Below are 57,671 nucleotides of genomic sequence, written 5' to 3'. Positions count from 1 at the left end.
CCCAAGCTCAAAGCGGCTGTTAAGGTCCCGCAGATCATCACCGTCCAGTCGGATCCGAAGACCCCGGTCCTGCAGATAGAGGAACGATTCATTCAGAAGCTCAAAAATCGTCTTTCCCTGTTTATCGGCATATTCCAGCATCCTGGTAAGAATTTCAAGATCAAGCGGACGCAGAACGCCTGATTCGCCGCTGATATTCGAAAGAATGAGATCAAGCTGATCGTCCTCCGCGGAGGCAGTAAACACCAGACATGAGAAGAGAAGAAAAATTCCGATAAATCGCATGCTTATTCTAACGGCTGCCGTAATTCTTTGCTATCCAGTCCTGGTACTCGCCGCTTCGTATGGATTCGGTCCATTCCGGATTGTTCAAATACCAGTCGACAGTACGGGACAATCCCTCTTCAAAGCTGACCGACTGTTTCCAGCCCAGGTCCCGCTTGATTTTTTCGCAATCAATGGCGTAGCGGCGGTCGTGGCCGGGCCGGTCTTTTACATAGGTAATGGTCTGCCGGATTCTTTCCGGGTCTTTTCCGCTTTTTGCCGCCACTATTTCTATCAGGCGATTAAGAAGGGTAATGTTTTCCCACTCGTTCTCGCCCCCCACGTTGTAGCTCTCTCCCGCAGGGGCATCCCGGATGACCTGCCAGACAGCCGAGGCATGGTCTTCCACATAGAGCCAGTCCCGGATGTTTTTTCCGTCCCCGTACACCGGCAGGGCTTTTCCTTCCAGCATGTTCATGATCATCAGGGGAATCAGTTTCTCCGGAAACTGGTAGGGTCCGTAATTATTGGAACAGTTTGACAGGGTTACCGGCAGTCCGTAGGTATGATGATAGGCCTGCACGAGATGATCGCTCCCCGCCTTGCTCGCCGAATAGGGACTCCGGGGGTCGTAGGGGGTAGTCTCGGTAAAGTAGCCTTCCTCTCCCAGAGAGCCGTAGACCTCATCGGTGCTGACGTGATGGAACAGCACCTCATGGCTGCCGTTCCAGGAGTTCCGGGCAGCCTCCAGCAGGGTAAAGGTACCCATAACGTTAGTGCTTATGAAGGCCTCAGGACCCAGGATCGAGCGGTCCACGTGGCTTTCGGCGGCAAAGTGGACCACCGTATCAATTGCATGCTCGGTAAAAATCCGCTCCACCGTCTTTCGATCCCGGATGTCGCCCCGGACAAAAATGTAGCGTTCAGGATACTTCTCTTCGAAATCCGCAAGACTCGCAGGGTTTCCCGCGTAGGTCAGCATGTCAAGATTAACGAGTCTGCCGGTAAAACCAGCCTTCTCAAAGAGATAGCGGATAAAATTGACCCCGATAAAACCCGCCCCGCCGGTAACCAGTACACTTTTCAATGATCTCATACTATTTTTACTCCCCATATGGAATCTTCGATTGTATCCATCCTTAGATCTCTGCTTTTCATACCGCATTCAGCGGAATATCCGCAGAGGAAAAGAACTCGGCCAATGAGTCTTTCCAGTCCGGTATCTCAAGGCCAAATTCTCGCTTGACTTTCTCCTTGCAAAGCAGGGAATAGCGGGGCCGTCTGGCGGGAGTGGGAAACTCCGAAGACGGGCAGGGGTTTATTTCGCATTCCGAGGTAAGTACACCTTTTTCCCTGCCCAGGCGGTAAATCTCCCGGGCAAAGCCGTACCAGCTGCACTCTCCCTCGCCGGAAAAGTGGTAGGTGCCATATGCTGTACTTCCTGAGCCGATAATTACAGAGATAAGCAGGGCGAGTTCCCGCGCCCAGGTGGGAGAGCCTTTCTGATCATTCACCACCTTGATGCTGTCCCGACTCTCCATCAGTTTCAGCATGGTGTAGACAAAGTTACTGCCGAATTCCCCGTAGAGCCAGGCGGTGCGGATAATAAAGTGCCGTTCCGTTATCTTCCGGACCGCCTCTTCTCCCGCCAGCTTGCTTCTTCCGTAGACGCTCTGCGGACCTGTGGCAGCGTCTTCAGCCAGGGGTTCGGCAGAGCTGCCGTCAAAAACGTAGTCTGTGGATATGTGGATAAGCGGGATGTTATGATCTGCGGCAGCTTCGGCAATATATGCAGGGCCGTCCCGGTTCAGCGCGAAGGCTGAAGACTCTTCCTCCTCCGCCTTGTCCACCGCGGTATAGGCCGAGCAGTTGACGATCCAGTCAGGTCTATGCTTCTTCGTAAAGTTCCGCAGGGCTGATGGTTCGAGAATGCTGACCTCCCGGTCACTCCCGACGTGTGGAAGGCCGGCTTCATCAAAATAGCGGGAGAGCTCCTTTCCCAGCATACCCTGGTTGCCGATTATCCAGATCACGCAAGGTCCTTCAGATACGGCAGGCTCATGTCCTTTTCAGACACGATTACGTCGGTAAAGGGCCAGTCTATCGCGATATCCGGATCGTCCCAGCGGACGCCGGCATCGGCGTCGCCCTTGTATTCGGCGGTGCATTTGTACTGAAGCTCGGTATCGTCCTCCAGGGCAAGAAAACCGTGGGCGAAACCGGGGGGAATATAGACCATGCGCTGATTATCTTCCGAGAGCTCCAGGGCAGTCCACTTTCCATACGCAGGGGAGCTATTTCGCAAATCCACCGCAACATCCCAGGCCACGCCGCGGCTTACCCGCACAAGTTTCCCCTGGGCGTGGGGTTCTTTCTGAAAATGAAGACCCCTCAGGACACCGCGGGATGAGCGGGAGTGGTTGTCCTGAACAAAGGGGCCGGAAATCCCTGCCGGGGTAAAATCAGACTCCTTGAAGGTTTCCAGAAAAAAGCCCCGGTCATCCGGGAAAACCCGGGGTTCTATTATTATAAGTCCGGGAAGCTCTCCGGAAAAAAAACTGAAGGGCATACAGTGTCACTCCCGGACAAGGGAACGCAGATATCCGGCATAGTCGGTTTTGCCCAGGGCTTCAGCCTGTTTGAGGAGGCCTTCTTTATCTATCCAGCCGTTGTTAAAGGCGATCTCCTCGATGCAGGCAACGTACATACCCTGCCGGGTCTGCACGGTCTCGATAAAGTTGGCCGCGTTCAGAAGGTCCGCGGGGTTCCCGGTATCGAGCCAGGCAAAACCGCGTCCGAAAAGTTCCACCTTCAGTTTTCCCCGCCGCAGGTATTCGTTATTCACGCTGGTGATCTCGATCTCCCCCCGGGCGGAGGGTTGCGTTTTCTTCGCGATTTCCACCACGTCATTGTCGTAAAAATAGAGGCCCGGAACGGCATAGCGGGATTTCGGCTGCTCTGGTTTCTCCTCAATGGAGAGCACATTGCCCTCTGTGTCGAACTCCACCACGCCGTAGGCCCGGGGGTCCTTTACCGGGTAGCCGAAGATCGTGGCCCCCTCCTCGCGCTCTGCGGCTTTTTTAAGCATGGCGCTGAATCCCTGACCGTAGAACATGTTGTCTCCAAGGATCATGGCGACCCGGTCGCCGCCGATAAAATCCTGACCCACGATAAATGCGTCCGCCAGCCCCCGGGGTTTCTCCTGCACCGCGTAGGAGAAGGACATCCCCAGGGCTTTCCCGTCTCCCAGCAGCTCTTCAAAGGGGCCAATGTCCCGGGGAGTGGAGATGATCAGTACCTCCCGGATACCTGCCAGCATCAGCGTCGACAGGGGGTAATAGATCATGGGTTTGTCGTAGACCGGCAGAATCTGCTTGGAGATTGCTAGGGTCGACGGAAACAGCCGGGTTGCCGTCCCGCCGGAGAGTATAATCGCTTTCATGCTTGCCACCTTTTTTACTATAGGGCATCTCTAAAAACGTGGTATTTTTACCATAGTCAAGGAGGAAAGATTTTGTAGCGCCCGCAGACTCTTGTGGTAACAAGAGTTGAGGACCGCGGGAGATCTTGACGACACAGGATATGGGGAAAAGAGTAGTTTTTAGAGGTACCCATAATTATTTACCTGTAATCAATTTTGCACAAGATCCCTCATCCATGCAAGAAGGGGATCCCGCATATCCTCCCGCTTGAGGGCATAGAGAATGCTGGTCTTGAGAAACTCCAGCTTGTCCCCCAGATCATGACGCCGGCCCTTGAAGCGATAGCCGTACATGGCCCGGTCGGCGAGCAGAATACGCATGGCGTCGGTCAGCTGGATCTCGCCGCCCTTTCCGGGTTTCGTATTCTCAAGGGCCCGGAAAATTTCCGGCGGCAGTATATAGCGGCTGGCTATCACCAGATTTGACGGAGTTTCGGCGGGAGAGGGTTTTTCCACCATGTCTTCCACCAGATAGACTCCTGAGCCGATCTCCTTTCCGTCGATTACGCCGTACCTGCTGACCCGCTCCCTCGGAACCTCCTCCAGGGCGACGACAAGTTCCTCATAGCGATTGTAGACATCCATCAGCTGCCGGGTTACCGGGCGCTCCTCGCTGCTCTCGAGGACAGTATCCCCCAGCAGTACCGCAAAGGGCTCGTTTCCCACGTGGTCCCGGGCATAGCGTATGGCGTCTCCCAGTCCGTTCTGTTCATGCTGCCAGACAAAATGGATGTTCACGTCCCCGGGTACAGCCTGGATCAGCCTGAGTTCCTCTTCCTTACCCTTGGCCTTCAGAAGCTCTTCGAGCTCATAGTTCCGGGCAAAATGCTCCTCGATGGCCCGTTTTCCCCGGCCGATTATCAGGAGGATATCCTTGATTCCCGATTCCACCGCTTCGTTGACCACATACTGGATGGTGGGGGTATCGACAACCGGGAGCATCTCCTTGGGCTGCGATTTTGTCGCCGGCAAAAAGCGGGTTCCGTAGCCCGCCGCGGGAATAACTGCTTTTCTGACCATGGCCGTCCAACTCCTGCTTAGCGGATTTCCGGTTTTATGGCGATTGCCCCGATTGCGCGCATGGCCTCTTTTACCGCCGTATACTGGGCCTCATCGGCATAGGTTCCGATAATCGCTCCTCCGGAGCCGGTAAACTTTGCCGAGGCACCGGTGCTTCTGGCGGCCTCCACCATGGCCTCGTTCTCCCTGCTTATGGCGCAGATACTGCGGCGCAGATCGAAGTTGGCGTTCATGATCCTGCCGAGATCGGAATAATCTCCGCTGATGAACATCTCCCGTACCTGCCGGGCGTATTCGCCGAACTGTACCATGGCCTTCAGGACCTTTTCCTCTCCGTTGTCGAAGCGGTAGCGCAGATCATTGTGGACCACTTCGCTTCCTTCGCTGAGTTCAGGCTTGTAGGCGATAAAAAGCCTGGGCATTTTTCCCGGTTCCAGGCGTTCATAGCCTCCGTAGCCCCTGCTCTCCATCAGCCCCCGGTCAAAATCCATGTAGACAATTCCCTGATAGGCCTGGGCAACCCGGTCCTGCAGCCCGCCGCCTATGCCCAGTTCCTGCCGTTCCACCGACAGGACAAGATTCGGAAGGGTATGATCGGGAATGGAAACGGAATAATAGTTCATCAGGGCCCGCATGCAGGCGGTGATTATCGCAGAGGAACCCGCAAGTCCAAGATGAAGGGGAATGGAAGAGTGATAGCGAATGGTAAAATTCCGCTCATCAAGATCGATCCCCTGTTCGGTGCAGTAGTCGTAAAAGCGTTTTATGGTCGCTTTGAGGAGGCGTACTCCGCCGTAGTATCCGTAATGGGCCACATCCTCCGCCAGATCCTTCAGGCCGGCAAACTTGGTGGTGTCCCTCCGGCCGGGAAGGATCTCCAGTTCCGGACTCTGGTAGAGGGTGATGTCTGCCTGGAAGTCGGCAAAGGTAAAGGCAATGGTTTTGCCGTAGTATCCGTCGGAAGGATTCCCTATAAGCGCAGCCCGGGGGTAGGAGACCGTCTTTATAATCATCCCCGGCCGACTCCCTGGTAGAGGAAGCCCGCCTCCTTGACCCGTTCTGCATCCAGTACATTGCGGGTATCCAGGATTATGCGTCCCCTCATCAGCTTCCTGAGCCGGTCGGTATCGATGTTGCGGTAGATGTTCCACTCCGTCATTATGACAAGGGCGTCCGCCCCTTTGGCGGCATCGAACTCGGAAGCGCAGTAGAGAACCTCGTCGAACTCCCGGGAGAAATTATCCATCGCCTTGGGATCGTGGGCCTGTACCCTGGTTCCTTTTTCAAGGAGTCTTCCCACCATGTTCAGGGCCGGGGTTTCACGAATATCGTCGGTCTCAGCCTTGAAGGCCAGCCCCAGCACCGCAACGGTCTTGTCCGCAAGGCCCGGGGTGCCGGCCGTTTCGAACATGGCCTCCAGCTTCGCGACCATCCGCTCCTTCTGGGCATCGTTGGCCTCCACCGCGGACTTGATCAGGCTCATATCCACACCGTGCTGCTCTCCGGTGGAAACAATGGCCCTGGTGTCCTTGGGAAAGCAGCTTCCGCCGTAACCGGGTCCGGGATGCAGGAATTTCGGACTTATGCGTCCGTCCATGCCCATGGCCTTGGCAATCTGGTGGATGTCTCCATTCACCGCTTCGGCCAGGTTGGCCATCTGGTTGATAAAGGTGATCTTAACCGCCAGGAAGGCGTTGGCAGCGTATTTTATAAGCTCCGCGGTCTCCAGGGAACACCAGACGAAGGGGGTCTGGATCAGGTAGAGGGCCCGGTAGAGCTCCTCCATGACCTCCCGGGCTTTCGGAGACCCGGTACCGATGACGATCCTGTCGGGATGGAAGAAGTCCTGTACCGCTTTGCCTTCCCGCAGGAACTCCGGATTGGAGACCACATCGTAATTTTCCCCCTCCTTCGCTTTGGGGTTGAAGGCCTTGATGCGTTCTGCAACCCAGCGGTTGGTCCCTACCGGTACGGTAGACTTGGTCACGACCACGGTGTAGCCGTCCAGGTTCTCCGCCACCGAGCGGGCGACCATCTCGACGTATTGCAGATCCGCGCTGCCGTCCTCCTTCGGAGGGGTTCCCACGGCGATGAAGACAACATCGGCCCGCGCTATGGAGGCGCCGATATCGGTGGAAAACTGCAGACGTCCGGATTCCAGATTCCGGCGCAGGTACTCCTCACAGCCCGGTTCGTAGATGGTGGGAATACCCTTGTTCAGGGACTCGATCTTTTTGGCGTCCACATCGACGCCCACAACGCTGTTGCCGAAATCGGCGAGACCCAGGGCCGCGATTAATCCTACGTACCCGGTTCCCACAACACAGACATTTACCGCCATAGACTATATTCCTTATTTGCGTTTGCTTTCTGCTTTTACAGCTGCCGTGAATCTTCGATTCCCAGGGCACGATAGATATCAAGGACCGCCCGGGACTGGTTCAGGGTGTAGAGGTGAATTCCAGCAACATCCGCAGCCAGAAGCTCCATGACCTGCTGGGTGGCCCAGTGTATGCCCACCCGTTCCACCTGTTCGTCGCTGCGGGTCCTGGCAATGCTCTTTAAAAGGCCTGCGGGAAAGCGGGTGCCCGGGGAGAGTTCCGCCATTCGCTGCAGGTTTGCCCGGCTTACCACAGGCATGATTCCCGCGATAACCGGCACATTGATGCCCGCAATGCGGCAGCGTTCGGTAAAATCGAAAAAATCCCGGTTATCAAAGAAGAGCTGGGTACAGATATAATCCGCTCCGGCATCGACCTTGGCTTTCAGGTGATCCATTTCCACAAGGCGATTGGGTGTAGCCGGATGACCTTCGGGGAATCCCGCCACCCCGATGTTCATTCCGGGCCAGCCCTTCTTTACGAAGGCCACCAGTTCCGCGGCCCAGGCAAAGTCCCCGGTCTTTTCATCGCTTCCCTTTGGTGGATCCCCCCGCAGGGCCAGGATATTGCTGATACCCGCCTCCTGGTACTCATCCAGAACCTGGGCGATATCGTTCCGAGAGGACCCCACGCAGGTAAGGTGGGATACCACCGGGAGCCGGGTTTCTGTGTTAATTGCAAGGGTTGTCTCCCGGGTAAGCTCCCGGGTGGAGCCGCCGGCCCCGTAGGTAATGGAAACGTAGGAGGGCTTCAAGGGAACAAAATCATCGACGATGCGCCTTTTTAAGGCAGCGAAACCCTTCTCCGTCTTTGGGGGGAAAAACTCGAAGCTGATGCTCGGATGATTAACACGCTGATTACCTGGAAGCGACACGGGAACTCCTTGAAATCGAGAAATATTGAAACAAAGATGGGGAGGATAACAAGATAAAATCCTTTATTCTCTCGAAGAAATCTTGTTAAACAGACGTTTAATTTCAACCCTTGGATTTCCAAAATTAATCAGCAATCCTGTTTCAAAATCAGACGCCCGCAGGTAGTTGATAAGCTGTGCAGAGTGAACTGCATCAAGCTTGTTAACAGCCTTTAACTCAACAATAACAGAGTTTTCAACCACAAGATCGGCAAGATATGTACCAACTCTATTATTCTTGTACCAGACACAGATTTCTTTCTGCTGTTCAGCGAAAATACTGTGTTCTTTTAATTCAGCCAGCAGCGCATTTTCATATACTTTCTCAAGAAAACCGGCGCCAAGCTCGTTCATTACCTCAAAGGATGCACCAATAATTAGTTCTGTAATCTGATCTGTTTCCATAGACTTTTTCACGAGTGTTTTTCTTCATATCCTTCTTATCCTGTACATCCTTGTTCCAAAACCCTAGGGTGTTACAAACAGCTCCTGCAGGAAGGAGGCTCCCTGTTCCCGGGTTTCGGAGTCCGGGATGTAGCTTTCTGCGTAGATGGTGAAGAGTCTGCCGACGTAGCTGTCAGGGTCCCGCACGTAGTCGAGACCGTTGGAGATACAGCTGTGCTCGACAATGAAGTCCAGATCACTCCTGCCTTTGAGGAAGATGCCGTCGTAACCGCTCTCTTTCCCTTCCTGTACAAGCCGTTCGATGGACTCCTTGTAAAAGACCACGTTTTTTATGGTCCGCTTGAAGTAGCGATAGCTTTTGCGGGTAATGGCCTCCACACCGGCGGGGGAAACAGCATAGCGGATATTCCTGTTATTGACCTTTCTGACCGTCAGCAGGCCTTTCTTGACAAGCCGCTTGAGAATCGCGTTGGTCATGCCCAGGGAGAGCCCGACAATCTCCGCCAGGTCCCGCTGGCGTACGGATGAGGAGGAGTGATAGATGTTTTCCAGGATTTCCAGTTCTTTGTCTTCGTGGTTCACTGTTATTTTCAAACTTGCCGCACCGGGCACACAGTTCACCTGATGGCACCGGACGAAAAATGTCGTGCCCCCATGTAAACCGAGTAGCTGCGCCCCGCCGATACCGTCGACGCCGCCGAAACAGACTGCCGATATAATTCGGTGAGTATATTGTTGGCAAACAATTCAGGGATTGTTCAAACTACGAACAATAATATCACACTGGCCTGATTATTCAAGATCTATGCTGATCAATCACCCGGAATCCTCCGATTATTTTCAGCCGCTTCCACAGGATTATTAATGGGCTATGAGGAGATATCAGACCTCTTTGGCTTCTCAGAAATCCCGGGAATCCGTATACTGTGAATCAGTCTGAATAATATTCAATGGAGCAGCCGGATGGTATACGGAATTGGCAATCCCCTGATAGACATTCTGATCCAGGTCAGCGAAGAAGACATCAGTGCCCTGGGGCTTTCCAAGGGGACCATGCACCTTGTGGACAGCAGCGAACGGTCACGGATCCTCACTCACTGCGCAGGACTACCGGTGGAATACCGCTGCGGCGGTTCCTGCCCCAACACCATAATAGCCCTGGCATCCCTGGGGATCGACGCTGTCCTCGGCGGAAAGGTGGGCCCCGACAAGGAAGGGGATGAATATATCCGGCAGCTTGCCAGTTTCTCTTCCGCTTCCACCCTGGCCCGGGGTCAGGAGGCCACCGGTTCCAGTATAATCCTGATAACCCCGGATACGGAACGTACCATGAACACCTTTCTGGGAGCGAACCGGGAGTTCAGTCTGGACGATCTTGACCTGGACCTGGTTCGAAACGCCGACTACTTCTACTTTACCGGCTACATGTGGGATACGGACGCCCAGAAAGCGGCCATCCTGGCGGCCCTGGGGGCCTGTCGTAACGCAGGCACAAAAATCGTCTTTGACGCGGCGGACCCCTTTGCGGTAAACCGCAACAGGCTCGAGTTTCTGCAGCTCCTGGACTCCCATGTGGATATCCTTTTCGCAAACCGCGAGGAGGCGGGAATCCTTTTCGGATCCGACTCCATGGAGGGCTGCCTGGCGGCGCTGAAAAAACGCTGCGATACCGGGGTTATTAAAAACGGACGCCACGGCTCCGTTGTGTATTCAAACGGCGCTGAATACAGTATTCCCATTTTTCCCGCCACCGCGCTCGACTCCACCGGCGCCGGGGATATGTATGCCGCGGGATTTCTCTACGGTCTTATTCAGGGACTGGGGCCGAGGGAAGCAGGTCTCTGCGCTTCATGGCTCGCCGGAAAAATCGTCCAGATAAAAGGAGCCCAGTTCAGTCCCCGGGAGTTTGAAGCCGTCAGGCAGGGGCTCGAGGCCGGGGAGTGGAAAGTCTCCGGCTGAATAAAAAAACCCCGCCCATTCCCGGACGGGGTCGAATTTATTACTGAGTAACTGATCTAAACGCCGCAGGCTGTTTTCAGGTCATCCACCCTGTCGGTCTTTTCCCAGGAAAAGCTGTCCCGGCCGAAGTGGCCGTAGGCTGCGGTCTCCTGGTAAATGGGCCGCATCAGGTCCAGGGTCCGGATAATCCCCGAGGGACTGAAATCGAACACCTCCCGTGCCGCCTTCTCTATCCTTTCGATGGCCACATTCTCAGTACCGAAAGCCTCCACCATTATGCTCACCGGCTCGGGCACCCCGATGGCGTAGGAGAGCTGCAGTTCGCAGCGCTCGCAGAGCCCGGCGGCGACAATGTTCTTGGCCGCGTAGCGGGCCATATAAGCTGCCGAGCGGTCCACCTTGCTCGGATCCTTGCCCGAGAAGGCACCGCCACCGTGACGACCCATGCCGCCGTAGGTGTCGACGATTATCTTGCGTCCGGTGAGCCCAGAATCCCCGTGAGGTCCGCCGATAACAAAGCGGCCGGTGGGATTGATAAAATAGCGGGTATTTTCCGCAAGGAGTCCCGTGGGCTCAAGCACCGGTTTGATGATCTTGGCGATAATCTCGGCCTTCAGCTCCTCGTAACCGATGCCTTCGTCATGCTGATGACTCACAACGACGGTGTCGATCCGTTTGGGGGTATGTCCTTCGTATTCCACGGTAACCTGGCTCTTGGAGTCCGGCCGCAGCCAGGTGATTTTGCCGGTTTTCCGCACTTTGGCCGCATGCATCAGCAGCTTGTGGGCCAGGGTAATGGGAGCGGGCATGAGTTCGTCGTTCTCCCTGCAGGCAAAACCGAACATCATGCCCTGGTCGCCGGCGCCCTGCTTGCCTTCATACTCCTTGAGGCCGTGCCCGGATACTCCCTGGCTTATATCGGGACTCTGGCTGTGAATGGTGCTCATAACCGCCATGGACTCGAAATCAAGGCCGTACTCCGGCTTGTCATAGCCGATGGATTTGGCGACCCCCCGGGCGATCTCCTGGATATCCACGTAAGTGTTGGTTGTGATCTCCCCGCCGACGAGTACCATACCGGTGGTGGTAAAGGTTTCGCAGGCCACCCGGGATTCCGGGTCTCCCGCCAGACAGGCGTCGAGGACAGCATCGGAGACCTGGTCAGCCAGCTTGTCCGGGTGACCTTCCGATACGCTTTCAGAGGTGAACAGATAGTTTCGTTGCTTCATAGAAACTCCTTAGATTTTTTAAGCAGGCAATACGCCCCTTCCGGAGAAATCAAGCAAGCAAAGGAAACTCCGGTAAGGGGGCAGCGAACTTACAATATCAGCAACCGCCGTACATACTAATAGCGGTAGTGCTCCGGTTTAAAGGGCCCTTCCGGTTTTACCCCGATATACTCAGCCTGTTCCGGGCTCATCTTCGTGAGCTTTACGCCGATTTTATCAAGATGAAGCCGGGCGACCTCCTCGTCCAGGCGCTTGGGCAGCCGGTACACATCCTTGTCATACTCGTTCCGATGCTCCCAGAGGTCCAGCTGTGCCAGGGTCTGATTGGAGAAGGAGTTGGACATGACGAAACTCGGATGTCCGGTGGCACAGCCCAGGTTCACCAGGCGTCCTTCGGCGAGCAGAAAGATGGCGTGCCCGTCGGGGTACAGGTACTTGTCTACCTGGGGTTTGATGGTAATCTTCTCGACCCCCGGCAGGCTGTTCAGCTTGTCCACCTGGATCTCGTTGTCAAAGTGGCCGATGTTGCAGATAATCGCCTGGTCCTTCATACGAGCCATGTGCTCGGTGGTAATGATGTCCCGGTTCCCCGTGGCGGTAACGTAGATGTCCGCCTCGCCGAGGGTCTCCTCCACGGTAGTTACCTGAAATCCCTCCATGGCAGCCTGCAGGGCGCAGATGGGATCAACCTCGGTGACGATGACCCGGGCGCCGAAGCCCCGCATGGACTGGGCGCAGCCCTTGCCGACATCGCCGTATCCGCAGACAACCACAACCTTGCCCGCCACCATAACATCGGTGGCCCGCTTGATGCCGTCCGCCAGGGACTCCCGGCAGCCATAGAGGTTGTCGAACTTGCTCTTGGTAACCGAATCGTTGACATTGATGGCCGGGAAAAGCAGGGTACCTTCCTCTTTTCGCTGATAGAGCCGATGAACCCCGGTGGTGGTCTCTTCAGACACTCCCTTCAACTCCGGCACGACGGTCTTCCACCATCCCGGCCGTTCGGCCTCGATTCGCTTCAGGAGCTTCTTTACAACCCCCTCTTCGCGGCTTGCCGCAGGTTCCTCTGTCCAGGAGCTGCTTTCTTCCAGTTCAAATCCCTTATGGACCAGCAGGGTCGCATCCCCGCCGTCATCTACAATAAGATTGGGACCCGAACCGTCCCCGAAACTCAAGGCCCTGTAGGTGCAGTCCCAGTACTCCTCCAGGGTTTCCCCCTTCCAGGCGAAAACCGGAACTCCCGCCGGTTTTTTAGCGCTTCCACCGGCCTCGGGGCGCCCGACAACCACCGCTGCTGCGGCATGGTCCTGGGTGGAAAAGATATTGCAGCTTGCCCAGCGGACCCGGGCCCCCAGGCTGACCAGGGTCTCGATCAGCACCGCGGTCTGGACGGTCATGTGCAGCGACCCGGTAATCTTTACCCCTTTCAGGGGCTTTGACGATGAATATTTCTGACGTATGGCCATCAGGCCGGGCATCTCTTTTTCTGCTATCTCGATCTCTTTTCGGCCCCATTCAGCAAGGCCTATATCCTTGATCATGTATTCCATGTTTCCTCCAATGTACCCAGGGGCACACGTTATTGACTACTCTTTTTTCGGTTTTTGCTAACACCTTATCCACAGGAAGTTAAAAACGAAAGCAGAAGGTGCTTCTATTATTTACTATAAATCCGGTAAGAAAAAAAGCGGATTTCCGGAGTTTTTTCCGGTAATCCGCTTTCTGCTATGACTTTATTCCGGTATCCAATTCTCGGAAAAAAATTTATCCACAACTTGTTAACAGTTTTCCATTATCCACGGTAGATAATACGCACCTGCTTGAAGAGCCCCTCTCCCTCGCTTTTTGTTTCGATATCCTCCAGACCATTCAGCGTGGTATGGATAATCCTCCGTTCAAAGGGATTCATGGGTTCCAGCAGGCGGCTGTCCCTGCTGCGCCGGACCTGATCAGCGGTTTTTCTGGCCATACGCACCAGGTTCTCCTCCCTGCGGCTGCGGTAGTTTTCGGTATCCACCACAACCCGGTTGGGAAACCCCAGCTTCCCGGCAAAAACATTCACCAGGACCTGCAGTGCATCAAGATTTTTTCCCTTACGTCCTATAAGGATTCCCGAATGATCGGAATCTATGCGGACAATTGTTTTTCGGGCTTCCCGTCCGGCAACCGTAACGGTCCCGGGAAAACCCATCTTTGACATCAGGGTTTCCAGAAACGAGATCAGTTCTTCTTCCTGTCCCTCCGCGGGCAGCTGGACAGTTTCGTCGTCCTCTTCATCTTCTTCGGTAATATGGACCCGGATTTTTACCGGACCTTTTCGGAACAGGCTCCGTCGGGAGGACTCGACGATTTCCACATCGAACTCCTCCCGGTCGAGGTTCAGATCGGCGATGGCTTTATCTATCGCCTCCTGCTCACTTTTTCCCTCGAATTCTTTTATCATATCAATCTCCTGCTGGCCCCTTTTCAGGCCCCTTTCGGATGTGTTTTCTGGTGTCGCGTAATAAACAACTGCTGTACCGTGGTCAGGAGGTTGGTGACCGTCCAGTAAAGCAGCAGTCCCGACGGCATATCGTACAGGATAAAGAAGAACATGATGGGCATAAGATAGGTCATCATCTTCATCTGGTTGTTCGACGCCATGCTTCCTGCGCTCATCTGCTTCGAAGACCAGAGCTGGGTCCCGACAAAGAGGAACGGCAGAAGGTGGATCTCGCTCCAGCCCAGAATCGGGATGGTAAAAGGCAGGGTAAAGATCGTCTCCGGACTGGACAGGTCGGTAATCCAGCCTTCAATAAAGACCGCCCCCCGAAGATCGAAGTGCTTGTTCAGAAGACCGTACAGGGCAATGAAGATGGGCATCTGGAACAGGATGGGCAGACAGCCTCCCATGGGATTGATACCTTCCCGTTTGTACATGGCGGCCATTTCGGCGTTCATCTTGTTGGGATTGTCCTTGTACTTTTCCCTGAGCTCGTTGATCTTGGGCCCTATGGACTGCATCTTGCTGGTAGACTCGTAGCTCTTGTGAGTAAAGGGAAAGAGTACGATCTTGATGAAAATCGTCAGCAGGATGATGGCCACACCGTAGTTGGGAATAACCTTGTAGAAGGTAAGCAGGATAAACTTGAGAATGTTCTCCAGCCAGCCGAGGATCCGGCCCTGATCAATGACCTCGTCCAGATCGAGGTCCTGCATGTTGAAACCGTTCTTTTCGGCTTCGTTATATTTTTCCAGGATCCTGGCGGTTTTGGGCCCGAAGTAGAAGCGGAAGGTATCGGTATTTCTGGAACTCTTGATAACGGGGCGGGAAAAATGGATTTTCGCCGTATCCTCGAGTCCCGGAATCGGTCTGGACGAATAGGTAGTGGAGTAGGAAGCAGCCCCGGGAACAGCGATTACCGTAAAATACTTACCCGCTATCGCCGCCCAGACGTAGCGTTCATTGGTGGTGGAGTATTGGGTATCCTTGTCTATCTTGACGGTATGGCGTTTGCTGCCGTCATACTGATAAAACCTGCGGTACTCCTGCCGGCCTCCCAGGGAACTGAATTCCGGACCGATCTGGGGTCCGTAACTCAGGGTATAGGCGAATCCATCGTTCTCCAGCCTGGGTATATCATTGATACTGTTGATAATGCTTATATCCAGCTCAAAGAGGTAGTCGTCAGGTTTGAAGGTGTAGGTTTTCTGCAGAGTAAAGGGTACGTTGTTTCCATTGTCGTCCCGGTAGGTAAAATCCCCTTCGAAGCGGACGGAGGATCCGTCCAGACGCACTACACGGAAAAGATCATTCACCGCTTCCCGGTCCGGTCCGCCGAAGTGAAGGTTGAAAGCCGTTTCGTTGCTCTCTCCGGTGTAGATCATCTCCAGTGGCTTACCGTTGTCTTCATGCTCCTTCAGCTTCAGGGATGTGAGAACGCCTCCACGGTTCGAGAAGGTCGCCTGAAAGATGTTGGTTTCAATAAGTACAGTTTCTTCTTTGACTGTTGCCGAATCAACCCGTTTTATATTGGCAACCTGCCTGACCCCGGTTACCGCAGTTTCCGGTGCGGTCTCCTCGTCAGCGCTTTCCGCGGGTACAACGGCGGTCTGATCCTGCTGAGGCCGGGGCGGCTCAGGAGGAAAAAAGGTTGACTGTACGGAAAATCCAATGGTAATCACGATTACCGAAAGGACCACCGCCAGCAGGGTATTTTTGTCCATCATTACTCCTTAGGGAACAGGATCGTGTCCGCCGGGATTAAAGGGGTGACACCGCAGAATACGGCGTACCGACAACCCGAGACCCTTGACGGGGCCGTGTTTTTGCAGTGCCTCAAGGGTGTAGGCGGAGCAGGTTGGATAAAAGCGACACGATGGAGGTAAGAGGGGAGATATAGCAAAACGGTACAGCCTGACCAGGAGGATAAGGGGAAAACTGAAAATATCCCTAATTTTCATATAGTCCTGCCCGTTTAAGCAAACTCAGCATAGCTTCCGCTGTTTCGGTATAACTCATGCTCTTTTGATACACTACAAAACCGATGTCGTAGCCGGATCGAATATTGCTTTTCTGAATCCGGTACGCCTCTTTAACCAGGCGCCGCGCTCTGTTCCGTTCTACTGCTGTTCCGAATTTTCTACGCAGGGTTACAAGCAGACGGCTGGTATCTGAACCATTGGAACGGTATACCAACCGTAATGCTCCTCCGGAAACGGATTTTCCGGCGGCGAAAAGGGATGTGATATCCCCCCGTCGCCGAAGGCGTTCGTCTCTGGATAAACTAGTAGGGCTTTTTCTCATCGGCGACGGAGAGTTTTTTCCGTCCCTTTCGCCGGCGCCGGGCAAGGACGAGTCTGCCGCCGACAGTCTTCATGCGGGCACGGAAACCGAATTTTCTGTTCCGCTTAACCTTGCTCGGCTGGTACGTTCTCTTCATCAGGAATCTCCTTCTATCTTCTCGCGCATTTCAAGCGCATTATGATGACATGATAATTCAGGTGCCGTAGTATACGAATTCATCCTGTCTCCGTCAATGGAGTGCTCAGCCTTCAAAGTCGCTGATCAGAGAAAACAACTAAAGACCGCTTCACTCAGGAGAACGTTTCGCGGTCTTTGCCGTTTTCTCTGATCAGAATCTATCCGCCGTTTAGCTCCCCTGCTTTCATAGGTGATCTTCTGACGGAACCACGGCACCTTTTTAGCATTTTTTTAGGGGTATGCTGCATAAAACATCCACCAGCAACGAAGTGCGGAACGGGCGAAGCCGCTGAAACGTTATCCCGAGTGCAGGCGGTTTCGTCCGTTCCGCATGCTTCATTCGCGCCCCCCTATTTCCACTTCTTTTCGATGGATTTACCCAGTTTCTCAAGCTTTTTTTTGAAGTCTTCCGGCGGTTTCGCTTCCTGAGCTCCTTCGCTACTGTCCGTTTCCTGTTGTGCGGCTTCAGTTTTTTCCGGCTGCACAGCACCGAAACGTTTCTGAAGCTCCTCTTCGGGTACTCCGTCGATCAGAAGAAAACGCAGATCCCGGATCTCCAGGGAAGGATACTGCTTTTTTATGCCCGACAGGATACGTGCCTTGCGCATGCTGATCATCTGCATCCAGCCCGGGTGATCGACCCCGACAAAGACGATACCCCGGTCGATTTCGAGGATTCTTGAATGGGCCGCAAGATCGGTTCCCGCAAGGTCTGTCCAGGATGAGAAGATTCGTCCGTAGATCTTCAGATCCTCATGATTTATGTTCTGGAAAAGCTGTTCTACAAGTTCCCGGGCCCGTTTCATACGGGCGTCAGTATACCAGATTTTACCTGTAAAATCAGGGTCCCGGGTTTGCGGTATTCCCGGTAGGGTTCATCCGGAAGGAAGGTAAAAAAAGCCTGTTCATACGCGGGCAGGGAGGCAAGAAAGCGTTTTCGCCGTTCAAGATCCAGCTCAAGGAGTACATCGTCCAGAAGAAGAACCGGCTTTTTGCGGGTTTTTTCGGAAAAAAAGATGCTCTGAGCAACCCGGAGTACAAGAGAAATCAGCCTCAGCTGCCCGGTGGAGGCGGTCTGAACGTAGTCGTTGCCCTGGTGGACAAAGCGAATTCGGTCACGGTGGGGGCCGCTGGTGCACATGCCCTGGTCAAGGTCGCGACCCCGCTGAGATGCGAGGAGACGTACAACATGCTCCTCATCCTCTGCTGCCTTCCAGGACGGACGATATTCAATCGTCAGTTCTCCGGAAAATCTTGAAATTTCCCCGAAGAGACGACTGAAGGTACGATTAAAATCCTGAATGGTCTCCCGGCGTCGGCGCTGAATCTCGAGGCCCGCCCGGGCTATCTGCAGATCATAGCTGTCCAGCAGTGATGCCGGTCCCTCCTTGAGAACCTGATTCTTCTGTTTTATCAGACGGTTATAACTGCGCAAAAGATCGATGAAGAGGGGATTGAAAAGACTCATGATCTGATTGATAAACCAGCGCCGCCGCTCCGGACGGCCGGCGACAAAATCGATATCCCCGTGGGTAAATACAATACAGGGTACGTTGGATACCAGTTCCTTCCGGTCCCTGATCTGTTTACCGTCCAGGCGGATCTCTTTTTTTCTGCCCTGATATTTTAGGGCGATATCGATCTCCCGTTCACTGTCCTGGAAGATTCCCCGGACGGAAAATTCCTTTCCATCATCCCGGGGAACCAGGAAATCCGCCGCTGAACGGAAGGAACTTCCAAAGGAGAGAAAATAAACGGCCTCGAGAAAGTTTGTCTTTCCCTGGCCGTTTTCCCCGACAAGAAAAATTTCCTCCGCCCCGGTGTCAACAGCCGCATCCTGAAGATTACGATATCCGTAGACGGCGACGCGACGGAAACCCATCAGTCAAGCTGCATGGGCATTACAATATGGAAGTAGTCCCCCGCAGGAATCGACATAATGGATATGGCCTTGTTTGCTTCGGTATACTCAATGGCAATTTCTTCGTTGTCGATCACCTTGAGGGGATCCGTAAGATACAGGTAGTTCAGAGCAATAGTAGCCTCCGGACCTGAATATTCACAGGTGATCTCTTCCCTGGCAACACCGATTTCGCTCTCTTCGGAGTTCAGCACCAGGCTGTTCTCATTCAGGGTCAGGTAGACCCGTCGTGATTTCTGTTCCACCAGCAGCGATACGCGCCGGAGGGCGTCCATCAGCTCATTCCGGTTGATTACGATGCGATACTCCTGAGAATCGGGAATAACCCGCCTGTAATTGGGAAACTGCCCTTCGATAAGGTTGGACGAAACCTTCTGGTTGTCAAACTGCATAAAGATATTCTTGTCCGTAACGGCGATGCTGATGCTTCCCTGGCCGGAAGCCAGTTTCCGTACCAGGTTGAGGATCTTCGGCGGAATAATCACGCCGTTGAAATCAGGGATACTGCCGTCGACCTCTTTCATGATGTAGGACAGCCTCCTTCCGTCGGTGGCGACCATTACAAGGGAGGAATCGCTCTTTTCGAAATAGACCCCGTTCATGAAGAAACGGGTCTCGTCGTCGGAGATGGCAAAGATGGTCTGATTGATCATCTCGATCAGGTCGTTCTGAGGGACCTGAAAATAGGCGTCCTGAGAGACATCCTGAATCTCCGGATATTTGTCCGAGGTGATGCTCTTGAGCTGAAAATCAATCTTTTTAAAGAGAGGCCGGATAATAAGCCGATTATCCTGCTGTTCGAACTCAATCTCACCGTCGGGCAGACTGCGGAGAATTCCAAGGAATTTGTCACAGTAGATCGTGGTACTGCCGGGGACCGCGACCTCTACAGGAACCTGCGTCTCAAAGCCGACCTTCAGATCCGTAGCTTTCAGGGTTAGGGTGTTATCCGCGACTTCGATCAGGACGTTGGATAGTATGGAGAGGGCGTTTCGAGATGAGATGATCTCCTGGGCAACGGAAACTTCCCGAAGAATACTCGCTTTATCGCAGGTAAATTTCATATTTTCATGTCTCCTTGTATTATCTTATTTTTTAATAAATATAGCAGTAATAGTAGTAGGGCCTGTGAGTTTGTGGAAAAGCCGTATAAATCCTGTTTTGACAAGCCTTTGGTATCTGAATAAACAGGCATCCTGATTCCACAATTCATACACAGTATCCCCGGAAACTTTGGCTTTCTGATGTTATCCCCATAGTATTACCATGTTTCTAAGAGTTTGTTCCATACTCTTTTATTGACCTGATCAGCTGCTGAATTGTCGGTTCCAGAGCAGAATCGGTCTTCATGCGACTCTCCACCCGCTGGCAGGCGTGCATGACCGTAGTATGGTCTCGTCCTCCGAAGGCGAGTCCTACCTCGGTGGTGGAGTATTCGGTAATCTCCCTGACGATGTACATGGCAATCTGCCGGGGGAAGGCGATGGCTTTGGTACGCTTTTTTCCCCGCATGTCGTTATGAGAAAGACTGTAGTGATCCGCCACGACCTTCTGTATTACATCGATGGAGATATTTCCCGTTCGGGTGTTGTTAAAAACATCCTTCAACTGCTGTTCGGCAATCTCCAGGGTAACCCGCTTATTCAGGAGATCCGCATAGGCGATCAGTTTGGTGAGGGCCGCCTCGAGATCACGGACATTCGTGGTAATCCGATTGCAGATGAGGGTAATTACCTCGTCGGATATATCCACCCCTTTTTCTTCTATCTTTCGCTTCAGAATGGCGTAGCGTGTTTCGAAGTTGGGAGGCTGAAGGTCTACATTCAGACCCCGCTCGAACCTGCTCTGCAAACGGGCGGTAAGGTTTTTCAGTTCCGATACCGGACGATCGCAGGTAAAGACCATCTGCTTGTTGGCGTCGTAGAGGGCGTTAAAGGTGTGGAAGAGCTCCTCCTGGGTCTGGTCCTTTCCCTGGAGAAACTGGATGTCGTCGATCAGCAGCAGGTCAACGTTTCGATAGCGGCTTTTGAACTGGGCGTTCTTACCATCCTTGATGGCCTGGATGAACTCGTTGGTAAAGGTTTCGGAGGTGACATAGACCACCTTGAAGGCGTCAAAGTTCATATGAGCAGCATTTCCAATGGACTGGACAAGATGCGTCTTGCCAAGACCGACTCCGCCGTAGATCAGACAGGGGTTGTAGGAGGTACCGGGATTCTTGGCAATTGCAATGGCCGCATTGGCGGCAAAGGAGTTGTTCTCTCCAATGACGAAGTTTTCGAAAGTGTAATCTCCCCGCAGATGGGGGTGCTTCTGCCGGGGCAGGGTTCTTTCTGCAGCCACGGAGGCTCTGGTCTGGATTGGCGGGGCAGCGTTGGGCTGAACCGCTCTGGAGACTTCTTCTGTTCTTATTTCTTTTATGTTGCCGTTGTTCCCGTTGTTGTCGGTGGGAACAGCACTTTCCATAGCCTGTATTACATAATCAATACCGATGGGACTTCCGCTCAGTTCCTGCAATTTTGATTCGATTATACGCTGGTAGCGCTGTTTTACCTGATCCCGGTAAAAGACAGAAGGAACGGCGAGTATGATTGAATCCTGTCTGGAGGACTCGTATCGTAAATTCTTGAACCACATCATGAACTCCTGTTCAGAGAGATCATGACGTAGCTGCTGCAAAGCCTCTTTCCAGAACAGACTATAGTCCCAGTCGACGCTGTTCATATCTTTATCTCCGTATATTCCCAATATATTAACAACATATCCACATATTACGCATGAAATATTTTTACCATATAAAAGTTCATAAATATAGACAGGAAGAACCGGAAAAAAGGATGAATTCATAATTATTTGCTATACAAATATTTACAAAATACATCTTAACAAAAATGAAGCAATATTTTTTCCGAAATCTCCATTTATAAAAAACTATCGTCTACATCTGCCTTAAAAATGCCATTATCCACAACTTGTTAACATCTTTTACTGAAGACGCGGCGGTCAAAAACAGGTAAAGATCAGTGTATCTTATGGTCCGGCAGATTGCAAGATTCCATTTACTTTACTTTTTTTTTCTTCGCAGGTATACTTTGGCATCCCTCATTCCGCATAGGAACGCAACATGCAAGAAACCTATTCCGCAGAGCATATTCAGGTCTTGAAGGGGCTGGATGCAGTCCGTAAACGGCCGGGAATGTATATTGGTTCAACCGGACCGGATGGTCTTCACCATCTGGTCTACGAAATAGTAGATAACAGTATCGATGAAGCCCTGGCAGGCTATTGTTCGGATATTCAGGTTTTCCTTGAAAAAGGGAATATTGTCCGGGTCGTTGATAATGGCCGGGGAATACCCGTGGATATGCATCCCCTCGAGAACGTCAGTGCCCTCGAGATTGTCATGACCCGGCTGCATGCAGGCGGTAAGTTTGACAAGAACAGTTACAAGGTATCCGGAGGACTCCACGGTGTGGGTGTATCGGTAGTGAACGCTCTTTCTGAATGGTGTGAGGTCGAAGTCCACCGTCAGGGAGAAATCTATACCCAGAGCTATGAGCGGGGTATACCGAAAGAGCCTGTGAGATCCATCGGAACCACCGAACTCAATGGTACGACCATTCGCTTCAGGGCGGATGATGAAATTTTCGAGACCACCGAGTACAGCTTTGATATTCTCTCCAACCGTCTGCGGGAACTGGCCTTCCTGAATAAAGGGATCAAAATTGTCATAACCGACGATCGCCTGACAACCCCAAAGGTACACGAATTCAAATTCGACGGAGGAGTGAAATCCTTTGTCGAGTTTCTGAATACAAACCGTACCGTAATTCAAAAGGAACCGATCTACTTCCACGTTACGAAGGACGACAGCGAGCTTGAGGTCGCCATTGAGTATAACGATGGTTTTAACGAGAGTATCTTCTGCTTTGTAAACAATATTAACACCCGGGAAGGCGGAACTCATCTTGTGGGTTTCAAGTCCGCCCTGACCCGAACCTTTAATGATTTGTTAAAAAAGTCCAAATATGCCAAAAAGATGGAAGAGCCCTTTTCCGGTGATGATACCCGGGAGGGGCTGACTGCGGTCGTTTCCGTTAAAATTCCCAATCCCCAGTTTGAAGGTCAGACCAAGTCGAAACTGGGGAATTCAGAAGTAAAGGGACTGGTGGAATCCATCGTATCCGAGAACCTTTCCTGGTACTTTGACGAGAATCCCCAGACAGCGGAAAAACTGCTGGATAAGATCATGACCGCCGCCAAAGCCCGGGCGGCAGCACGGAAGGCACGGGATCTGACGCGCAGAAAGAACCTTTTGGACAGCACCGGATTACCCGGGAAACTGGCTGACTGTTCGGAAAAAGACCCGAGTAAATGTGAAATTTTCATCGTTGAGGGAGACTCCGCCGGCGGCAGTGCAAAGCAGGGAAGGGATCGCCATTTTCAGGCCATCCTCGCCCTGTGGGGAAAGATGCTGAACGTCGAAAAGACCCGGGTGGACAAGGTAATCGGTAATGACAAACTTCAGCCTGTTATTTCGTCCATTGGTGCGGGAATCGGCAACGATTTTGATATTAGCAAGGTCCGGTATCACAAGGTCATTATTATGGCCGATGCGGACGTGGACGGGTCGCATATACGGACACTGCTGCTGACCTTCTTTTTCCGGTATCTGCGCCCCCTTATCGAAGCGGGATATGTCTATATCGCCATGCCGCCGCTGTATAAGATTACCGTGGGAAAGAAGATTCAATACGCCTATAACGATGCGGAACGAGACCGGATACTTCAGAGCCTCGAGGTTTCTGAGGATAAAGCAGGAATTCAGCGCTACAAAGGACTTGGTGAGATGAATCCGGATCAGCTGTGGGATACCACCATGAATCCTGCAACCCGCAATATAATGCAGGTTCGTCTGGATGATGCCGTTGAAGCTGAAACAATGTTTACAACCCTGATGGGTGAATGCGTAGAACCGCGCAGAAAGTTCATAGAAGAGAATGCCCTGCTCGTTTCCAATCTCGATGTGTAACAGTTAACTAAGGAGATCCAGATGGAAGAGACTGTCGGGAAAACTATACCCATAGCCATTGAGGATGAAATTAAGGAATCCTATTTAAACTATGCCATGTCGGTCATCGTAAGCCGGGCTCTTCCTGATGTACGGGACGGGTTGAAGCCGGTTCACCGCCGGATTCTCTACGGTATGAGCGAGATGGGACTCCGCTATGACCGGCCGCCCAAGAAGTGTGCGCGTATTGTCGGGGATGTTCTGGGTAAATTTCATCCCCATGGTGATGCCTCGGTATATGATGCCCTGGTTCGATTGGCCCAGGATTTTTCCATGCGCTACCCGGTGGTCAACGGACAGGGCAACTTTGGTTCTATCGACGGGGATCCCCCGGCGGCAATGCGATACACCGAATCTCGGTTGCAGCGTGTTGCAGAAGAGATGGTTCGGGATATCAAGAAGGAAACCGTCGATTTTGGTCCCAACTATGACGATTCCATGGATGAACCGCTGGTACTGCCTGCGGCCTTTCCCTACATGCTGGCAAACGGAGCAAGCGGAATCGCCGTGGGTATGGCCACCAATATTCCTCCTCACAACCTGAATGAAATCTGTAAAGGGATAGCAGCCTACATCGAGAATCCGGAAATTACCATCGATGAGCTGATGCAGTACATTAAGGGACCTGATTTTCCCACCGGTGGAATCATCTTCGGCCGACGGGGAATAAAGAAAGCCTGCAAGACCGGGAAAGGAAAAATCGTTGTTCGGGCGCGCTTTGTGCTTGAACAGATGAAGAACGGCAGGGAGCGAATAATCGTAACCGAGCTGCCCTATGCGGTTAACAAGGCAAATCTTCTTATCCGGATCGCAGAGCTGACCCGGGACCGCAAGATCGACGGTATATCTGATCTGCGGGATGAATCTGACCGGAACGGAATGCGTATGGTGATCGAACTGAAAAAAGGTGCGATTCCAAAGATCATTCTGAATCAGCTCTTTACCCATACGGCACTGCAGCAGAATTTTAATGTCAACAACCTGGCTCTTGTAAAGGGAAGACCACAGGTACTTACCCTGAAAGATGCTGTTGTCTATTTTGTCGAGCACCGGGAAGAGGTTGTTACCCGCAGAACGAGATATGACCTGCGCAGGGCGGAGGAGCGGGAACATATCCTGATCGGATTGAAGATTGCTCTGGACAATATAGACGAGGTTATCCAGATTATTAAATCTTCCCGCAATGTCGATACCGCACGGGAAAACCTGATGAAGGCTTTTGAGCTTTCAGAAAAGCAGGCCCAGGCGATTCTTGATATGCGCCTCCAGAAGCTGACCAGCCTTGAAACCCAGAAAATCATAGACGAATTGAATGAGGTACGGGCCCAGATAGCCTATTTCAAGGATCTCCTGTCTGATCCGAAAAAGATCCTGAATGTTGTTAAAGAGGAAACCCTGGAAATCGCGGAGAAATTCGGGGACGACCGGCGAACAGAGATCCTTATTGACGAGGTCGAAGAGATCAATATTGAAGACCTGATCAAGAAAGAGGACATGGTGGTTTTGACTACGAATCGGGGCATGATAAAACGTGTTCCGGTTAGTGCCTACAAGAATCAGGGCCGTGGCGGCAAGGGATCGATGTCCGCAAATCTTCGTGATGAGGACTTTATCGAGAACCTGTTTATTGCCTCTACCCATGATTATATCCTGTTTATCACCAGTGAAGGTAAAGCCTACTGGCTTAAGGTACATGAGATACCCGAAGGGTCCCGTCATGCCAGGGGAACGAATATCCGAGCTCTGCTGCAGATATCCGCTGACGAAGAGATCACTGCAGTTGTTTCGATAACTGATTTTGAACAGAAAGGGTACCTGTTTATGGGAACCAGCAGGGGCGTGGTTAAGAAGGTAAAAATCAGCGACTTTTCCAACGCCCGTACCCGCGGTATCCGGGCTATTAACCTGGATTCCGGGGATCGGTTAATCAGTGCACAGCTCACCGGAGGAGATAATGATCTGGTGATGGTCTCGAAGCATGGTATGGCATTGCGCTTTCATGAAGAGGCTGTGAGAGCCATGGGAAGGGCGTCCCGGGGAGTGCAGGGAATAAAACTGCAGAAAGAGGATGAACTTGCAGGTGTTTTATGCGTTCATTCTGAAGAGAAGATGATGCTTCTTTCGGAATACGGTTATGGGAAGCGTATCGATTACGATAATTTCAATCCCCACGGACGGGCAACCCGCGGTCAGATCGCCTACAAAATATCAGAGAAGACCGGAGAAGTCGTGGGTGTATCATCTCTGAGAGAAGAAGATGAGATTGTATGCATAACTTCCCAGGGAAACACGATAAAAATTCGATCCACTGATGTTTCTGTTATGGGAAAAGCGGCCTTTGGGGTACGAATCGTCAATATTACACCTCCGGATGTTGTAATTGGAATGGCCAGGGTAGTTAAGGAAGACGAAGAAGAGAAAGAGCCGGAAACCGAAAAAGAGTAATGTTTCACGTGAAACAAAAAGAGCCTCCCGCACAGGGGGGCTTTTTTTATGCGAAGAAGAGAGGGAAGGAAAAGGGTCGCGTCAACGCGTACACCTCTGGGTAATCTGCGCGGATATCGGGCGTGTGTGCAGAAAAGCCTGTTCGACCATGGTATGTGGAAACGATAAGGAAAAACCATGTTGAGGCCGCAGAGGCTAGGGAGAAGGGTAATTTCATCGCGTACCTCTGCGTACTCTACGCGGTGACATTGTCGTTTGGACAGAAACAGGTTGTTTGAATCTGGTATGTGTGAACGATAAAGAAACCACGCTGAGGACGCAGAGGCTAGGGAAAAGGTTAATGTCATCGCGTACCTCTGCGTACTCTACGCGGTGTAAGTGTCGTTTGGACAGAAACAGGCTGTTTGATCCTGGTATGGGTGAACGATAAAAACCACGCTGATGTCGCAGAGGAAATAAGAGAGCAATACCCTAAAATGTTCTCGGCGCACTCTGCGCGGACATTGTCGATTGGACAGAAACAGGCTGTTTGAACCTGGTATGTGTGAACGATGAAGAAACCATGCCGAGGTCGCTGATACCGGAAGAGGGTAATATCGTATAAACCCCCGCGTAACTGTACGGATATTGGTCGTTTGAATCGTGTCTTTTGACTCAATAATTATTTACGATTCTCTGAATGCCATCAACTAACCGCGGGACATTAAAATTTATCAGCAGCCCAACGGATATATTTGCCAGTTTCAGATATGACAGCAACTGGCGGCAAAAAACAGGATGGTTCCGCTCACAGCTTTTCAGTTCAATTACCACCCGGTTTTCCAGAATGATGTCGGCGCGGTATGCTATTCCAAGATCTACGCCTCTATATACGCAGAAGATCTCTTTTTGACGCTCAAAGGAGATGCCTTCCTGAAGCAGTTCGTAACAGAGGGCACCTTCGTAACATGATTCCAGAAGTCCAGGCCCAAAGAAACTGTGGATCTTCATTGCTATTCCGATTACTTTTTCCGTTAAAATATCTTCCCGTCGCTGGTATCCGCGGGAAAGATCAATTATTGGTATTTTGCTGTGTTCTTCCATAACTGTATATAACCAGGACAAACTGATATTGCTTCATGAATGGCAGTATTCCTGGAATAAACATCGTCTTTATTTGAAACTGTTATTACCGTTAATCTCAGATATGGCTTTATAAATATTTGATACTGGTAAGTTGAGGTGCAGGCAATGGCTGTAGAGGAAAGGAAAGCTCTTCGGTGCAGACCTCTGCGTACTCTGCGCGCACATTGTTTATTTGGACAGAAATGGACTGTATGCTCATGGTATGTGTATATGAATAAGAAAAACCACGCAAAGGCCGCTGAGACTGGAAGAGAGCAATATCGTTCAAAAACTCTCTGCGTACTCTGCCCGGATGTTGTGGGTGTGAACAGAGATGGACTGTATATTCATGGTATGTGTGAATGAATAAGAAAAACCACGCTGAGGCCGCAGAGGATAGGGAAAAGGGTAATGTTATCGCGTACCTCTGCGCACTCTGCGCGGATATTTAGCGTTCGAAAAGAAATGGACTGTATAGCTGATGCAATCGGAAAAGAAATCCTACAATGCAGGTTTCACGTGAAACATACTGTTAAGAGGTTTCCGGGGGATTACGGCGCCAGATATCCTGAGCGTTTAATAGCAGTTGCGGTTTTTTCCCACAGGGCTTCCTTTTTTTCATCAGGCAGGAAGGTCGCAAAGAGGGTGTTCTTCATTATCTGAAACAGCTCTTCAAGGGTAAAATCCAGGTAGTGGTACAGGTTATAGTATTCCTCAACCAGTTCAATATTAAAAAGTGTCGGATCATCCGTGTTGAGAGTAACGTTAACTCCGCTGTCGAAAAACAGGCGAATCGGGTGGTCTTGAAGACGTTGAACATATTTCCTGGTGAATACGTTGCTGGTAGGGCAGATCTCGAGGGGAATCCAGGTTTTTCTGAGGTATTCAATCAGTTTGGGGTCGTCTTTTGCACTTATCCCGTGGCCTATACGCTGGGCCTTTAATCTCTTCAGGCTGTTCCAGATAGAGCTCGCATCGACATCTTCCCCTGCATGGGCAACAACCTTGAGCCCCTTTTTTCTGGCTTTTTCAAATACTGTGGCAAACTGTTCTGCGGGTCCCTGGCTTTCAGAGCCTCCCAACCCAATTCCAATTATCGAATCATTAAAATTCTCAAGGATCAGGGCAAGATTCTGTTCAGCATTCTCTACGCCATAAGTTCGGGATACATCAATGATGAACTTGATCTCGATATTGTCTTCCAACTTTATTTTTTGAGCGCCTTCATGGAGAATTCCCATCATCTCCCCGAAATCAAGACCGTTCTGGAGAAATTTAGACGGGGCAAAGAATATCTCTGCATAGACAATATTGTTTCGCGACAGATATGATTTTGCGTCGCTTATCAGACACTTGAGATCTTCCGAGGTTTTAAAGGTATTCTGAAGAACATTGATAAAAAACCAGATGAACTCGTCCAGATTATTGAAATTGAACTGTCGTTCCAGGTCCTGACGGGTATTAATCCCATCAAATTCAAGTTTGTTATGATTGATCAAATACCATAATGTATCCACACTCACCAGACCTTCCAGGTGGAGATGGATCTCAGTTTTGGGGATGCTTCTGATCAGTTTTTCTATTCTGGTTCGTTCTTTATCTTTCACCTGTTGCATTTGACCATCTTATTGTGTGATATAGTGGAAAGCAACACTCTCAAAGATATTAACGGCATATAGAGAGATTTTATTGAATTTTTTAGATAGATATTTACCCTTCCTCCCGTTACCCGTAAGGAAGGGCATATATCATGTACTTCTTTATACTGAATCAACAGATACTACGCCTGGTACTTTTTCTTTCAGGTACTGTTCTACACCCTGCTTCAGGGTCATCTGTGCCATTGGGCATCCGTTACACGCACCCATCAGTCTGACCGTAACTTCTCCGCTGTCGGAAACGTCAACAAACTCGATGTCGCCGCCGTCAGCCTGAAGAGAGGGACGTACGTCCTGTATGGCCTTTATAACCTCTTCGCGCATTTATATTCTCCTCGCGATTAATATACTTAAATAAGCTATAGAAGGGACTTTTTTTGGTCAAGAGTGCGATAAAGAAATGACACGGTTAACTCTTTACGATATAATGTGCTCGCGCTATGGGAAAGGTAATCGTTTTTGCAAATCAGAAAGGTGGCGTCGGCAAGACCACCACAACCGCGAATCTCGGAGCATATCTTGCAGAGGCTGGCAAACGGGTTCTGCTGGTAGATTTTGATCCCCAGGGGAACCTTTCCTCCAGTGTAGGGGCCCATGTGGAAGAGGACAGCATTTACGATGTCGTTACCAAGGGTATTCCCATAAAGGAAGTAATCCAGGAGACAACGGTCAAGAACCTCTTCGTTGTTCCTTCTAATATCGATTTGACCGGTGCCAATGTGGAGCTGATTGAGGAAAAGGAACGGGAGTTCTTTTTGAAAAAAGTTCTCAATAGCATTCACGAGGAATGGGACTATATCCTGATCGACTGTCCGCCTTCCCTCGGGCTCCTGACGGTAAACGGACTGGTTGCCGCGGACTATGTACTTGTACCCCTGCAGTGTGAATATTTTGCCCTTGAGGGTTTAACCCTGCTGCTTCAGACTATTCAGCGGGTACAGAAGAATCTGAATCCCGAACTTTCCATAGCAGGTATTGTTTTTACCATGTACGACTCCCGTACCAAGCTGGCTAACGAGGTGGTTCAGGAGGTTACGAATTATTTCAAGGACAAGGTATTCAGAACGATAATTCCGCGAAACATTCGACTTTCCGAAGCCCCTTCTCACGGGGTTCCGATCAATCAATATAACGCCTCCTGTTCCGGCGCCCGGAGTTACAAGGAGTTGGCGGAAGAGGTAATCAAACGTGTCTAAACGCGCCTTGGGCAAAGGCATAGAGGCATTGTTGCAGTCTTCTACAGAGAGCGAAGAGACAACAAAATCCACGGAGCGTTATGTTCCCTTAAACAAGATTTATCCTAATCCTGACCAACCGCGTAAGGCTTTCAACGAAGAACGCCTTAAGGAACTGGCTGACTCGGTGCGGGAGCAGGGCATTATCCAGCCAATTATTGTCGAAGAGTACGGATCCGGGTACCGCATCGTTGCTGGGGAGCGACGCTTCAGGGCGGCCCAGATGGCCCACCTGGCTGAAGTTCCCGTTCTGGTCAGGTCCTTCACCGAAGAAGAGAAGCTGGAAATCGCTCTTATAGAGAATATCCAGCGGGAAGATTTGAATCCCATCGAAGAGGCCAACGGATACCGTCAGCTTATGGAAGAGGCCGGATTGAGCCAGGAAGAACTGGCCCAGAAGGTCGGCAAGAACCGATCGACTGTTGCCAACAGCCTGCGCCTGCTCAAAATGCCGGAACCGATGCAGGAGGCCCTGGTTTCAGGAGATATGACCGCGGGACATGCCCGGGCACTTCTGTCGGTCCTGAATCCTGCGGACCAGATGATACTCTTCAACCGCATTCTGAAGGATGGCCTGAGTGTACGGGAAGCGGAAGCCCAGGCGGGAGAACTGAACCGGGGCGGCAGGGCCTCGGGATCGACCGAGAAGCATGCATCCATGAAGCGCCAGGACCCGGAACTGTCGAAGATTGAGGAGCGCCTGATTGACCTTTTCGGAACCAAGGTTTCGGTGAAGGGCTCGGCAAAAAAAGGGCGCATAGAGATCTCTTATTTCTCCCTGGATGACCTGGACAGAATCCTCGAAATTGTCTCCCCTGATTGACAAAGAATCCGTCAACATCTATAGTGTGAACCCGATCGATAGACTGGAGAGGTGTCCGAGTGGTCGAAGGAGGCGGTCTTGAAAACCGTTGAGCCGAGAGGCTCCGTGGGTTCGAATCCCACCTTCTCCGATAGCTAAGGACTCAGGTCCTGGGCGTAACGAGAGGCGGGATTCGATCCGTAATGAGCACGCGCCGATGAGGCGCTGAAGGCCGACAGGACGCCGGCCATCAGCAAATACGGCGGACTGGAGCTGCGAGAGACGATGTCGAGCAGCGAAGGGAATCCCACCATCTTTAGACGGCGGAGCGCGGCAGCGCCCTGCAGGATGCGTCCTTTATTATCGTGTATGTAGTTGGAGAGGTGCGAGAGTGGTTGAATCGGGCTCCCTGCTAAGGAGTTGTGTGGGTAACTGCACCGAGGGTTCGAATCCCTCCCTCTCCGCTTATTTGTACCCATAGCTCAGTTGGATAGAGCGTTAGGTTGCGGACCTAAAGGTCAGAGGTTCGAGTCCTCTTGGGTACGCTATTTCTGGAGAGATGCGAGAGTGGTTGAATCGGGCGGCCTCGAAAGCCGTTGTACCGCTAGTCGGTACCGAGGGTTCGAATCCCTCTCTCTCCGAGAGGAAAGAGAACAGGGGATTCGAAAATAGCAGGTCGCATGGCCGAGCAGGAAGCGTAGCTTCCGACCAGGCCAGAGCGCGGCCCGATGAGGGCCGGAAGCCCGGCAGGATGCCGGGCGCCAGCGAGCGCGGCGGCCTGGAGCTGTGAGACACGAAGTCGAACAGTGGAAGGCGAATCCCTCTCTCTCCGTACGGGAGAGGGAATACTCCGGTGTTCCTCCGCACTCTCTGGTAAAAGTATTACAGTTTTGGAGAGATGACCGAGTGGTCGAAGGTGCACGCTTGGAAAGCGTGTGAACTCTAACCGGGTTCCGAGGGTTCGAATCCCTCTCTCTCCGTATTTCCCCTCAGGCGTTGATAGCCAGGTACTGTGCTACCGGTTATCGCCCAACCCCGTCAGGACCGGAAGGTAGCAGCGGTAAGCGACTGATCGGTGAGCCGCAGCTCACTTGGCTGGAGCTTGAGGGGTTCTTTTCTTCAGCAGAAATGGTAGGGAGCGAATGAATTTCGAGGTAACGGCGACGAAAAAACGGCCACAATCTTTTGATGACCTGGCCGGTCAGGATTTCGTTGTCTCGACCCTGAAGAGTTCTGTTCAGGCAGGGCGCATTGCCCACGCCTATCTTTTTTCCGGTCCCCGGGGGGTTGGAAAAACTTCTGCGGCACGTATCCTTGCCAAATCCCTGAATTGCCAGAACGGCCCCACGGAAACTCCCTGTAATGTCTGCTCCAACTGCCTCGAAATAAGCAGGGGCAACTCCCTGGATGTAATCGAAATAGACGGCGCAAGCAACACCTCTGTCAACGATGTACGGGAAATAAAGGATGAGGTGCTTTTTGCCCCCAACTCCTCCCGCTACAAGGTCTATATAATCGACGAGGTCCATATGCTCTCCAACAGTGCCTTTAACGCCCTGCTGAAGACCATCGAGGAACCTCCCCCCTATATCGTATTCGTTTTCGCCACCACGGAGATCCACAAGGTCCCGGCGACCATCCGCTCCCGCTGCCAGCAGTTCAATTTTCGCCTGGTGAACGTGGAGGTCATCAAGGAACGCCTCGAGATGGTTACCGGCGAAATCGGCGTCAAGGCTGATGAGGATGCCCTGTTCTGGATAGCCAAGGAGGCCACCGGGAGTCTCAGGGACGCCTATACCCTCTTCGACCAGGTTGTCTCCTTTTCCGGCGGGCACATCACCCTGGAAAAGATCCGGGAAAAACTCGGCCTTGTGGGTCTTGATGATCTGAATGAACTGGCGGAAGCCATGGCGGCGGGCAATGCAACCAGGGTGCTGGAAAAGAGCGACGAGATCCTGATGAACGGGGTCGCGGTCGAACAGCTCATCATGGACCTGGCAGAGTTTTTCCGGATTATTCTGTTTATCAACAGCGGGATACACAGGGAGACGATTCTCGGTTATGCGGCCGACAGATTTTCAACCGCCGTGCGGGAGGGTTTTTCCCGAAGCCAGCTTGAACATGCCCTCAGACTGATTCTTGAACTCTACAGGAATGTCCGCTACTCCCTTAATCAGCGCTTCGAGCTTGAACTGCTTCTTTCCCGGCTCAGCGACTTGAAGGGCTACCTCAATTCCCGGGAGATTCTCGACCAGATCCATACCCTGCGGGGGGAACTGGTCTCCGGTTCCATGGGATCCGAAGGCTCCGATGGTATGGGTGGGAAGGCTTCCGAAGCGGTACCGCAAAACGATGCCTTCCGCGAACAGGTCATGGAGACCATGAGAAAAAAAAAACTGACCCTTTCGGCGGCCCTTGAAAAGGCGGTTTCCTGGGTCCTGGAGGGAGATGTCCTGCGTCTCTCTTTTTCAGATTCCTTCTCCGAAAATCTCCTGCGCCGGGAGAGCGCCGAGGTAATCCAGGTCTTCAACGAAATCTCCGGACTTCAGGCCAGGCTTGAAATAGTGCATATACAGGAAAACAGTGATACCGATTATGAAGAACCCCGGGAAGAGGATGACCAGGTTGCCCTGGTACAGAAGGTCTTCCGGGGGGAGATAGTGCGAGGAGAGTCACGATGAACCCCTTTGAAATGTTGAAAAACCTCCAGTCACTGCAGAGCGGTATGCAGGAGATGCAGGGAAAACTGGCAGAGATAAACGTCACCGGCACCGCCGGGGGCGAAATGGTCCGGGTCAGCATGAACGGTCAGATGATGGTAACCGGGGTACATATAGAACCGGAGGCGGTGGATCCCGAGGATGTCGGCATGCTCGAGGATCTGGTCCGTGCGGCCCTGAGTGACGCCATGGCAAAGATCAAGGAGGCCATCCAGCAGGAGGTTTCCTCAATGACCGGCGGCATGCCGATTCCTCCGGGCTTTATGGGCATGTAGATGACCGTACTGGACCAGCTGATCCGGAGCCTGTCGCGTTTTCCCGGGGTAGGAAAAAAGAGCGCCACCAGAATGGCCTATTTCCTGCTTCAGAGCGACGATGAGTACCTGCGGGCTCTTTCAGAGCAGATCGGTACCCTGAAGGCCAGGATACGTCACTGCTCGGTCTGTGGAATCTATACCGAGGCAGATCCCTGTGACTACTGCAGCGATACCCGCCGGGATTCCCGGATCCTCTGCGTTGTGGAGCAGTCCCAGGATGTGGGCATAATAGAATCTACCGGGGAATACGAGGGCAGGTATCATATCCTCGGCGGAGCACTCTCTCCCATCGACGGAATCGGTCCGGCGGAACTGAATATCGACTCCCTGCTCAGACGGCTGAAGGCGGGGGGCATCAACGAGGTAATAATCGCCACCAATCCTTCCGTGGAGGGCGATACCACTGCCCTGTATCTGGTGAGTCTTGTAAAAGATATGGGGTTGACCGTTTCAAGGCTTGCCTCCGGGTTGCCGGTGGGGGGTGATCTGGAATACGCTGACCGCCTTACCCTGGCCCGGTCCCTCAAGGGCCGCACAAAAATGTAGATTCTCCCCTATACTATTCACCACGAAGCAGTTTTTTCCGATATAATAGAAAAGCCAAAAGTTGGTGGAGTTTAGTGATAGAACAGATGAATGAAATAGCGGAAGAAATACCGCAGGATTCTCGTTCAGAGGAAGACAAGGGCTTTGCCAGGTCTTCATCCGATACTCCTCCGAAAAATGTGCACACTCTGAACCAAAAATTCCTGATAAACAAGCTCAATCACCTGAATTTCAGTTCGATTCCGGTGGAACTTCTCTTCTGCAGCAGCGAATTTGCCCACACCCGCAGCGTAATGGCTCATCCACAGCCGTGCAGCAGCGAGCGCTGCGATTTTGTCTGGGCAGAAAAGGCGGGCCCCGAAGGCACCGTTCCTTCAGGATACCAGCTGGACAGCATCAGAATAAACCTGGAGGACCAGCAGCTCATCGTTATCGAACCGGAGGACTATCAGATGGGCCCCGAGGGGCTGACCTTTATCCTGCCGAAGCAGGCCAGGATTTTTGAGGTTGATCCGGAGATAAGCGAGACTGCCAGGGATATCACCTGCACGGTTTCCCAGAGCGGTATAGCCGCCTCGGGCGAGCTGGTCAGCTTTTCCGAATCCACCCTGATGGTGCGCCTGAGGGATTCTGCGGGGATTCGCTGGATTGAAGGGGATTATCCGGTTCATGTGACCCTCAGCAACAGCGAAGAACCCGTCTATTCCGAGATATGCCGGGTGGACAGCGCTTTTTCCTCCCGGAGCGACAGATGCTTCAGCCTGGGGATCGGAGCCACCTCCGTGCGGCGTTACCGCTCCCGCCAGTTCCGCAGCAGCCGGAAAAGTCTGGAGATGAGCCCCCGGGTGAGTTTCCGGCATCCCTTGTCGGGGAGGACCATTGAACGGCGCATCGGCGACCTCTCGGGATCGGGCTTCTCCTTTCTCGATGAAAAAGGTACCTGCCGTCTGCCGGCGGGACTGATCATTCCCCGGGTTGAACTCTTTTTTCCCGATTACGCCGACCTGAAAGTTAAGGCCCAGGTAATCCACCATACCCCTGACAGTACGGAAGGATCCGTACGCTACGGTCTCTGCATCCTGGACATCGATCCCCAGGATCACCTGGTACTGCTGTCCCTGGTGCATCAGTCCTTCGACATTTATGCAAGCCTCTGCAAGAAGGTGGATCTGGAACGTCTGTGGCGCTTCTTTTTCGAATCCGGGTTTATCTATCCGGAAAAATATACCCTGCTGCAGCGTCAGAAGGAGGAGATCCGTGCCTCCTTTGAAAAACTCTACACCCAGCGTAATAACGTGGCCCGTCATTTTATCTACCAGAAGGATGACGATATTCTGGGCCATCTGTCGATGGTCCGATTTTACGAGCGGACCTGGCTGCTTCATCACCATGCTTCGGCGGGTATGAGGGGCAGAAACGCCGGAATCAGTGTTCTGCACCAGGTCGGAAGCTATGTGAATGACAGTTGCCGCTTTGGCCGGATGAACCTGGATTACATGATGTGCTATTTCCGGCGGGAAAACCACTTTCCCAATCGGATATTCGGCGGACTCGTTGATTACGCCAAGGACAGAAAGATCTGTTCCGATGATGAAGTCGCCTACTGCTCTTTACGGTCCGAAAATACGGATCTGCGGGAAGATCCTCTCTGGAGTCTCGAGGAGGCGAAGGAAGACGACTATATCCGGCTGAACTGTTTTTACGAAGAGGTCTCCGGAGGGCTGCTCCTGAACGCCATGCATCTGCCGCCCTTTGCGGATCTTGAGATCTCCAATAGGGAAGTGCGGGAGGCTTACAGGGAGCTGGGAATCCTCAGGGATATACAGGTACGGGCCCTGAAGCACAACGGGCGGCTGACGGCAATCTTCATTGTAAACCGATCGGATACGGGTATTAATCTTTCAGAGTTGACAAACTCCACAACTTTGTTTTTACTTAAACCTGAGTTGATCTCTAAGGAAATATTATCCCGCGCTTTTACGAGTTTATGCCGGGAAGGTGTAAATAGTTTATCGCCGGTACTTGTTTTTCCGCGGGAATCTGCCGATAAAGTCGGGGTAGAATATGAAAAGATTTACGTCGCCTGGGTCATGGACACGATGATCGGCGATAAGTACTTTGAGCATATTCAATCTATCCTGCGAACAGTCAAGCCCTGAAGGATGTGCGGTCAATGGACGACGGCCCGGATAGCATAAGCAGATTGTATAACAGCCGTAACATACAGGTATGGATACGTTTTCTTGAAAAGCGGTATCCCGATGTAAGTATTGGCCGTATCCTGGACTACGCCGGAATGAAGTCCTACGAAGTCAACGACGACGGACACTGGTTTACCCAGAGTCAGATTGACCGTTTCTATGAAAAAACCGTCCAGCTTACCAGGAATCTTACCATAGCCCGGGAGGCCGGGCGTTTTGCCACAGCCGTCGAGACCAAATCGATGATCCGCCGTTACATGCTCGGATTTCTTGGTCCCCAGCAGGCCTACGCCATGCTGGACCGCTCCTCGGCCCTGATTACACGCTCCTCAACGTTCAAGGTCCGCAAGATCGATTCCAATTCTGTAGAAATAGTAGTGACTCCGCTGCCCGGAGTGATGGAAAAGCCCTATCAGTGCGAAAACAGGACGGGAATAATCGAGTCCATTGCGCTGGCTTTTACGCATCATCTGCCGAAGATCGATCACCGGGAGTGCATCTTCCGGGGCGACAAGAGCTGCAGGTATCTGATTCGCTGGGAGGCGAACTCCCTGGTTCCTTTGAGAATGTTGCGGAACAGCTTCGCCGCAGCGGCAATCCTTCTTGGTGCGGGAAGTCTTCCCCTGCTCTCTTTTTCGAACTGGCTGATTTTTTCCCTCAGTCTTCTGTCCTCGAACCTTCTGTTGAGCTTTCTGGCGAAAAACCGGGAGAACCATCACATGATGAAGACCCTGGACGAGCTGAGGCAGTCCACGGAGGAGCTGGCACTGCAGACCAGGATAAACTATAACAACACCACGGTTTCCCACGAGGTGGGCGAGGCAATCAGCAAGTACACGAACATTGACGAGGTGCTGAGTAATGTCGCCCAGATCTTCGAAAAGCTTCTGAATTACGACCGGGGCGTGATAATGCTGTCCAATGAAGACGGCTCCCGCCTCGAGTTCCGCGCCGGATTCGGCTACAGCCGGGAACACCTGGCCCTTTTGAAAGACACGATGTTTCACCTGGACAAAAAGGGTTCCCGGGGTGTTTTTGTTCTGAGTTACCGGGAGCGGCGTTCCTTTCTGGTGAACGATCTCAACGAGATTGAAAAAGACCTCTCCGCCAGGAGCCTCGCATTTGCCCGCAGTACCGGAACCCGTTCCTTTATCTGCTGTCCCATCGTCTGTGAGGAGGAGTCCCTGGGGATCCTGGCCGTGGACAATGTGCAGAGCAAACAGCCCCTTTTAAGCAGCGACCTGAATATGCTGAGGGGAATAGCCTCGGTCATCGGAATGAGCATCAAGAATGCCCGGTTGATAGAGAGCCGGGAGGAGCAGTTCAAATCCATCATCAAGGTGCTTGCAACCAGCATCGACGCCCGGGACAATCTTACCGCAGGCCATTCGGAAAAGGTTACCGAATATGCCCTGGGTATAAGCCGGGAGCTGGGACTGAGCAAGGATTTTCAGGAGATGATCCGTATAGCCGCCCTGCTGCATGATTACGGCAAGATAGGCGTTCCCGATTCCATCCTGAAAAAACAGGGGGAACTGAGCCCGGTGGAGTATGCGGAAATCAAGACCCATGCCGCCAAGACCCATGCCATCCTGAGCCAGATTGCCTTTGATGGTATTTATACCCAGGTCCCCAAAATTGCCTCGTCACACCATGAACGGCTGGACGGCAAGGGCTACCCCAACGGTCTCAAGGGAAACGAAATCCCCCTGGGGGCGCGGATAATAGCGGTTGCGGATTTTTACGATGCCATTACCTCACAGCGCCACTACCGGCAGCCGATGCTGGCTGACGATGCCCTGGAGCTGCTGATGCGTGAGGCGGACCATCATCTGGACAGACGGGTGATTATTGCCTTCTTTCTATACCTGCAGAAAAATGATCTGGTCCAGCACGTTCCGGACTTTATCGAGCGTCTGGCCTGATTCCCCGGCAGATGATTATCGGTGTATAGGTAAAGCGTCTCGGGTTTACGAGAAGGTTCTCTGCATCCACAAGAAACTCGTCAAATCCCCCCTCGTATTCATCAAAGGGATATCCGCATTTCCGTGCCGCCACATTCAGCTTGGTGAGCCAGTCGCTTTCCTGGACACTCTCCATTTTTCCGTAGATCAGGTGATGGGCGTCAAAACGCAGTTCAATATTCTCAAATCCCGCATCATAGAAGTGTGTATAGAGCTTGCGTCCTGCATAGGGGTCCCAGTCGGCATGCTTCTGCAGATACTCGGAAAGCCCGCTGAGGGTCCGCTGCATCCGCTCGTCCATGGGATAATGGTTCAGGCTGTGATGGTCAAGCTCCGCGACACAGAGAATCCCCCTCTCTGCAAGGAGCCCGGAGATTCGCTGTATGATTTCCGCGGAGGAGCGGCGGTGGTACTCAAGAAAAAAGCGGATCCAGATAAAATCATAGGGACCAAGTCCCTCCAGGGACTGGTAGATGTCCCGCTGATGAAAGCTGAGTTCCGGATAACTTTTTCTGGCGCTCTCTATACGCTCCAGGGAGAGATCGAGTCCCTCGGCGCTGCCTGAGATTTCCGCCAGCAGGGAGGTGGTGAAGCCTGCACCGCAGCCAACATCCAGCACCCGCATTCCAGGTTTCAATCCCGCCCAGCGAGCCTGCTGTATGACCCTTTCGGCCCGGGTTTTCCGGACCAGCCGTTCACCTTCTCCGCTGTGTTCCATCAAGTACGGGTGTTCGTCTGTTTTGACCATTTTTTTCCTCTGTCAGATACTACCATGGCCGATGCCGGCACTCAAGCAGAAAATAGGATACTTCTTATCTGGGCAATCATCCTGTCGTAGTGACTGCCCCGCCAGTAGAACTTTCCGCAGCGGGTACAGCGGGATATCTCCTTCTGCTCCTCCTGAACATCCCGGGGGATTGGAGCCCCGTCGCTGTTCTCGTCCAGGGCTTTCTGCAGACCGATGCGTTCCAGAGGCCCGTTGCAGCGTATGCAGCGGCTGAGGGGCCGGGCGCTTTTTGAAAGATCCAGGCGACGAATCACCTCCCGAAGCTGTTCATCGGGACGGTGGGACCGGATATAGAGTCCGCGGCGTACTATACTGCGCTTCAATAATCCCCGGTCCCGGGTAAGGAGTATCCGCTCCTCCCTGTTGGAGACCGCCGCCAGCTCCGGATCGTCCCAGGAGGGATCGTAGAGGGTATCGAAACCCAGCATCCTGAGTTTTCGCACCAGGGTTTTTAGATGCACGTCGGCTATAAAGCGGGACTCCCGCAGGGGCTGAGGCCGCAGCCGGGTAACCTCGGAGATATCCAGGCCTTCGAAGACGGGGTAAACACTGATCAGGTCGCCGTCCTGTACCAGGTAGTCGAAGCCCACGGATTCCCCGTTGACCAGGATAAGATCGACCTCCACGTGGGGGACTCCCAGGGATTCAATGAGGTCCTTTACGCTCCTGGTAAAATTGAAGGGAATCGAGAAGCTGCACTTGCGGCGTTCCGGGTCGAGAAAGTCGTTCAGCTCCTCGTAAAAGCGCAGCCGGATCATGCTGTACTAGAATCCGCGCTCCTTGCGGATATGCTCGTAGGCGTCCTGGATCTGGCGAAACTTGTCAGCCGCGACCTTCTGGAATTCGTCCGGAAGTCCCTTGGCGGCGATGGCGTCGGGGTGGTTTTCCCGGACCAGCTTGCGGTAGGACTTTTTTATGGTCTCGTCGTTGTCTTCCGGGCGGCAGTTCAGGATGGCGTAGTACTTGTTGGTGTTCGCGACGTAGCGTTCCTTGATCCGGTCGTACTGGTACTGCTGAAAGTTGAAGATCCTGGCGATGTTCAGGATCATGCTTCCCTCGGCTTTGTTCACACCCCCGTCGGCTATGGCCACACGGAAGAGGATGTCGATCATCAGCTCCAGGATCTGGGGACGGTTACGGAACTCCCGGTAAAACTGGCGGGCGATGTCGCCGTAGTCCTGATCGGTGCTGAGGGCTGCGTCGAATATCCTGAGGGCGGTGTACTGGGAGGTGGGATCGAGCCTGAGCTCTTCGATCATGAAACGCCGGATGGTCGCCTCTTCGTTGCGGGTCAGCTCTCCGTCCACATTGGCCAGTTTGGCCAGCAGGGAGAAGGCTCCCACAAAGAAGGTCATGTGGGAGTGTTCGGTGGTGTTCATGCGGCGGTTGTAGTTGCGGAAGTAGGAGGACCCGGAGATCCGGTCCGCATCCTGGGACTGCTGCAGAACGTGGGCAAAGGCCACTCCCGCAATCGCCCCCAGGGGGCCGCCCATCAGAAAGCCGATGGTTCCGCCGATGAACTTGCCGAAAAAACTCATGCCCTTTTACCCCTACAGCTTATCGATCAGCATGGAGCACTTGCCCGAGGGGATGGGCAGGGTCTTCTTTTTGCGCTCGCTCAGGATATTAATGGTAAAGTAGTAGAGCTTTTCCGATTCCAGCCTGATTTCCCAGCCCCGTCCGCTCTTGTTGCTGAGGATGGTGATCATGTTCCGCTTCAGGGAGAGTCCCTCTATACCCATGATCTCCAGGGTCGGGATTATCCAGTCCACGGTCTTGCGGGGCAGGCTTATGTACAGACCGATGATGTTTTCGATCATCAGGGTCACTGCCGAGAGGGCGGCATACGCCAGGTAGAGCGGCCGGGGGTAGTCGGGGTTCCCTGTCCATTTGGCCGGTCCGTCCCGCCGGGGTGCATAGGCCTCGTAGATGTTGCCCTTCTCCTTGCCTTCGGGATGCAGGGTGTCCAGCATATAGTAGAGGTGACGGATGGCGCATTCCCGGGCCAGCTCGTAGCGGGCGAATTTTTCCAGTCCTTTGACGACCATAAAGGTAAAAGCCGGCACCACCGATCCGCGGCAGCCCTCACCCTCCTCGGAGAAATCGGGATCATCCGCCGAAAGGGTCGGAAAGGGGTTTTCCAGGCCGAAGGTACTGGGATTCTTCAGGTGGTCTATCATGCTGTTGGCCCGGTCTTCGTTGGGAATCTCCGCCAGGAGGGGCCAGAATCCGGCGATGGTCTTCTGGGGAAGGCGCTGCTGGTTCTCGTCCAGATCATGATAGAAGCCGGTTTCGCTGTCCCACATCTGGGAGTTTATGCGGGTTTTCAGGGAGAAATAGTGCCTCTTGTATTTGAAGCTCATCTCCTTGTCGTTCAATACGTCTCCGATGGCGGACATATAGAGGGCGTTGATGGCCTGCTGGGTATTGAAATCCACCGGGTATTTGGCCTGTGTCCGGGGAGCGTTGGGCATGTAGAGGGCCGCGAAGGGTACGCTGTACATCCCTGTATCGTCCTTGAAGGTTGTCTCCAGCCAGTCGAAGTACTTTTCCAGGATCGGCATGACCTCTTTCAGGCGCTTCTTGTTTCCCTCTTTATGATAGAGGTTGTACTCGGCGTAGGAAAAAAGGGGCGGAGCGGCACCTTCGGGGTTCTCGTCTGTGAGAACCGCTTTACCGCTGGCGATATTGTATTCCCCGCGGATGGCTCCGGATTCCTCCTGCTTGGCATAGAAGTTATCCAGCGAGGGAGACGCCGGGTACACCTTGTTGCTGTAGACCAGAAAGAAGGTGGAGAGGCAGGCGTCGAACTGGTTTACCGTCTCACTGGAGGGATAACAGAAAAAGCGTGATTCAAGGCCGTTTTTTTTCGTCCCCCTGGCCCAGAAGTCTTCGAGCCAGGCCCAGGTCCGATCGTAAAGATCTACAAAATCTTGGTCATAGAAGTGAATAGTGGGAAAGCCCGTCTTGACCACGAATACTCCTTACCCGTATCGGGGTATACACGACAATTATAATACACTAAAACCGTTCTGTGTATTTTTATAGTCGATAAAAGGTTATGTTGCAGGATAAGTTTTAAGAATACAGTATTGCGGATAAAAAGTCAAATCGGTCGGACCACCGGGAGAGAGTTTCGATGGGCGGCGAAAACTATTTAATCCGTTGTCGTGTAAACAGTTAGCTTCTTGTATTGACAGAGGGAAGAATACTCCGGTAGAGTGGCTCCAATCATGGAAGAAAAAGAACTCGACGTTACCGCCGAACTGGCAAACCTGAATCTGTCCGGGGATGAACGGGCAGCCTTCGAGGATGAGGTCGGCCGCATTCTGGAATATTTTGAATTGATGAAGGGCATCGACGTGGAAGGTATTGAAGCTACCACCCACGTGGGACTCCGGGGCAACCGGACCCGTCCGGATCAGGCTCGAACCGGGGACCTCTCGGAAGGGATCCTGTCCAACAGTCCGGACCGGCAGGAACGTTTCTTCCGGATTCCCAAGGTCCTCGGATAAGGACGGGATCAGGGTATGAAAAACACACGAACAAACGCAATACCGGCTTCCTGGCGCGGCATGCTGGACGATCCCCGCCGGGCAGCGGCTCACCGAAGCTACGTTGACGAATGGGAAAAGAAGATCAATTCCTTTGTTCAGATAGATCCCCGGCCCGGAAACGGGGAGGGGGCCCTGGCGGGGGTTCCCTACGGGGTCAAGGACAATATCGCTGTTAAAGGCCTCGGTTTGAGCTGCGGGTCAAAGATACTGGAGGGGTTTATCTCGCCATATACCGCCACCGCGGTGGAACGGCTGGAAGCCACCGGCGCCCGGGTCTACGGAAAGTGCAACCTGGATGAGTTCGGCATGGGTTCCTCCTGCGAGAACTCAGTACACGGGGCAAGTTCCAATCCCTGGGACCCGGCGAGGGTTCCCGGCGGCTCCTCCGGTGGTTCGGCTGCGGCGGTGGCCGCTGGGCTGGTGCCCTTTGCCCTGGGCAGCGACACCGGCGGATCGGTGCGGCAGCCCGCCTCCTTCTGCGGGGTCTACGGACTCAAACCCACCTACGGTGCGGTTTCCCGCTACGGCCTTGTGGCCTATGCATCCTCCCTGGAGAGCATCGGGATCCTGGCCGGAGACGTAGATACCTGCCGCCAGGTTTTTGACTCGATAAAAGGGGAGGACCCCAAAGATCAGACCAGCGTTCCCTGGGAGGACCGGTCGGGGGAATCTTCATCCCGCCGAATTGCAGTTCTGGAGGATCTTTCGGACCTGAGTCCCGGAGTGGATGCGGTTTATCGCAAATCCCTGGAAGGATTCAGGGAGATCGGCTGGGAGATTGTCCCGGTCAGGCTGAAGACCCTGGACTACGTGGTCCCCGCCTACTATACCATCGCCACCGCCGAAGCCTCGGCGAACCTGGCCCGCTACACCGGTATACGCTACGGCTACCGGGCAGAAGGGGAGGACCACGCCGATATGGTGCGAAACACCCGGAGCGAGGGGTTCGGACACGAGGTCAAGCTCAGGATACTCCTGGGAACCTATGTGCTTCGTTCGGGTTTTCAGGACCAGTACTACGGCCGGGCCCAGCGGATCCGTACATTGATAGGCGACGAGTTTTCCAAAGTTTTCCAGGGAGCGGAGATGCTCCTTATGCCCACCTTTCCGGTGGCCGCTTTTCCCCACGGTGAGTCGGGAATGGATGCCTTCCAGCAGAAACTGGCGGACAAGTTTACCGCCGCGGCCAACCTGGCGGGGATTCCCGGGCTCAGTATTCCGGCCGGGATGGACGGTAATGTTCCGGTGGGCATGCAGCTTCTCGCCCCGGCCTTCTGCGAAGAACGGCTCTTTTCCGCCGCCCGGGAGTTCCTTTCCGTGTATGAACCGGCGCGCTGCCCGGGATTCAAGGAGCCCTCATGAGCAAGTATCAATCCTTTATCGGTCTTGAGATTCATATACATCTGCTTACTGCAAGCAAGGTTTTTTGCGATTGCGCCTCCCGTTTTGGAGACGAACCGAACACCAATGTCTGTCCCGTCTGTATGGGCTACCCCGGGGTTCTGCCGGCCCTGAACGAAGAGGCCATGTTCATGTCCTATCTGGTGGGGAAGGCCCTGAACTGCACACCGGCAGAATCTGCAATCTTCGACCGAAAGAACTACTTTTACCCCGACATGACAAAGAACTACCAGATATCCCAGTTCCATTCCCCCGTGGGGACCGGCGGCTGGTTCGATATCGATGTGGAAGGCCAGGTAAAACGGGTCAGGATACACGACATTCACCTGGAAGAGGATGCCGGCAAGATGATCCACTCCGCTTCAGGGAGCCTCCTGGATTACAACCGCGCCGGAACCGCCCTGCTGGAAATCGTTACCGAACCGGACCTGACGACCGGAGAGGATGCCGAAGCCTTTCTGCAGCAGTTCCGCAGCCTGGTACGCTACCTGGGGGTCTGCGACGGCAACATGGAAGAAGGTTCCCTGCGCTGCGACGGAAACATCTCCGTGAACCTGACGGGAAAGGGACTGGGGACCAAAACGGAGATCAAGAACGTCAACTCCTCGAAGTTCCTGCGCCTGGCGCTGAATCACGAGATCCGCCGACAGAAGAAACTCCTTGAACGAGGCGAGAAGGTCGTACAGGAGACCCGTCTCTGGGACGAAGCGTCGGCCAGGACCGAATCCATGCGGTCCAAGGAGAGCGCCCACGATTACCGTTATTTTCCCGAACCCGACCTGCCCCCTTTCCGGCCGGACGAGGCTTTTCTGTCCCGGGTGGACGGGGCCATGACTGAACTGCCCCTGGCGCGGCGGACCCGCTTTGTCGAGGAACTGGGGCTCAAGGCGGTTCAGGCTGAACTCCTGACGGAGGAAAAAAGCACGGCTGATTATTTTGAAGCCGTTGTCGCCCTGGGATCGGAGCCTCAGAACGCCGCCGCCTGGATTACCGGAGACGTGCAGAAATACCTGAAGAGGCGGGAGGAGGAGATCGCCTCGAGCAGCCTGAGTCCCGAACGCCTTGCGACGCTTATCCGCCTTGTGGATGAGAACCGGATCAACCGCAACGGGGCACGGGAGGTTCTGGAGGCGGTGCTGGAAGAGGACCGGGACCCTGAGAGCATCGTCGCCGAGCGTGGCCTCGAGCAGGAGGACAATTCCGAGGAGCTTGCGGCCCTTGTGGACAAAATTGCCGCGGAAAACCCCCAGGCGGTGGAGCAGCTGAAAAACGGCGACATGAAGCCCATCGGCTTTTTTGTGGGTCAGATCATGCGTGCTTCAGGCGGCAAGGCGGACCCCCAGGCGGTGCAGGCCCTGATCCGCGACCGCTTCGGTCTTTAAAAAGGGTCTTGAGGCTTTATTGCAACGATAGTTTTAAATCTGATAATATCAGGAAACTTTTTCCAGTTTTTTCACACTACAACGGGGTAAAACATGAGTATGTACCGCACTCACCGCTTGAATGAATTACGGGAGTCCCATGTCGGGCAGGAGGTGACCCTTTCCGGGTGGATTAATAACCATCGGGACCATGGGGGAGTCCTCTTTATCGACCTGCGGGACAATTACGGGATTACCCAGCTGGTCAGCTACCCCGAATCGGGTTTCAAATACGAAGTCGCCCATCTGCAGAAGGAAAACTGCATCCGTGTGACGGGAACGGTCAAGCGCCGGGACCCGGAAACGGTGAATCCGAAGATCGAGACCGGAGAGATCGAGGTAGAGATAAAGAACTACGAGATTCTGGGAAAGTGCAGTCCCCTGCCCTTCCAGGTTTTCCCCGAAGACAAGGAGCCCGAGGAGCTGCGTCTGACCTACCGCTACCTGGATCTGCGGCGGGAGACTATCCACAGGAACATCCTGATGCGTTCAAAGGTTATCTCTTCGGTACGACGCCGCATGGAGGCCCTCAGGTTTACCGAGTTCCAGACGCCGATTCTGACCGCTTCCAGCCCCGAAGGCGCCCGGGACTTCCTGGTTCCTTCCCGGCTGCATCCCGGTCAGTTCTATGCCCTGCCCCAGGCGCCGCAGCAGTACAAGCAGCTTATGATGGTGGCCGGTTTTGACCGCTACTTTCAGATAGCCCCCTGCTTTCGCGACGAGGACGCCCGGGCCAATCGCAGCCCCGGAGAGTTCTATCAGATCGACATGGAGATGTCCTTTGTCGAACAGGATGAGGTCTTTGCCGTAATCGAAGAGCTGATGACCGGGCTTTTCAGCGAGTTCTCGGACTGGAAAATCTCGTCCGCGCCTTTTGAGAGGATTCCCTACGCCGAAGCAATGCTGAAGTACGGTTCGGACAAACCGGACCTGCGGAACCCCATCGTTATCCGGGATGTGACCGAAGCCTTCAAGGGCTCGGATTTCAAGGCTTTCGCCGGGGCTATCGCCTCCGGTGCGGTGGTACGGGCTCTGCCGGTCAAGGGTATTGCCGGGCAGCCCCGCTCCTTCTTTGACAAACTCATCGAGTATGCCCAGTCCGTAGGTTCCAAGGGACTGGCCTATATTACCTGGACCGACGGTGAGGTCAAGAGCCCCATCGCCAAGTTTCTCTCCGAGGAGAGGATAAAGGCCATTGCCGATGCCTGCGACGTGAGCGACGGGGACGTGGTTTTCTTTGTCTGCGACCAGAGCAGAAGCGCCGCCGCCATCGCCGGACAGGTACGCAACAAACTGGGCAGGGACCTGGACCTGCTTGAAAAGAACAGCTTCCGCTTCTGCTGGATCGTCGATTACCCCATGTACGAGCGGGACGAACACACCGGGAAAATCGAGTTCAGCCACAATCCCTTTTCCATGCCCCAGGGAGGCCTCGAGGCGCTGAACGAAAAGGATCCCCTGGAGGTCCTGGCCTTCCAGTACGACCTGGTCTGCAACGGAGAGGAGCTCTCTTCAGGAGCAATCAGGAACCATCAGCCCGAAGTGATGTACCGGGCCTTCGAGATCGGAGGCTACACCCGGGAAGAGGTTGACTCCCAGTTTGCGGGGATGATCAACGCCTTCCGTTACGGTGCACCCCCCCACGGGGGAATCGCCCCCGGGCTGGACCGTATCATAATGCTGCTGGCGAATGTTGAGAACCTGCGGGAGATCGTGGCTTTTCCGATGAACCAGAAGGCCCAGGAACCGATGATGGGTTCCCCCCGGGAAGTCTCGGAGAAACAGCTGGAGGAGCTCCACATCCGGGTGGAACTGCCCGATGAAGAGCTCTAAAGGTAGCGTTTAAGCTCTCCGCCGATTACCCCGGCAAAGAGTTCTATATAGGGTTTCATGGTGCTCCTGGCGATCTTGGTCAGGAGCACCTCCTCAACCTGAAAGAATCCCACCTCCGTGGACATGTCCACCTGAATCCTGACGGGAAGTTCCTTCCCGGCCTCGATGGTCACCTTTTCAATTGAATTGGCGGAGTATTTGTGAATATCCCCCACCTTGGGGGAGGTGTTCAGAAACATGGGTATCCTTGCCCTGCCCCGCTCCATATCGCAGCCGTCGGCAACCAGGATGACCCCCGCCTCCAGGGAATGGATGGTGTGGTGGGCCATGTGCCCGACGATGCCCTCGATTGCCAGGGATCGGAGGGCCACCCGCTTCTGCAGATCATCGGGGTAGACCTCCTTCAGGAGGCGGTCGATTATGGGATAGGCCAGGTAGGTGCTGTGCAGCTCGTGGTCCTGCCGGCCGATACTCATGCCCAGGTCGTGCAGAAAGGAGGCCAGCATTACGGCGCTCAGGCTGTCGTTAAAATCGCCGGTCTCCTCGGTCTCAAGACTTGTGGGTATTCCCGCATCGCGCAGAAGTTCCATCATGGTAATGGCGTTCATCAGTACTACCCGCATGTGTACCGGGCCGTGATCGTTGAAGCCGAGGCGTTTTATCGATACCGTATTGGCGTACTCCTGCATGGCCCGGACCTCCGGGTCTTCCAGCAGAATTTCCGCCAGGCTGTGGGGATAGGCTTTGAGTCGCTTGAGAATTTTTCTGTTTAATGAACGTTCTTTTGGTGAAATTGTCATGGTATATGAAAAGTAGCCCGGGAAAAGGGAAAAGTCCAGCTGAAAGCACTTGACGGAAGGGCAGATTGTGCCGTATTGTAAATGTGTTTCTATGTAAAGTAACATTAGAACAGGAAAAACCGGAACAGGAGAATACTATGAAAAAGATTACCTGCATTCTGCTTGCGGCTTTGACGGCAGTCTGTCTGTTCGCCGAAGGCAGTGCCGAACAGGCCGATGACGGCGCTATCAGCATCGGAATCTCGAAGATTGTCAGCCATCCGGCTCTGGATTCCATCGAGAAGGGAATTCAGGACGAACTGGCGGAGCTGGGTTACCCGGACATCCGCTATGATCTGCAGAATGCCAATGGAGACCCCAACACGGCAAAACAAATCGCGATAAAGTTCAAGAACGACAAAGTGGATATCGCTGTCGGTATAGCGACCCCCACAAGCCAGGCCCTGGCATCGACGATTACCGATTTTCCGGTAATCTACTCGGCGGTGACAGATCCCGTGGGTGCCGGGCTGGTTACCTCCCTGAATGAGGGCGGAGACAACATTACCGGCTACTCCGACATGACTCCGGTACGGGAGCAGATCGAACTGCTGACCCGGCTTATGAAGGTAGAGCGCCTCGGCCATGTCTACTCCACCGGAGAAGCCAATGCCGTTGTGCTGGCGGGAATCGCCAGGGATGTGTGCGCCGACATGGGTATAGAGTTTGTGGAATCCACGGTGACCAACTCCTCGGAAGTAAAGCAGGCGACCCAGGCCATCCTGAACCGGGTCGATGCCATATATGTGAGCACCGACAATACCGTCTTTTCCGCCCTGCAGTCGGTTGTGCAGACGGCTCTGGATAAGAACATTCCCGTTATGTCAGCTGACCCGACTTCGGCAGTTGATTATGAGGTTTTCGCCGCCCTGGGATTCGATTACTACAGGCATGGACGGGCAACCGGCCGACTGATAGCCAGAGTTCTGGAGGGAGAAGACCCTTCAAATATTCCCACGCAGTTCATGTCGGATCCCGGAGACCTGGATCAGCTGATCCTGAATCTGGATGTGGCAAAGAAGATCGGCGTTACCGTACCTGCCGATATTATTGACCGGGCCTCGGTAATCATCGAAAACGGTGAAGCCCGAAGCCGCTGAAACAGGGGTAAAATTAAGCCCCTCAAAGGGTTTTTAATCAAAGATACTCTGATATAATTAAAAGGTCCGCTTTCGGCGGACCTTTTGTATCCTGCAGCGAAGATACTCTGGATGATTGAACAGGAAGGCATACACAGGTGATTGAAGGTATTCTCCACGAAGGATTGATTTACGGCATACTGGCCCTGGGGGTATTTATTACCTTCAGGATTCTTGATTTTCCGGACCTGACGGTGGACGGGAGTTTTCCCTTTGGAGCGGCCATTGCGGCGTCCGCCATTACCGCCGGGCTACCGGTGCTGATCGCGATACTGCTGGCCCTTCTGGGGGGAATCCTGGCGGGAATCGTCACCGCCCTTATCCACAACAAGCTGAAGGTACCGAATCTCCTGGCGGGAATCCTGACCATGACCATGCTCTACTCCGTGAATATCAGGGTACTGGGAAACCGGGCCAACCTGCCCCTTCTGCAGGTGACCACCGCCTTCAGCGCTATCCAGGATTTGAGCGAGGGACTTGGAATCCCTGCGGAATACGGAGTACTCCTTTTTCTGCTGTTCGTTGTGGGGGGTATTATCCTTGTCTTGGACCTCTTTTTTCATACCGACCTGGGGCTTACCCTGGGGGCCATGGGAAACAACCAGCAGATGGTTATTTCCCAGGGAGTGAACCCGGAACTTATGAAGATAATCGGTGTGGGCCTCTCCAACGGTCTTGTGGGCATAGCCGGAGCCCTGGCTGCCCAGTACCAGGGATTTGCAGACGCCAACCTGGGTCAGGGAATCGTGGTAACAGGCCTTGCCTCGGTGATGATCGGGGAGTTTTTTATCCGTTCGAATAAAATATGGCCCCTGCTGCTGCGGGTGGTAATCGGCTCGGTGGTGTTCAAGGGAATCATGTTTCTGGGGCGATACTACGGCTACATCATCAAAATGACCCCCAATGATCTTAAACTGATAACCGGCCTTCTGATAATTCTGTCCCTGATCATGACAAAGATAAGATCCGGAAAACGAACAAGGCAGGCAGCGGTATGATCAGGCTTGAACAGGTATCCAAGGTATTCAACGAAGGGACTGTCAACGAAACCAGGGCGATTCATAATGTGAACCTCAATGTAAAAGAAGGGGATTTTATTACCGTGATCGGTTCCAACGGTGCGGGTAAATCGACTCTCTTCAATCTGATTGCCGGCACCTACGCTCCCACGGAGGGGAAGATTTTCGTCAACGATGCGGATATTACCAGAACCCCCGAGTACAAACGGGCCAAATATATCGGACGCATTTTTCAGAATCCTCTTTTAGGAACCGCGGGAAACATGAGCCTGGAAGACAACATGACCATCAGCCACAAAAAGGGCTTCAAAGGTCTCGGAATAAGCCTGAACAGCCGGCTCAGGGAGAGGTTCAGAAAGGAGCTCGAGGTGCTGGATATGGGGCTTGAATCCCGGCTGAAGAACAACGTAAACCTGCTCTCCGGCGGTCAGAGGCAGGCCCTTACCCTGCTGATGATGGTCCTGTCAAGGCCGGCGCTGATTTTGCTGGACGAACACACTGCAGCCCTGGACCCCAGGAACGCCGCCAAGGTCCTGGAACTCACCAAGCGCTTTATTGAAGAGTACAGGCTTACCGCCATCATGATTACCCACAACATGGCCAACGCCATCGCCTACGGAAACCGGCTTCTGATGATGGACGCAGGAGAAATAATCCTGGACATCGAAGGCAGGGAAAAGCAGGATATGACGGTGGAAAAGCTTGTGGACAAGTTTCATGCCATCAGGAAGAAGGAATTTGAGAATGACGAGGTGCTGCTGTCCTGATCTAATCTGAGGCGGAGATCCTGAATACACATGCAGCATGTAAAGGCAAATAAACGAAACCGTATCATTTTACTCTCGGCAATAATCTTTTTTTTCGGTTTTTTTATAATTAATTACGTCCACTTCAGAATGTCCCGGAGGGTATTCAGTGCAAACCTTACCGGATCGGTCCTGCCCGCCTGTGCCGATACTGTTGTGGGAAAAATTAATGGAGTAAAAGAAAAATATTCCCTGGCAAACCGCCTTATCGCCGATTCCGTCGATCTTTCCCGGTTCCGTGTGAACGGCAGAGAGGATGCCGACAGAATTCTTGATTTTGTACGGAGGAAAAGGATCGAACTCGGGGCCAAGAACGTGGGTCTGGTTTTTCTTGAAACGGATACGTATTACGATTCCTTCGGTCACATCCTTGAGCTGGATTATTCCTCTGACCGGGACAGCTGGGTGCAGGATTTTCTTGACGCTCCTGAGACGGACCGATTCAGTCTGTATGATCCGGATAACTCCGTGGAACTCTATTCCTTTTTTTTCGACAGCAAGATTGTAAGCGACTCCGGGGAGCTTTCGGGAATTATCGGGACCGGGATTTCCCTGGACAGCTTTTCGCTGAACATTGCAGGCGAAAAGAGAAAAACCAGGATGCTTTTTGCTGAACCGGACGGGGAACTGAGACTTCCCCTTGATTACCGGGGACGCTCATTTTTTGATGAATATAATCTTGACGGCCCCGCAGAAAGCCTTGGCGATGGGTCCCATTATCTGGCCGAGAAGGGTGGATCTACCCTGATGCTGTATATCCGTTTTATCCCTGAAATAGAACGCTACCTTATTATCGAGCACGACATTACAGATTCATATAAGGACCTTCAGCGCCAGAGTATTATAACCTTTGCGGCGGGAATGGTGTTTTCTCTGCTGCTTGTGGCACTCAATCATATTCTGGTTTCCCGGGCTGGCAGGAAATTATCGATCAAGGGTTATACCGATTCCCTGACGGAAAGCTATAACCGGCATTTTCTGGAGGAGTATTTCGGCAGAAGTAACCGCAACCAGCGTCAAATATCACTGATGACTCTGGATATCGACCATTTTAAAGAGGTGAACGACAATCTTGGCCACCTGGCTGGAGACTTTATTTTGAAGGAAGTCTCCCGTCTCGCCAAGAACCAGATCCGGGATGAAGACTTTATTGTACGCTGGGGCGGCGATGAGTTTGTTCTTGTCGTCCACACAGGTATGCAGAGGGCTCTGGATATAAGCGAGAGAATCAGGGCCAGGATTGAGCAGGAAAGCTCTGTCACCGTTACAATCGGGGTGGTTGAGATGCGGGACAACGAAGATTTTACCACGGCCCTTTCCCGGGCGGATCAGGCAATGTACAGGGCAAAACATGAAGGTCGGAACAAGGTAAATTCAGGTGTTTAAGGGCCAATCTGCAGTCCGACTGATCCCCTCGCCTATAAGATATGCCATCGGGTGGCGCTTGCCTTTCCGCTGGAGTGTATTTTTTCTTCCCGTTTAAGCTGTTGGATTATTCTGCGTAAGGGTGCGGTGTCTGCAGTACCCAGATCTGCCTTGAGTTCCTTCATGCTGAAACCATCCGGTCGCAGAGCGTACTCTTCCAGGATTTTTTTCCGAATTTCCAGGTCCTGCCTGACCGGAGTACTGAGAAAGGTGGGCGGACGTTGCGCCGCTTCGTCAGAGTTCTGCCCGGAATCGGCTATGCGTCTGCGGACCGCTGCGAAAAAGCGGCTTGTCCAGGCATTCGCGAGCTTGCGGTTGCCGGCGAAAATAAGCTGAACCCCCGGGTGCAGGGCGGAAATCTCCCCGATCAGCCGGTTAATGTGGGGAGCTGATAAGCTGTCTCCAATTCTGGCCGTATCGGAATAATCCCCATACTGGGCCTCAATTACAACCGCAGGATTGGGAAAGGATGAGAGCTCCGACAGCTTCTGGTGGAGTATCCTGATTTCGTAAAGGTCGTGAAGCAGATTCTCGAAGGTCTTGCGTTCGACCACAGCGATATAGCGGTTTTCCCACACCAGGGCGTAATCCCCTGCGGGAAGCCTGCTTCGGCCAAGGTTTGCAGACGGAAAGCGCCAGGGATAGCGCTCTGAACTGTCGATAACAATCTCGAGTTTTTCCGAACCGTACAAAAGAGGGCTGCCCTTACTGCGGTGGGAACGCAGGCCCGTCTGGGTCCGGAAAAAGATCTGCTCCTGGGCTTCCCCGGAGGGGGATACTTTTTTAAGGAACAGAAAATCGCAGCGCTTGCGGTTGTGGCGGTCGAGGACAATCTCCACCCGCTTTCCCTGCCTGCGCAGAAAGGCTATGGGGACCGATTCGATCTGTTCCAGATTCTCGCCGTCGTCGGGTGCACCGTATTCCCGGATACAGAAGATGTTTCCCTTCTGTCCCGGCCACTTGTCCTGAACGCGCAGGGCGAGGACAGTGCGTGCATCTTCAAGGATCGAAATCCGGTAGGGAAAGCGGGGATTCTGCGTTTTTTCCACCTGCCAGATGTATCCGGTCATACACCGTGGAGTTTAACGGAAAAATACTGTCAGAAACAGTGTTTTCCCCTGAAGCGCTACGAAAATGTCTTTGAATGCATATAGAAAGCTGGTGCTTATGCAAAATTCGGAAAACTATCCGGCAAAGAAGCTTATGCGCAATGCGTTAATGCGGCGAGGGTGCGATGCGACTGAAAGCGTAGATCTCAAAACTCTGCTATCTGTAAAAAGTTATTAAACAGCGTCTGTCCTGTTCGTCTGTAGTCATCCTGGATTGCCGCAAAGTTCTCTTTAAGCTGCTTTTTGTCGAGTAAAAGAAGATCCGGGTCCTCGTTAATCCAGGTCTCGATCATTTCCGGCGTGAGTTCGAAGTGGCATTGCATACCATAGGCATTTTTGCCAACCTTTACGACCTGGTTACGGCAGAATTTACCAACCGACAGCAGTGTCATGTCGTTTGTGAGTTCGACGGTTTCACCGTGAAGATGGAAAACCTTGAATGAATGGTCGAGGCCATCAAACAGCGGATCCCTTTTACCCTCGGCAGTAAGTTCAGTCGTGAAATTTCTACCTTCAGGATCAATGAAACCTACTTCCCTGGTTGGACTTATTATGATAGTGCCGCCGGCTGCCTTGACAAGAGTCTGAAGGCCGAGACAAATGCCGAGATATGGAATATTCGATTCAATCGCTTCGCGGATACGGGCTAATTCGCTTTTCATCTTTTCACTTGTATCGTTGGCACTGTCGGGACCGCCGAGAACAACCACTGCTCCGAAATTTTCAACGGGAGGGAAATTTTGCCCCTGATCGAGGTCGATAATCGTGTATGCAATGCCGCATTCTTTTATTACCTCTTCCAGGAGACCCGGACCTTCGCGGCTTATGTTTTTAACGATGAGTATTTCTTTTTCCATGATATTCGGATTATAGGCATATTTTGCTCAACATTTCTATAAAACAGCTTGAGATGATTATGCCGGATTGCAGACACTTATGCGAAATTCAGAAAGTATTCAGGAGAAGGAGCTTTTGCGCAATGCGTTAAAGCGGCGAATACAGGGATTCCTCTATTACACTGGTAATCTGTGTATATAGCATTGTCGTCTTGATGTTTGAGTGCCCCAGCTGAGCCTGGATAATGCGGATATCTACACCGCTTTCCAACAGGCTTGTGGCGAAGGAGTGTCGCAGGCTGTGGCAGGACGCCGCAAGGGAAATTCCGGATTTGGAAAGCGCCCGCTTGAAAATTGTCTGGAGCGTCCTTACGGAATATCTGTTACTGCATTGGGTCTGAAAGAGAAACTCTTTTGGCTGCCGGTTTTTTGTAATCAGCTTGAGATAATCCGTCAATAAGGGTGATAAAACCGTAATTCGGTCTTTCAGGTTTTTTGATTGACGTACGTGAATGCGGTTTCTTGCCAGATTGACATCTCCTACTTTAAGTTTGACAACCTCGCTGACTCGCAGTCCCGACCCGTACATCATGGCGATCATGGCACGGTGTTTCGGGTTTTGAATTGTATTTAAAATCATTGCTACCTGGTCCCGGGTTAAAACAGTCGGTAGTTTCCGGGTTTTTCGGGTTCTTGTCAGCAGAACAGGTGCCGGAAGTTTAAGGATGTTAGCATACAGGTACTTTAGGGCTGAACGTGCAACAGCTTTTGTTGCGGGATCCGGGTATGTATTCAGAAAACGGATAATCTTCTGCTCCCGCGCAAGGGACGGATTATCCAGGCAGAAAGTGCAGAATTCGGAGCAATAGCGGGTATACGCCTTGATCGTGCGGGGAGAGTAATTGCGCATAAGCAGGTGTTCCCTCAGCTTCTGTAACAAAGAGTCACAAAATGTACTGTTCATAGCCATTATAACCGAGGCAATACGGGTTTCGCTTCTGAGAAAGGGAAACTTATTGTATAATGCGGGTAAGGGGAGTTATACGACATATTTCTTGGGGCATAAAGAATAAAGTAGGGGGGTAGAATGAATCCAAATCGTTATGCTGGATGCTGCGGTGCATATTGCAAGACATGTAAACCTTTTTTAGAAGGAGTTTGTAAAGGTTGCAAAATTGGTTTTGATACAGGTGAACGAGATATAAACAAGGCAAAATGTAAAATTAAATTATGTTGTTTTAGAGATAAAGGAAAAGACACCTGTGCAGATTGTTCTGAGTTAGAGTCTTGCAATATTATTGGTGAGTGGTACTCAAAAAACGGTTATAAATACAGGAAATATAAAGAGGCTGTTTATTACATTAAAAAAAATGGATATGAGAAGTTTTTTGAAATAGCAGATAACTGGAAGAATGCATATGGAAAATTCCAGTAGTATTATGCCCCAAAAAATACGCTACGCACCTGAAGGTGCTTGCCGCTGTCGCGGTCGTATAACAGGGAATATACGCTCCACTTCGTTCCGGGCTACGCCACATTCGGCTTACGCCGAACGTCGTATATTCCCGGGACGTTGTGCGAAATGCTTGGGAGGCTAGATTTATTTTGGTAAAATACATGTGCGAAGAAAAAGAAGAAAAAACTTGCCCGTCTTGGATGCTCGGCGTCCATGACTCGTACAAGACAAAGGGAATGTAGATATTTATGACAAGAACCGAAACCAAGCAGTTTCAATACGAAATACAAGCATATCAGGAAGACTGTGTAAACAATATTGTCAGTCTTTTTGAAAGCCTGCGTCAAAAGCTAGTGTCCAATTAAGTTCGCAATTTCACCTAGGAGCCTTCCCCCGAAGTGGATTACGCGGCCTTGTCTAGGATGAGCTCTCTCTGCTCATCCAGTACTTCCTTTTTAATGTAGGATCTGCTTGTTGTCCAGTCTTCGGTGTATTCAATCAGGTAACAGGTCACTAGTCGAATGTACGACTCAGCCGAGGGAAAGATCCCAACAACCCGTGATCGCCTCCTGATTTCGTTATTCAGGCGTTCAAGCATATTAGTAGATGCAACTTTACGATGATCTATCTTCTCAAAGCCAAAGAACTGCAGAGAATCCTCTAAGCCCTCATCCAGAATATCCATCGCTTCAGGGTGCTTACCAGCAAGTTCTACCATGAGATCCTTGGCATATTTTCGCGCATCTACAAGCGTTGGTTGCAGCCAAATATGCTTTATTTTACTGGCAACATACTACTTGTTTTTTCCTCGAACCTTGGCGAGGATGTCCCTCATGAAGTGAACCTTGCATCGTTGCCAGCTGCTGCCAATGAACTCTTTCCGAATGGCATTCTTTAATCCTTGGTGAGCGTCAGAAACAGCAAGCCACACATTCTTGAGGCCGCGTTCCTTGAGCTTCATGAACAGCTGGCGGTAGTTATCTTCGTTCTCCGCATCCATGGCCTCGATAGCCAATATTTCGCGCTCTCCGGTCCGTGAGAGGCCGCAGACGACCATTACAGCGGAGTTTACGACTCGACGATCAACACGGATCTTCTCGTACAAAGCATCCACCCATATGACTGGATATTCTGCTTCCAAGGGACGATTTCGGAACTGTTCAACCTGTGCATCGAGCCCTTTATTGATCTCTGAGACTTGGCTGGCTGAGATGTTCTCAATTCCTAACTGCTTCGCCAGGCGATCTATTTTCCTGGTAGATACACCGTTAATGAATGCTTCTTGAACAACCTGTAAGAGAGCCTGTTCGGACCGTTTCTTCTCGGTAACAAAGAAGGGTATATACCCGCCTTTGCGGAGCTTGGGAACGACCAAATACATGGTACCTAACCCGCATTTCTCACAAATAAAATGAAAAAGAGGGCCTTTTTATGATAAATT

52 protein-coding genes, 5 tRNA genes, 1 other RNA gene and 1 pseudogene (1 of these 59 running past the window's edge) are annotated in these 57,671 nt (G+C 52.5%); 25 read left to right on the top strand and 34 right to left on the bottom strand.

Annotated features, from left to right (window positions below):
* The 11 genes from B4O97_RS11820 to B4O97_RS11770 form a co-directional block, all read right to left on the bottom strand.
* On the bottom strand, positions 1-285 hold the start of the coding sequence (locus tag B4O97_RS11820; RefSeq protein ID WP_083051062.1) for a hypothetical protein. It extends 351 nt beyond the left edge of the window; the window shows 285 of its 636 coding nt (coding positions 1-285); it begins with the start codon at positions 283-285; the stop codon falls past the left edge of the window.
* 7 nt (positions 286-292) lie between these two features.
* Positions 293-1,360, bottom strand: coding sequence for a dTDP-glucose 4,6-dehydratase (rfbB, locus tag B4O97_RS11815; protein WP_083051060.1), 1,068 nt, complete (start codon positions 1,358-1,360; stop codon positions 293-295).
* 58 nt (positions 1,361-1,418) lie between these two features.
* Entirely contained in the window at positions 1,419-2,297 is an 879-nt protein-coding gene (gene rfbD, locus B4O97_RS11810; protein ID WP_083051059.1) for a dTDP-4-dehydrorhamnose reductase, read from the bottom strand.
* Positions 2,294-2,833, bottom strand: a complete 540-nt coding sequence (gene rfbC, locus B4O97_RS11805) for a dTDP-4-dehydrorhamnose 3,5-epimerase (protein WP_083051057.1) — start codon at positions 2,831-2,833, stop codon at positions 2,294-2,296. The genes rfbD and rfbC overlap by 4 nt, the downstream gene beginning before the upstream one ends.
* A gap of 6 nt (positions 2,834-2,839) precedes the next feature.
* Positions 2,840-3,706, bottom strand: a complete 867-nt coding sequence (rfbA, locus tag B4O97_RS11800; RefSeq protein ID WP_083051056.1) for a glucose-1-phosphate thymidylyltransferase RfbA — start codon at positions 3,704-3,706, stop codon at positions 2,840-2,842.
* Positions 3,707-3,895: 189 nt separating this feature from the next.
* A complete protein-coding gene (gene galU, locus B4O97_RS11795; RefSeq protein ID WP_083051054.1) occupies positions 3,896-4,765 on the bottom strand; it encodes a UTP--glucose-1-phosphate uridylyltransferase GalU in 870 nt (289 codons plus the stop codon).
* Between the two features lie 17 nt (positions 4,766-4,782).
* Positions 4,783-5,778 carry a mevalonate kinase family protein gene (locus B4O97_RS11790; protein WP_083051053.1) on the bottom strand — a complete coding sequence of 332 codons (996 nt, stop codon included), beginning with the start codon at positions 5,776-5,778 and terminating at the stop codon, positions 4,783-4,785.
* Complete coding sequence (locus B4O97_RS11785) at positions 5,775-7,106, bottom strand: UDP-glucose dehydrogenase family protein (protein WP_083051051.1); 1,332 nt, start codon at positions 7,104-7,106, stop codon at positions 5,775-5,777. The genes B4O97_RS11790 and B4O97_RS11785 overlap by 4 nt, the downstream gene beginning before the upstream one ends.
* A 35-nt stretch (positions 7,107-7,141) precedes the next feature.
* Positions 7,142-8,020, bottom strand: coding sequence for a methylenetetrahydrofolate reductase [NAD(P)H] (gene metF / locus B4O97_RS11780; protein WP_083051049.1), 879 nt, complete (start codon positions 8,018-8,020; stop codon positions 7,142-7,144).
* 63 nt (positions 8,021-8,083) lie between these two features.
* Positions 8,084-8,464 carry a GxxExxY protein gene (locus B4O97_RS11775; RefSeq protein WP_083051048.1) on the bottom strand — a complete coding sequence of 127 codons (381 nt, stop codon included), beginning with the start codon at positions 8,462-8,464 and terminating at the stop codon, positions 8,084-8,086.
* Between the two features lie 63 nt (positions 8,465-8,527).
* Positions 8,528-9,046, bottom strand: a complete 519-nt coding sequence (locus B4O97_RS11770; protein WP_233143030.1) for a winged helix-turn-helix transcriptional regulator — start codon at positions 9,044-9,046, stop codon at positions 8,528-8,530.
* Between the two features lie 381 nt (positions 9,047-9,427).
* Here B4O97_RS11770 and B4O97_RS11765 point away from each other — a divergent pair, with 381 nt between their 5' ends.
* On the top strand, positions 9,428-10,423 hold the full coding sequence (locus B4O97_RS11765; protein ID WP_083051046.1) for an adenosine kinase: 996 nt from the start codon (positions 9,428-9,430) through the stop codon (positions 10,421-10,423).
* Positions 10,424-10,479: 56 nt separating this feature from the next.
* On the opposite strand, the gene metK is transcribed toward B4O97_RS11765, so the two are convergent.
* The 11 genes from metK to dnaA all read right to left on the bottom strand — a co-directional run bounded on the left by metK (position 10,480) and on the right by dnaA (position 21,263).
* A complete protein-coding gene (gene metK, locus B4O97_RS11760; RefSeq protein WP_083051044.1) occupies positions 10,480-11,652 on the bottom strand; it encodes a methionine adenosyltransferase in 1,173 nt (390 codons plus the stop codon).
* A 116-nt stretch (positions 11,653-11,768) separates the two neighbouring features.
* A complete protein-coding gene (gene ahcY / locus B4O97_RS11755) occupies positions 11,769-13,205 on the bottom strand; it encodes an adenosylhomocysteinase (protein WP_083051042.1) in 1,437 nt (478 codons plus the stop codon).
* Between the two features lie 242 nt (positions 13,206-13,447).
* Positions 13,448-14,098 carry an RNA-binding cell elongation regulator Jag/EloR gene (gene jag / locus B4O97_RS11750; RefSeq protein WP_083051041.1) on the bottom strand — a complete coding sequence of 217 codons (651 nt, stop codon included), beginning with the start codon at positions 14,096-14,098 and terminating at the stop codon, positions 13,448-13,450.
* Between the two features lie 23 nt (positions 14,099-14,121).
* A complete protein-coding gene (yidC, locus tag B4O97_RS11745) occupies positions 14,122-15,864 on the bottom strand; it encodes a membrane protein insertase YidC (protein WP_233143028.1) in 1,743 nt (580 codons plus the stop codon).
* A 6-nt stretch (positions 15,865-15,870) separates the two neighbouring features.
* Positions 15,871-16,098 (bottom strand): membrane protein insertion efficiency factor YidD, encoded by a 228-nt coding sequence (gene yidD / locus B4O97_RS11740; protein ID WP_083051038.1) that lies wholly within the window; start codon positions 16,096-16,098, stop codon positions 15,871-15,873.
* On the bottom strand, positions 16,088-16,441 hold the full coding sequence (rnpA, locus tag B4O97_RS11735; RefSeq protein ID WP_083051036.1) for a ribonuclease P protein component: 354 nt from the start codon (positions 16,439-16,441) through the stop codon (positions 16,088-16,090). The genes yidD and rnpA overlap by 11 nt, the downstream gene beginning before the upstream one ends.
* A complete protein-coding gene (rpmH, locus tag B4O97_RS11730) occupies positions 16,422-16,577 on the bottom strand; it encodes a 50S ribosomal protein L34 (RefSeq protein ID WP_083051035.1) in 156 nt (51 codons plus the stop codon). The genes rnpA and rpmH overlap by 20 nt, the downstream gene beginning before the upstream one ends.
* Positions 16,578-16,968: 391 nt before the next feature.
* Entirely contained in the window at positions 16,969-17,424 is a 456-nt protein-coding gene (locus B4O97_RS11725) for a DUF721 domain-containing protein (RefSeq protein ID WP_083051033.1), read from the bottom strand.
* Positions 17,421-18,500: a DNA replication/repair protein RecF gene (recF, locus tag B4O97_RS11720; RefSeq protein WP_083051032.1), complete on the bottom strand. Its 1,080-nt coding sequence runs from the start codon at positions 18,498-18,500 to the stop codon at positions 17,421-17,423. The genes B4O97_RS11725 and recF overlap by 4 nt, the downstream gene beginning before the upstream one ends.
* Positions 18,500-19,603 carry a DNA polymerase III subunit beta gene (gene dnaN, locus B4O97_RS11715; RefSeq protein WP_083051030.1) on the bottom strand — a complete coding sequence of 368 codons (1,104 nt, stop codon included), beginning with the start codon at positions 19,601-19,603 and terminating at the stop codon, positions 18,500-18,502. Before dnaN ends, recF begins: the two co-directional genes overlap by 1 nt.
* A 208-nt stretch (positions 19,604-19,811) precedes the next feature.
* On the bottom strand, positions 19,812-21,263 hold the full coding sequence (dnaA, locus tag B4O97_RS11710) for a chromosomal replication initiator protein DnaA (RefSeq protein ID WP_083051028.1): 1,452 nt from the start codon (positions 21,261-21,263) through the stop codon (positions 19,812-19,814).
* Between the two features lie 400 nt (positions 21,264-21,663).
* Here dnaA and gyrB point away from each other — a divergent pair, with 400 nt between their 5' ends.
* Entirely contained in the window at positions 21,664-23,571 is a 1,908-nt protein-coding gene (gene gyrB / locus B4O97_RS11705; RefSeq protein ID WP_083051027.1) for a DNA topoisomerase (ATP-hydrolyzing) subunit B, read from the top strand.
* A 21-nt stretch (positions 23,572-23,592) separates the two neighbouring features.
* Positions 23,593-26,055 carry a DNA topoisomerase (ATP-hydrolyzing) subunit A gene (gyrA, locus tag B4O97_RS11700; protein WP_083051025.1) on the top strand — a complete coding sequence of 821 codons (2,463 nt, stop codon included), beginning with the start codon at positions 23,593-23,595 and terminating at the stop codon, positions 26,053-26,055.
* A 654-nt stretch (positions 26,056-26,709) separates the two neighbouring features.
* Here gyrA and B4O97_RS11695 read toward each other — a convergent pair.
* From B4O97_RS11695 to B4O97_RS11685, 3 genes are all read right to left on the bottom strand, one after another.
* Positions 26,710-27,138 carry a GxxExxY protein gene (locus tag B4O97_RS11695; RefSeq protein ID WP_083051023.1) on the bottom strand — a complete coding sequence of 143 codons (429 nt, stop codon included), beginning with the start codon at positions 27,136-27,138 and terminating at the stop codon, positions 26,710-26,712.
* 572 nt (positions 27,139-27,710) lie between these two features.
* Positions 27,711-28,775 (bottom strand): adenosine deaminase, encoded by a 1,065-nt coding sequence (gene add / locus B4O97_RS11690; RefSeq protein ID WP_083051022.1) that lies wholly within the window; start codon positions 28,773-28,775, stop codon positions 27,711-27,713.
* A gap of 144 nt (positions 28,776-28,919) precedes the next feature.
* Positions 28,920-29,141, bottom strand: a complete 222-nt coding sequence (locus tag B4O97_RS11685; protein ID WP_083051020.1) for a NifU family protein — start codon at positions 29,139-29,141, stop codon at positions 28,920-28,922.
* A 116-nt stretch (positions 29,142-29,257) separates the two neighbouring features.
* Between B4O97_RS11685 and B4O97_RS11680 the strand changes: the two genes are divergently transcribed.
* The 13 genes from B4O97_RS11680 to B4O97_RS11620 all read left to right on the top strand — a co-directional run bounded on the left by B4O97_RS11680 (position 29,258) and on the right by B4O97_RS11620 (position 38,563).
* Positions 29,258-30,013, top strand: a complete 756-nt coding sequence (locus tag B4O97_RS11680) for a ParA family protein (protein ID WP_083051018.1) — start codon at positions 29,258-29,260, stop codon at positions 30,011-30,013.
* Positions 30,006-30,875: a ParB/RepB/Spo0J family partition protein gene (locus B4O97_RS11675; RefSeq protein WP_083051017.1), complete on the top strand. Its 870-nt coding sequence runs from the start codon at positions 30,006-30,008 to the stop codon at positions 30,873-30,875. Before B4O97_RS11680 ends, B4O97_RS11675 begins: the two co-directional genes overlap by 8 nt.
* Positions 30,876-30,920: 45 nt before the next feature.
* Positions 30,921-31,005, top strand: a tRNA-Ser gene (locus B4O97_RS11670).
* 226 nt (positions 31,006-31,231) lie between these two features.
* A tRNA-Ser gene (locus B4O97_RS11665) sits at positions 31,232-31,318 on the top strand.
* A gap of 7 nt (positions 31,319-31,325) precedes the next feature.
* Positions 31,326-31,399 (top strand) — tRNA-Arg (locus B4O97_RS11660).
* 8 nt (positions 31,400-31,407) lie between these two features.
* A tRNA-Ser gene (locus B4O97_RS11655) sits at positions 31,408-31,495 on the top strand.
* Positions 31,496-31,746: 251 nt separating this feature from the next.
* Positions 31,747-31,834: transfer RNA gene (locus tag B4O97_RS11650), tRNA-Ser, on the top strand.
* A gap of 21 nt (positions 31,835-31,855) precedes the next feature.
* An RNA gene (gene ffs / locus B4O97_RS11645) (signal recognition particle sRNA small type) lies at positions 31,856-31,954 on the top strand.
* A gap of 42 nt (positions 31,955-31,996) precedes the next feature.
* Positions 31,997-33,535: a DNA polymerase III subunit gamma/tau gene (gene dnaX, locus B4O97_RS11640; protein WP_083051015.1), complete on the top strand. Its 1,539-nt coding sequence runs from the start codon at positions 31,997-31,999 to the stop codon at positions 33,533-33,535.
* The gene (locus B4O97_RS11635) at positions 33,532-33,849 is read left to right on the top strand and encodes a YbaB/EbfC family nucleoid-associated protein (protein ID WP_083051014.1); all 318 of its coding nucleotides are present in this window, start codon (positions 33,532-33,534) and stop codon (positions 33,847-33,849) included. Before dnaX ends, B4O97_RS11635 begins: the two co-directional genes overlap by 4 nt.
* Entirely contained in the window at positions 33,850-34,437 is a 588-nt protein-coding gene (gene recR / locus B4O97_RS11630) for a recombination mediator RecR (protein WP_083051012.1), read from the top strand.
* A gap of 86 nt (positions 34,438-34,523) precedes the next feature.
* A complete protein-coding gene (locus B4O97_RS11625) occupies positions 34,524-36,596 on the top strand; it encodes a PilZ domain-containing protein (RefSeq protein WP_143305660.1) in 2,073 nt (690 codons plus the stop codon).
* Between the two features lie 14 nt (positions 36,597-36,610).
* Positions 36,611-38,563 (top strand): HD-GYP domain-containing protein, encoded by a 1,953-nt coding sequence (locus B4O97_RS11620; RefSeq protein WP_083051009.1) that lies wholly within the window; start codon positions 36,611-36,613, stop codon positions 38,561-38,563.
* On the opposite strand, the gene B4O97_RS11615 is transcribed toward B4O97_RS11620, so the two are convergent.
* Genes B4O97_RS11615 through B4O97_RS11600 form a run of 4 tightly spaced genes read right to left on the bottom strand, consistent with a single transcriptional unit; the run spans position 38,544 to position 42,364 of the window.
* A complete protein-coding gene (locus B4O97_RS11615) occupies positions 38,544-39,350 on the bottom strand; it encodes a class I SAM-dependent methyltransferase (protein ID WP_083051008.1) in 807 nt (268 codons plus the stop codon). The genes B4O97_RS11620 and B4O97_RS11615 overlap by 20 nt on opposite strands.
* 41 nt (positions 39,351-39,391) lie before the next feature.
* Positions 39,392-40,147, bottom strand: a complete 756-nt coding sequence (locus B4O97_RS11610) for a Mut7-C RNAse domain-containing protein (RefSeq protein ID WP_083051006.1) — start codon at positions 40,145-40,147, stop codon at positions 39,392-39,394.
* Between the two features lie 6 nt (positions 40,148-40,153).
* Positions 40,154-40,927, bottom strand: a complete 774-nt coding sequence (locus B4O97_RS11605) for a TerB family tellurite resistance protein (protein WP_083051004.1) — start codon at positions 40,925-40,927, stop codon at positions 40,154-40,156.
* A gap of 12 nt (positions 40,928-40,939) precedes the next feature.
* A complete protein-coding gene (locus B4O97_RS11600; protein ID WP_083051003.1) occupies positions 40,940-42,364 on the bottom strand; it encodes an MGH1-like glycoside hydrolase domain-containing protein in 1,425 nt (474 codons plus the stop codon).
* Between the two features lie 258 nt (positions 42,365-42,622).
* On the opposite strand from B4O97_RS11600, the gene gatC reads away from it, so the two are divergent.
* The 4 genes from gatC to aspS all read left to right on the top strand — a co-directional run bounded on the left by gatC (position 42,623) and on the right by aspS (position 47,601).
* A complete protein-coding gene (gene gatC, locus B4O97_RS11595) occupies positions 42,623-42,904 on the top strand; it encodes an Asp-tRNA(Asn)/Glu-tRNA(Gln) amidotransferase subunit GatC (RefSeq protein ID WP_083051001.1) in 282 nt (93 codons plus the stop codon).
* Positions 42,905-42,919: 15 nt separating this feature from the next.
* Positions 42,920-44,308: an Asp-tRNA(Asn)/Glu-tRNA(Gln) amidotransferase subunit GatA gene (gene gatA, locus B4O97_RS11590; protein WP_233143026.1), complete on the top strand. Its 1,389-nt coding sequence runs from the start codon at positions 42,920-42,922 to the stop codon at positions 44,306-44,308.
* Positions 44,305-45,729 (top strand): Asp-tRNA(Asn)/Glu-tRNA(Gln) amidotransferase subunit GatB, encoded by a 1,425-nt coding sequence (gene gatB / locus B4O97_RS11585; protein WP_083051000.1) that lies wholly within the window; start codon positions 44,305-44,307, stop codon positions 45,727-45,729. The genes gatA and gatB overlap by 4 nt, the downstream gene beginning before the upstream one ends.
* Before the next feature lie 93 nt (positions 45,730-45,822).
* The gene (gene aspS / locus B4O97_RS11580) at positions 45,823-47,601 is read left to right on the top strand and encodes an aspartate--tRNA ligase (RefSeq protein WP_083050998.1); all 1,779 of its coding nucleotides are present in this window, start codon (positions 45,823-45,825) and stop codon (positions 47,599-47,601) included.
* Here aspS and B4O97_RS11575 read toward each other — a convergent pair.
* Positions 47,598-48,401: a phosphohydrolase gene (locus B4O97_RS11575; protein WP_083051203.1), complete on the bottom strand. Its 804-nt coding sequence runs from the start codon at positions 48,399-48,401 to the stop codon at positions 47,598-47,600. The genes aspS and B4O97_RS11575 overlap by 4 nt on opposite strands.
* A gap of 137 nt (positions 48,402-48,538) precedes the next feature.
* Between B4O97_RS11575 and B4O97_RS11570 the strand changes: the two genes are divergently transcribed.
* From B4O97_RS11570 to B4O97_RS11555, 4 genes are all read left to right on the top strand, one after another.
* Positions 48,539-49,540 carry an ABC transporter substrate-binding protein gene (locus B4O97_RS11570; protein ID WP_083050996.1) on the top strand — a complete coding sequence of 334 codons (1,002 nt, stop codon included), beginning with the start codon at positions 48,539-48,541 and terminating at the stop codon, positions 49,538-49,540.
* A gap of 137 nt (positions 49,541-49,677) precedes the next feature.
* Entirely contained in the window at positions 49,678-50,577 is a 900-nt protein-coding gene (locus B4O97_RS11565; protein ID WP_083050995.1) for an ABC transporter permease, read from the top strand.
* A complete protein-coding gene (locus B4O97_RS11560; protein WP_083050993.1) occupies positions 50,574-51,365 on the top strand; it encodes an ABC transporter ATP-binding protein in 792 nt (263 codons plus the stop codon). Before B4O97_RS11565 ends, B4O97_RS11560 begins: the two co-directional genes overlap by 4 nt.
* A 30-nt stretch (positions 51,366-51,395) precedes the next feature.
* The gene (locus B4O97_RS11555; RefSeq protein ID WP_083050992.1) at positions 51,396-52,790 is read left to right on the top strand and encodes a GGDEF domain-containing protein; all 1,395 of its coding nucleotides are present in this window, start codon (positions 51,396-51,398) and stop codon (positions 52,788-52,790) included.
* 32 nt (positions 52,791-52,822) lie between these two features.
* Here the strand turns inward: B4O97_RS11555 and B4O97_RS11550 are convergent, their stop codons facing one another.
* From B4O97_RS11550 to B4O97_RS19760, 3 genes are all read right to left on the bottom strand, one after another.
* Positions 52,823-53,899: an ERCC4 domain-containing protein gene (locus B4O97_RS11550; protein ID WP_083050990.1), complete on the bottom strand. Its 1,077-nt coding sequence runs from the start codon at positions 53,897-53,899 to the stop codon at positions 52,823-52,825.
* Positions 53,900-54,084: 185 nt separating this feature from the next.
* Positions 54,085-54,795, bottom strand: coding sequence for a type 1 glutamine amidotransferase (locus B4O97_RS11545; RefSeq protein WP_083050989.1), 711 nt, complete (start codon positions 54,793-54,795; stop codon positions 54,085-54,087).
* 127 nt (positions 54,796-54,922) lie between these two features.
* Entirely contained in the window at positions 54,923-55,738 is an 816-nt protein-coding gene (locus tag B4O97_RS19760; RefSeq protein ID WP_158084270.1) for a tyrosine-type recombinase/integrase, read from the bottom strand.
* A gap of 123 nt (positions 55,739-55,861) precedes the next feature.
* On the opposite strand from B4O97_RS19760, the gene B4O97_RS11535 reads away from it, so the two are divergent.
* Positions 55,862-56,209 (top strand): hypothetical protein, encoded by a 348-nt coding sequence (locus B4O97_RS11535; protein ID WP_083050986.1) that lies wholly within the window; start codon positions 55,862-55,864, stop codon positions 56,207-56,209.
* Positions 56,210-56,633: 424 nt separating this feature from the next.
* Here B4O97_RS11535 and B4O97_RS11530 read toward each other — a convergent pair.
* Positions 56,634-57,620, bottom strand: a pseudogene (locus tag B4O97_RS11530) (IS256 family transposase); the annotation flags it as partial.
* Positions 57,621-57,671: the final 51 nt, after the last annotated feature.

The sequence above is a fragment of the Marispirochaeta aestuarii genome (assembly GCF_002087085.1).
Taxonomy (GTDB): Bacteria; Spirochaetota; Spirochaetia; order JC444; family Marispirochaetaceae; genus Marispirochaeta; species Marispirochaeta aestuarii.
Note: the sequence above shows the minus strand (reverse complement) of the source record. Positions and strands in the feature narration are given on the sequence as shown.

Coding starts and splice junctions, on each gene's coding strand:
- B4O97_RS11560 (WP_083050993.1), top strand. CDS start 50,574: ATGATCAGGCTTGAACAGGTATCCAAGGTATTCAACGAAGGGACTGTC.
- gatC (WP_083051001.1), top strand. CDS start 42,623: ATGGAAGAAAAAGAACTCGACGTTACCGCCGAACTGGCAAACCTGAAT.
- recF (WP_083051032.1), bottom strand. CDS start 18,500: ATGGGTTTCCGTCGCGTCGCCGTCTACGGATATCGTAATCTTCAGGAT.
- B4O97_RS11695 (WP_083051023.1), bottom strand. CDS start 27,138: ATGGAAGAACACAGCAAAATACCAATAATTGATCTTTCCCGCGGATAC.
- B4O97_RS11790 (WP_083051053.1), bottom strand. CDS start 5,778: ATGATTATAAAGACGGTCTCCTACCCCCGGGCTGCGCTTATAGGGAAT.
- B4O97_RS11535 (WP_083050986.1), top strand. CDS start 55,862: ATGAATCCAAATCGTTATGCTGGATGCTGCGGTGCATATTGCAAGACA.
- B4O97_RS11775 (WP_083051048.1), bottom strand. CDS start 8,464: ATGGAAACAGATCAGATTACAGAACTAATTATTGGTGCATCCTTTGAG.
- rpmH (WP_083051035.1), bottom strand. CDS start 16,577: ATGAAGAGAACGTACCAGCCGAGCAAGGTTAAGCGGAACAGAAAATTC.
- B4O97_RS11625 (WP_143305660.1), top strand. CDS start 34,524: ATGAATGAAATAGCGGAAGAAATACCGCAGGATTCTCGTTCAGAGGAA.
- galU (WP_083051054.1), bottom strand. CDS start 4,765: ATGGTCAGAAAAGCAGTTATTCCCGCGGCGGGCTACGGAACCCGCTTT.
- rfbB (WP_083051060.1), bottom strand. CDS start 1,360: ATGAGATCATTGAAAAGTGTACTGGTTACCGGCGGGGCGGGTTTTATC.
- B4O97_RS11545 (WP_083050989.1), bottom strand. CDS start 54,795: ATGGAAAAAGAAATACTCATCGTTAAAAACATAAGCCGCGAAGGTCCG.
- B4O97_RS11680 (WP_083051018.1), top strand. CDS start 29,258: ATGGGAAAGGTAATCGTTTTTGCAAATCAGAAAGGTGGCGTCGGCAAG.
- B4O97_RS11605 (WP_083051004.1), bottom strand. CDS start 40,927: ATGAGTTTTTTCGGCAAGTTCATCGGCGGAACCATCGGCTTTCTGATG.
- B4O97_RS11575 (WP_083051203.1), bottom strand. CDS start 48,401: ATGACAATTTCACCAAAAGAACGTTCATTAAACAGAAAAATTCTCAAG.
- ahcY (WP_083051042.1), bottom strand. CDS start 13,205: ATGGAATACATGATCAAGGATATAGGCCTTGCTGAATGGGGCCGAAAA.
- B4O97_RS11785 (WP_083051051.1), bottom strand. CDS start 7,106: ATGGCGGTAAATGTCTGTGTTGTGGGAACCGGGTACGTAGGATTAATC.
- gatA (WP_233143026.1), top strand. CDS start 42,920: ATGAAAAACACACGAACAAACGCAATACCGGCTTCCTGGCGCGGCATG.
- B4O97_RS11725 (WP_083051033.1), bottom strand. CDS start 17,424: ATGAAACGGGCCCGGGAACTTGTAGAACAGCTTTTCCAGAACATAAAT.
- B4O97_RS11570 (WP_083050996.1), top strand. CDS start 48,539: ATGAAAAAGATTACCTGCATTCTGCTTGCGGCTTTGACGGCAGTCTGT.
- B4O97_RS11615 (WP_083051008.1), bottom strand. CDS start 39,350: ATGGTCAAAACAGACGAACACCCGTACTTGATGGAACACAGCGGAGAA.
- dnaA (WP_083051028.1), bottom strand. CDS start 21,263: ATGAACAGCGTCGACTGGGACTATAGTCTGTTCTGGAAAGAGGCTTTG.
- B4O97_RS11555 (WP_083050992.1), top strand. CDS start 51,396: ATGCAGCATGTAAAGGCAAATAAACGAAACCGTATCATTTTACTCTCG.
- jag (WP_083051041.1), bottom strand. CDS start 14,098: ATGATAAAAGAATTCGAGGGAAAAAGTGAGCAGGAGGCGATAGATAAA.
- add (WP_083051022.1), bottom strand. CDS start 28,775: ATGCAACAGGTGAAAGATAAAGAACGAACCAGAATAGAAAAACTGATC.
- B4O97_RS11610 (WP_083051006.1), bottom strand. CDS start 40,147: ATGATCCGGCTGCGCTTTTACGAGGAGCTGAACGACTTTCTCGACCCG.
- rfbA (WP_083051056.1), bottom strand. CDS start 3,706: ATGAAAGCGATTATACTCTCCGGCGGGACGGCAACCCGGCTGTTTCCG.
- B4O97_RS11765 (WP_083051046.1), top strand. CDS start 9,428: ATGGTATACGGAATTGGCAATCCCCTGATAGACATTCTGATCCAGGTC.
- metK (WP_083051044.1), bottom strand. CDS start 11,652: ATGAAGCAACGAAACTATCTGTTCACCTCTGAAAGCGTATCGGAAGGT.
- gyrB (WP_083051027.1), top strand. CDS start 21,664: ATGCAAGAAACCTATTCCGCAGAGCATATTCAGGTCTTGAAGGGGCTG.
- aspS (WP_083050998.1), top strand. CDS start 45,823: ATGAGTATGTACCGCACTCACCGCTTGAATGAATTACGGGAGTCCCAT.
- B4O97_RS11685 (WP_083051020.1), bottom strand. CDS start 29,141: ATGCGCGAAGAGGTTATAAAGGCCATACAGGACGTACGTCCCTCTCTT.
- B4O97_RS19760 (WP_158084270.1), bottom strand. CDS start 55,738: ATGAACAGTACATTTTGTGACTCTTTGTTACAGAAGCTGAGGGAACAC.
- gatB (WP_083051000.1), top strand. CDS start 44,305: ATGAGCAAGTATCAATCCTTTATCGGTCTTGAGATTCATATACATCTG.
- gyrA (WP_083051025.1), top strand. CDS start 23,593: ATGGAAGAGACTGTCGGGAAAACTATACCCATAGCCATTGAGGATGAA.
- dnaN (WP_083051030.1), bottom strand. CDS start 19,603: ATGAAATTTACCTGCGATAAAGCGAGTATTCTTCGGGAAGTTTCCGTT.
- B4O97_RS11620 (WP_083051009.1), top strand. CDS start 36,611: ATGGACGACGGCCCGGATAGCATAAGCAGATTGTATAACAGCCGTAAC.
- B4O97_RS11635 (WP_083051014.1), top strand. CDS start 33,532: ATGAACCCCTTTGAAATGTTGAAAAACCTCCAGTCACTGCAGAGCGGT.
- recR (WP_083051012.1), top strand. CDS start 33,850: ATGACCGTACTGGACCAGCTGATCCGGAGCCTGTCGCGTTTTCCCGGG.
- yidC (WP_233143028.1), bottom strand. CDS start 15,864: ATGATGGACAAAAATACCCTGCTGGCGGTGGTCCTTTCGGTAATCGTG.
- dnaX (WP_083051015.1), top strand. CDS start 31,997: ATGAATTTCGAGGTAACGGCGACGAAAAAACGGCCACAATCTTTTGAT.
- rnpA (WP_083051036.1), bottom strand. CDS start 16,441: ATGAGAAAAAGCCCTACTAGTTTATCCAGAGACGAACGCCTTCGGCGA.
- yidD (WP_083051038.1), bottom strand. CDS start 16,098: ATGAAAATTAGGGATATTTTCAGTTTTCCCCTTATCCTCCTGGTCAGG.
- B4O97_RS11550 (WP_083050990.1), bottom strand. CDS start 53,899: ATGACCGGATACATCTGGCAGGTGGAAAAAACGCAGAATCCCCGCTTT.
- rfbC (WP_083051057.1), bottom strand. CDS start 2,833: ATGCCCTTCAGTTTTTTTTCCGGAGAGCTTCCCGGACTTATAATAATA.